The organism is uncultured Arthrobacter sp. (assembly GCF_947495145.1).
Lineage (GTDB): Bacteria > Actinomycetota > Actinomycetes > Actinomycetales > Micrococcaceae > Arthrobacter_D.
The window spans coordinates 1-55,619 of sequence record NZ_CANLXP010000017.1 but is presented as its reverse complement, the minus strand read 5'-3'; the positions used below and the strand labels follow the sequence as shown (position 1 = coordinate 55,619).

Below are 55,619 nucleotides of genomic sequence, written 5' to 3'. Positions count from 1 at the left end.
CACGCAACCAGCGCGCCCGCGCTGGCGAACCGGCCGCCAACGAGCACATCCGGCCGGCCGGCGAGGAGGCAGCCGAGGGAACCCAGACCATCGCTCCGGGTTCTGTGCTCAATCCGGCCCAGATCGCGCTCGCGGCGGTCTGTGGCTATGACACCCTTCCGGTTCTCCGTGCGCCCCGCATCTCCCTGCTGCTCACGGGTGACGAGGTGATCGAGGCCGGCTTACCCGAGCCGGGACAGGTCCGTGACACTTTCGGCCCGCAGCTCCCGGGTCTCGTGGCCATGCTCGGCGGGCACGTGGATACAGTGGCCCGTGCGCGTGACGATCTCGACGACGTCGTCGCCGCGATCAGTGCTGAAGCCGTGGACGAAATCTCCCTGGCGCGTGCATCAGGAGACGTCCTGATCAGCACCGGCGGCACAGGGGCGTCCGACGCCGACCACATCCGCCGGGCTCTCGCAGTGCTCGAAGCAGAGCTCATCATCGACGGCATCGCCATGCGGCCCGGACACCCGACCCTGCTGGCGAGGCTGCCGGACGGTCGCTTCTTCGTTGGTTTGCCCGGCAATCCCCTGGCTGCCATGATGGCGCTGTTCACGGTGGGTGCGCCCCTCCTGGCCGGCTTGCGGGGCGCAGCGTTCCCGGAATCCCGCTCAGTGCTGGCCGGTGAGTCATTCAAGGAACTTCCCGGACGTACCCGCCTGGTGCCCTACCGGCAGGAGAACGGCCGCGCGATGCCCACAGTCCACCACCGGTCCGGGATGCTGCGCGGACTGGCCGACGCCGACGGCGTGCTCGTTGTGCCTGAGCAGGGCTGCGAGCCGGACGAGAAAGTAGTTGCGCTGCCCCTGCCGTGGTTCAGCTAGAAAAAGGAATCAACTGAAACTGGCTGAACCACGACTGACTGGATGGCGGCTGGAGAGACGACTCAGACGGTTGCGGGCATGTTCTCCTGTGCGTTTTCCTCGCTGCTGCCGCCGGCAGGACCGTCCCCTGCCGGCTCCAGCCGGACGATGACGCCCTTCGAGACGGGAGTATTGCTGCCCTTGACCGTGTCATCGAGCGGCACCAGGACGTTGCCTTCCGGGTAGTACACCGCCGCACAGCCACGGGCGGTGGGGTAGGAAACCGCACGGAACTTGTTGAGCACCCGGTCCTTGCCATCCGCGTACTCGCCGTGCACGTCCAGCAGATCGCCGTCCTTGAAGCCCAGTTCCGCAAGGTCCTCCGGGTTGACGAAGATCACGTGGCGGCCCTTCTTGATGCCGCGGTACCGGTCGTTGTAACCGTAGATCGTGGTGTTGAACTGGTCGTGCGAGCGCATGGTCTGCAGGATCAGGCGCCCGGGAGGGCATTCCATCGGGTCCAGCTCATTCACGGTCATCCGCGCTTTGCCGCCGGGGGTGTTGAACTTTCGGGAATCTCGTGGTCCGTTGGCCAGCAGGAAACCGTCCTTCTCCCGGATGCGCCGGTTGTAGTTCTCGCACCCGGGGACCACATGGGCTATGTGGTCGCGGATGCGGTCGTAGTCGTCCTCGAATCCCTGCCAGTCGGCGTCGATGCGGTCACCGATGGTGGCCTTCGCCAACCTGCTGACAATGGCGACCTCCGACAGCAGTCCCGGTGCGACCGGTTCGACCCTGCCCTCGGATGAATGCACTGCACTCACTGTGTCCTCCACCGAAACGAACTGCGGCCCGGTCGCCTGCATATCGACCTCGGTGCGGCCCAGCGTCGGCAGGATGAGCGCTTCGGCTTCCAGGCTGACAACGGTGTGGGAGCGGTTGAGCTTGGTGGAGATCTGCGCATTCATCTCGAGGTTCTGCATGGCCGCCTCGGTTGCCGCCGTGTCCGACATCGCGGCAACGAAGTTTCCGCCCAGCGCGAGGAAGAACTTGATGTCGCCGTCGCGCATTCCCCTGACCGCAGCCACCGAATCGACGCCATGCTCGCGCGGAGGTTCGAACCGAAATTCCTTGCCGAGCGCATCCAGGAACGAGTCCGGCATCTGCTCCCAAATGCCCATGGTGCGGTCGCCCTGCACGTTCGAGTGCCCCCGGATCGGGGACGCACCGGCGCCCGGCCGGCCAATGTTCCCGCGCAACAGGAGCAGGTTGATCATCTCTTTGATGGTGCCGACGCCGTTCTTCTGCTGCGTGACTCCCATCGCCCAGGTGATGATGGTCTTCTTGGACCTGATGTACCGGTCGGCAAGCTCGTCAATCTCTTCCGAACGCAAGCCTGTGGCCTCCAGCACCGTCTGCTCGTCCAGACCCGCCAGATGCGCTCGCAGCTCGTCCAGTCCCTCGCAGTACTGGGCGATGAACTCATGATCCAGAACTGTGCCGGGGTTCCTGTCTTCGGCTTCGAGCACTCGCTTCGACACAGCCTGAAGGAGCGCCATGTCCCCGCCGGAACGGATCTGCAGGAACTGGTCGGCGAGATCGGTGCCGCGGCCGACGACTCCCTTGGGCTTCTGCGGATTCTTGAAGCGGCGCAGTCCCGCCTCGGGCAGCGGATTGATGGCGACGATCTGGCCGCCGTTCTCCTTCTGCTTTTCCATTGCGCTCAGCATGCGGGGGTGGTTGGTACCCGGGTTCTGGCCGATCACAATCATCAGTTCGGAGTTGAGGTAGTCGTTGTAGGCGACCGTGGCCTTGCCGATCCCGATGGTCTCGCCCATCGCCACGCCGGAGGACTCGTGGCACATGTTCGAGCAGTCCGGCATGTTGTTGGTGCCGAGCCCGCGGATGAACAGCTGGTAGATGAACGCTGCCTCATTGGACGCACGCCCGCTGGTGTAGAACGCCGCCTCGTTGGGCGAGGCCAGACTCTTCAGCTTCCCGGAGACAATGCTGATCGCCTTGTCCCAGCTGACCGGCCGGTAGTGGTCTTCGCCGGCGGCCTTATAGACGGGTTCAATGAGCCGGCCCTGCATCCCCAGCCAGTATTCGGAGCGTCCACGGAGTTCACTGATTGGGTGCTCCGCCCAGAACTCTTTCGACACGATGACCGGCGTGGCTTCCCAGGTGACTGCCTTGGCACCGTTCTCGCAGTACTCGAACGTGCTGCGGTGGTCAGACGGATCAGGCCACGCACAGCTCATGCAGTCGAAACCCTGCTTCTGGTTCATCCTCAGCAGCGTGCGTGCGCTCCGTTCGACACCCATATGCTTCAGCGCCGGCTGCATCGAGTGATATACGCCGGGCAATCCGGCCGCCCATTCCTTGGGCTTTCCGACATCCAGATCGTTCTCGTCAGCTTCCTCGACGGGAGGGTTGGAGCGAGTCATCGCGCATCCTTTCTTGGCCGCTTCTCAGCGCTGAGTGGTGCTACCAGACCCATTGTCGCTCAGGATCGGTGTCTTTAGGCAACATAGGCTGCCGTTAGCTGGAGGTTTGAGCGTCCATTAGGCTCAATCAAGAACTTATCGGGAGGCACGTGGATGTCGCGAGTATTGAATCGGCGCCGTATCACGCGCTACCGGCTTGACGGCCCCGTCACCCGCCGGGAGGACCGCCTTGCCGGTGAGGAGCCGCTGGAAATCCGTCTGGGCGGCCGCGCTTTCAGCGTGACCATGCGCACGCCCGGGGATGACTTCGACCTGGTTGCAGGCTTCCTCGTTTCTGAAGGGGTGGTTGCTGAACCCGGCGAGATCCTGGCGCTGCGCTATTGCGCCGGCGTCGATGACGAGGGGCGCCAGACCTTCAATGTGGTCGAGGCCCAGCTCCGGCCGGATGTCGCGTTGCCTGACACCTCCATGGAGCGTCATGTCTACACGTCCAGTTCGTGCGGTATCTGCGGAACGGCCTCGATCGATGCGGTCCGTAAATCGGCCCGCTTTGACGTGCACGACGACGACGGCACGGTGGGACTCGCAGTCCTTGCCTCCCTGCCGGAGCAGCTGCGCAAGAGCCAGAAGCTGTTCGACCGTACCGGGGGTGTGCACGCTGCGGGACTGTTCTCCCGGGACGGCGAGCTGCTGTGCCTGCGTGAGGACGTGGGCAGGCACAACGCTGTGGACAAGGTGGTCGGCTGGGCACTGCGCTCGGGACTGCTGCCGCTGCGGGGGATGATCCTGCAGGTGTCCGGCCGTGCTTCGTTTGAACTCGTCCAAAAGGCGCACCTCGCGGGGATACCGATGCTTGCAGCGGTGAGTGCGCCGTCGTCGCTCGCTGCCGATCTGGCGGAGGAATCCGGGCTCACGCTTGTCGGGTTCAGCCGCGGGCAGACACTGAACTGCTACACGCATCCGCAGCGGATTGACGCCGGAACGTACGGAACAAACACGGAATAGGGACACCCGGGCCGGAGTTGCACAGCAGTATGGAACTCGGCATCTTCAGCTTCGGCGACATCCACCCGAACCCCGTCACTGGCGAGCGGGTCTCGCCCGAACAGCGAATGGCCGACCTGCTGGAGCGTGCGCGCCTCGCCGACGAGGTGGGCCTGCACTATTTCGGTATCGGAGAGCACCACCGGCCGGACTATGCCGTGTCCTCTGTGGTGCCGGTTCTCGCAGCAGCTGCTGCGCAGACGAGCAAAATCCACGTTGGCTCAGCGGTAACGGTGCTCAGCACCGAAGACCCCGTCCGCGTCTTTCAGCAGTTCGCCACCCTCGACCTGCTTTCCGGCGGCCGCGCGGAACTGACCGCAGGCAGGGGCTCCTTCATCGAGTCCTACCCGCTGTTCGGCGCTGCCCTCGAGGACTATGACGCACTTTACGAGGAAAAGATCGACCTCCTCCTACGCCTTGATGCCGAGGAGCGCCTGACGTGGTCCGGGCGCTTCCGCCCACCGCTTCAGGACGCGCTCATTCTGCCCCGGCCGGCCCGCGGGCAACTCGATATCTGGATCGCGACCGGTGGCACACCCACATCGTCCGTTCGTGCTGCGCGCCTCGGAAGGCCGGTCATCTATGCGCTCCTGGGTGGCGCCGTCGACAATTTCGCCCAGCACGCTGCCCTGTACCGTGAACAGTTCAACACGGACGGGGGAGCAGCACCGCGGGTGGGTGTGAGCGGGGTAGGGCTGATCCTGCGTAACGGGGCAAGGGAAGCGTTCCGTCCACACTGGCTGGACAGCATGACGCGTATCTCGGCGGAGCGCGGGTTCCCCAAGCCCAGCGGAGTCACCTACAACATGCAGGCTGCGCGGACCGGCGCCCTCTATGTCGGAACGGCCGAGGAAGTGGCGGAGAAGATTGTGCTTACGCATGCCGCCATGGGTCATGGCCGGCACATCCTGCAACTCGACTTCTCATCGGTGCCTCAGGCCCGGGTCCTGGAGTCGATTGAACTGTTGGGTACGCAGGTGCTGCCGCTCGTTCAGGACGCCCTCGGTGTACAGCCCAACCGGGACCCGGACCTGCGGACCGAAACTGTCCGCGGCGGGTCCTAAGCTTGAAGTCCACTAGCTGGAGGCATTCATGAGCATGGAAGGCGCGGCCTGGAGTTCCCTGTACCGGATCTCCTCCGCCAAGAACGGCAGCAACAAATTCTCAAAGGAAACGCTGAAGCGGATCCTGTCCTTCGCTGTGCCTTACCGGGTGAAACTGGTGCTCTTCATTGCGCTGTCGGTCGTGTCCGCGTTCCTTGCAGTCGCCACGCCGGTTCTGGCCGGGCAGGTTGTCAACGCCATCATCGCTGAAGCGGCGGTGCAGACCATCGTGTGGCTCGCCGTCGTCATCGCGATCGTGGCTGTAGCTGACACCGGTGTGGGACTGCTGACGCGCTGGTACTCCGCGCGGATCGGCGAGGGCGTGATCCTGGATCTGCGGACGGCAGTCTTCGACCATGTCCAGAAAATGCCCATCGCGTTCTTCACACGAACCCGCACCGGCGCTCTGGTGAGCAGGCTGAACAATGACGTGATCGGCGCCCAGCAGGCCTTCAGCGGCACCCTGTCCGGCGTGGTGAGCAATCTCGTGGCGCTGATTCTTACCCTGATCGTCATGCTGAGCACGTCGGTGCTGGTCACCGTGCTCGCAATCATCATGCTGCCCATCTTCCTGCTGCCGGCGCGCCGGATGGGCAGCAGGCTCGCGTCGCTGCGGCGGGAGGCCGCGGACTACAACTCCACCATGAGCACCCAGATGACCGAGCGGTTCTCCGCTCCGGGCGCCACCCTGGTGAAGCTGTTCGGACGCCCCGATGAAGAATCGGAGGAGTTCCGTGTCCGTGCTGCCCGGGTGCGGGATATCGGTGTCCGTACGGCCATGCTGCAGTTCGTGTTCTTCTCCGCGCTGATGCTCGTCTCCGCACTCGCCCTCGCCCTCGTTTACGGTCTTGGCGGCAGCCTGGCGCTCGGCGGCGCGCTGGACACCGGTGAAGTGGTGACGCTGGCGCTGCTGCTGACCCGCCTTTACGCGCCCCTGACCTCCCTCGCCAACGCGCGGGTGGAGATCATGAGCGCTCTGGTGAGCTTCGAGCGCGTCTTCGAGGTGCTCGACCTCGACCCGCTCATCAAGGAAAAGCCGGACGCCGAGGACATCCCGGGCGGACCGGTTGCCGTGGAGTTCGACGACGTCCGCTTCGCCTATCCCTCTGCGGACAAGGTCTCTTTGGCTTCCCTGGAGGAGGTCTCAACACTGGACACCCGTGGCGGTGAGGAGGTTCTGCACGGCGTCAGCTTCCGGATTGAGCCCGGGCAGACCGTCGCGCTGGTGGGGACCTCGGGTGCAGGCAAATCCACCATTGCCCAGTTGCTCGCCAGGCTGTATGACGTGGATTCCGGTGCTGTCCGCATCGGCGGAAAGGACGTTCGCGATACAACCTTCGAGTCGCTGCGGCACACCCTTGGCATGGTGACCCAGGACGGCCACCTGTTCCACGAGACAATCGCCTCCAACCTCAGGCTGGCGCGCCCAGGGGCAACCGACGGAGAGCTCTGGGACGCGGTTCGGCGAGCGCGGCTGGAGACACTGATCCAGTCGCTTCCTGACCAGCTGGACACCATGGTGGGTGAACGCGGTTACCGGCTTTCCGGAGGGGAAAGGCAGCGCATGACCATCGCGCGGCTCCTCCTCGCACAGCCCCGCGTCGTGATTCTTGATGAGGCTACCGCTGCCCTTGATTCCACGTCCGAAGCTGCCGTTCAGGCGGCGCTCACCGAGGCGCTGCAGGGGCGAACGGCGCTGGTTATCGCCCACCGGTTGTCCACCATCCGGAGCGCGGACCAGATCCTGGTCGTCGAGGACGGTCGCATCGCCGAGCGTGGCACGCATGAGGAACTCCTTGCGGCGGGCGGGCGGTATGACGAACTGCACCGTACGCAGTTCGCGGTTCAGAAGTCCGTTGCACCGGATGAGCCGGCAGAAGCCCTCACGGGGTCAGGGACCGGAGCCTGATTCGCAGTGGCAGCGGGGATCGGTAGGGGTCTGCGAGCAGTTACTGAGCCAGTCCCGATGGTGCGGCCTGGCCGTCCAGCCGGGGTTCGTCCGGCTTCTCCGGGATGTGGAGCCGCGGCAGCGTCAAGTTGACCAGCGGCCCCACGAAGAGGGCAAAAGCTACAGTTCCCACGCCCACTGTTCCGCCCAGAATCCAGCCGATGCCGAGGACCGACAGTTCGATACCCGTGCGCACTGCCCAGATGGGTAAGCCCCAGCGGCGGTGGATCCCGGTCATGAGCCCGTCACGCGGTCCCGGACCCATGCGCGCACCGATATAGAGACCGGTGGCCACAGCGAGAAGAAGCAGCCCGCCGGTGAAGAGGAGAATCTGGACCCAAAGCACGGTCTGCTGCGGAATGACCGCAAGGCCCACCTCGGCGCTCGGCCCAACCAGGAGAACGTTGAGCACCGTTCCAACTCCCGGCTTTTGGCGGATCGGAATCCAGAGGAGCAGTACGGCAAGCCCAATGAGGTTGGTGGTCAGGCCGAAGGGGATCCCGCTCTGCAGCGACACTCCCTGACCCAGAACATCCCACGGAGAAACGCCGATGCCCGCGCGGATCATCATGCCGATCGAAAACCCGTAGAGAAAGAGGCCGACGAGAAGCTGCACAATGCGCCGCAGAAGGAGAAGGGACATGTTCCCAGTATCGGCTACGCATGGTCCGCAGCCGGCAGCGATTACGTCCGTAGGGATCTAGCTGAGCCCGTAGTGCCGCCGGATATCGCCCAGTGTCCGCAGGACTGTTCCGAGGTCACCGGGCGTGAGGAAGGTTGAACGGTCCTGCGAATACACCACGTAGTTCAACGACGTTTCATCACCGGTGACGGTGCTTTCGATGAACGCCCGGAGGGAATCGTCCAGAACACGTTGCAGCTCGGTGCTGTCATTGGTGTCGGCGACAATCTCGATGTCGGCGGAATCACCGACGCCGCCGTGGCTGGCGTAGTCGACGCTGACCTCTGCGACTCCATCGATGGATGAGATTGCCTGCTCGTACTTGCCAACGGGGGAGGAGGACCCGCAAGCGGACAGTGTGGCGGACAGCAGGACCGAAGAAAGTATCAGGGCCGGTTTCATGGGTGCCTCCTCTCCACGGGAACGTCGTCCTGGTGCTGGAAGGCGATGACACCGATCTCCGTCGGGAGCGCCGTTGCATCAATGGGAGAGCCGAAAGTCATCACGTTGGTGACGTTGTACTGCTCCGTGAAAGCGGAGTCGGTTGTCAGGGCAGCGGCGGTCATGCCGCCCTGCGAATGGCCGGAGAGCATCACCGGCGCACCCGGCTCGATCCCAGCCCGTTCCATTGCGAGCGCGACCGACGCCGTCGCGGTCGAGAGCTGACCCGATGCCGTCACCAGGTTTCCGGTCAGATCTGCCGCAGTGCCGGAGGTCAAGGGACTCCACGATTGGGTTCCCGGGATGTCGACAATGTAGGCGGGGCCGTCGTCGTTCATTACGCGCGTGACGCGGACCGCTCCGTCCGGTGTCGATGAGCTGCCGCCGTCGTCGTAGGCCTGTGCCGTATTGAGTGCGATCGCGCCCAGATCGGTGGGCAGCACGGTGGGACGGTGGCCGCTGACTTCCGGTACCATGCCGTCGCGGGAGACGCCGACCGGAATCGGGTCTCCAGCCCACGGAGTCCCATCGTCGAGGAGCCGGGGCGCCAGCTGTCCAAGGGAACTGGCAGTGAGACTGAGATCCACTGTTCCCGCCCAAAGGAGAGAGGAAGATGCTGCCAGTTCCATCAACGAGGGCGGGTTCCCGCCAACCCAGCCATCCAGTAGCGCGGCGAGATGCCCGGAGCCGGCTGAGACCTCGCTGAAAGACCGGGTGATGTTGCCGTACCCCAGTTCTGCCCGCTCGCCGATCCACCCGGCCCAGTTCCCCGTCGAGTCGGTGACCCAATCAGCGCCGCCGGCTACCCAGTCCAGGCCGTCGGCAAGCCAGCCGTCGTCGTGTCCGTCCGCTGGTTTGACCGGGGGAGGAGTTTGGGCTGGGGAAGGAGCGGCGGCGCCAGCGGTGTCGGTTGCGCTGGTTCCCTCCTGGGCATCGGCGTTGTCCGCCGCAACCAGGGCTGCCTGCCGCAACTGCCCGGCGATGCGCAGCAGCGTGACGCGGTGCCTGCCCGTCCAATCCGAGCGAAACGAGTCGGCGTCATTGCCCTGCCAGGGAAGAACTGAAATCTGTCCGGCAACCTGCAGACCGAGTAGCTCCAGCTCCCCGGCCGCAGACTCAAGGGAGCGGGCAAGCTGACGGACCTGATGCGGGTCCATCCCGAGGAGCTGGTTCATGCGCTCGCGGCTGCTCCCGCAAGAAACTCATAGGAACCGGCAAGGGCGAAGACTATTTCCCTAGCCACATGGCCCGCGCGCTGCGGTGTCAGGAGTAGGGCGCCGTCAGTGGTGCGTACTGAATAGAGCGTGCCCTGGCTGACTGACCAGCGACCGGCCCAGACCTGCCGGCTCTCCCCGGAACGGGTGGTCATCGCTGCGCTCAGAATCGCCTCTTCCGGAACGACGGCGGCTGCCTCCGAAGGCGTAAGCGGCATGTGCACAACGTTGTCGCCGGCATCCGTGCGTGCGAGAACAGCGTCAGCCCGCAGCTCAGCGAGCGGTGGAAGCACGCGGCTGACGGCACCCCAGATATGTTCGGTGTCGAAGAGAGCCACCTCAAGGGACGGCTCATGGCCGGTGGTCCGGATGCCGCCGTCGTCGTCCGTTTCTATGGTGCTGCGGCGGTGTACGCACACTCCGCGGTTTCCCGTGATTGTGAAGTCGGTGTTTGCACCTACCCCGTTGTAGGCGGCGGACAGGCGGAGGAGGGTGACCGGCGAGAGGACCTCCCGCAGGGGCTCACACCATCGCGGCGTCAATTCAGTACCGGCTGCAACGCCCAAACGGTTCAGCTCGGCCCAGGCAGCTTCGCGTACCGGTCCGTCCAGCTCATCGGTATGGCCCGGCTGGATACCCGAAACAGAGCTGAGTGCGAGCGCCCAGGCGGCCGGTGAAACCCGGATGACGTGAGACGGCGGTGGCACACTTGAAGATGGCACGGTTGAAAGAATCCCCATTCTGTCAAGCTAATGCAGCTTGGGGAGCAGTGCCATGGGGAGGTATACCCATGTGGACAACGGTTGTGCCCCTGGCCGGAATCGAACCGACGACCTTCCCTTTAGGAGAGGGACGCTCTATCCTACTGAGCTACAGAGGCGGGTGCTGCGGGCACCATCAGCGCCGCAAGCGGTACCAGCTTACATTCTTCTCAAGCTCGGGGGCGCATGCTCCCGGACCGCGCGCTACGGGGCAGCAGCACCGCAATCAGGCCCGCCGCGCAACTCAGTGCGAACAGCACCCAGCGGGCGACGGTGAGTGCGGAGGCAAGGGCGACTGAACCGGCGTCCGGCCCGGAAAGAACTGAGTCGATGGCAACGTTTTCCCACAGATCCACCACCACAAAGAGGAGCACCGGGCTCCACAGCAGCCAGCGCAGCCAGCGCCGGGAAACGTTGAGTTGAACCAGCAGGAGCCAGGCCAGTCCGAAGAGCAGCGGGAAGAGCGTGCCCGCTGTCTTGTGCACGTAGCTCAACTGGCCCAGGGCCGCCGTGTCCATGGCGGCGCGCAGCTGGTCGACGTAGGCGGCGTTGTACCCGCCGAAGAGCATGTCCGGCATGCTCAGCCCGCCGGAGAGCTGGGTCATCTGGGACAGCGTGAGCAGATGGAAGTACCAGAACAGGAAGAGAGCCGCGGCGACTGCCGGAATGAGGATCAGGTTGCCGTTATGGCGGGGCGGTGCAGGGCGGTCAGCCGGCGATAGCGGCACCCCAGCCGCCGCAGGTCCGTGCTTGCGTGCGATCTGTGCCTTCGTTTTGCCCATGGCTTCAATGCTAGACCGTTACCATGCAGCACCAGGTCCTGAAAAACCAGCCTGATTTCGATCTCGTTTTGATAAAGATAAGTTTCGAAACCAGTCTGTGATTGCAATCACAGCGGAAATTAGGGTTTGTTTAACGGATGGCTATAAACCAAGTACTACCCATGTCTACGGTCGCGGATCAGGTGGGATGGCTCGCAGCCATCGAAGACGCCATTGACGCCGTCTTCGAACCTGTCGCCACCTGGTTCGCCGCGATTGTCTTCGTCCCGATCACCATCGGCGATGTGAGCTTTCCGGTGGTGGTCGCGTGGCTCATCGCTGCGGCTGTCATCTTCACTATCTACTTCGGCTTCATCCAGTTCCGCGGACTGAAGGTTGCCTACGAGGTGATTCGCGGGCGTTACTCGTCCAAGGATGACCCGGGAGAAGTTCCACACTTCCAGGCCCTGACCTCGGCATTGTCCGGGACGGTCGGGCTTGGCAATATCGCCGGTGTCGGCGCAGCAATGGCGCTGGGCGGGCCCGGTGCAACGTTCTGGATGATCCTGGCCGGCCTCCTCGGGATGTGCACCAAGTTTGCGGAGTGCACGCTCGGCGTGAAGTACCGGGAGGTGCACGAGGACGGCACTGTCTCCGGTGGGCCCTTCAAATACCTGCCGGTGGCTTTCAAGAAGTTCGGCAAGTGGCCGGCCAAGATCCTGACCGGCATTTTCGCCGTCGCAATCCTGATCTTCGGTGTTGCCGGCGGCAACATGTTCCAGGCCAACCAGACGTTCGCTCAGGTTCAGGAAGTAACCGGCGGCACTGACGGCTTCCTCGGAAACGCCGGCGCGGCGCTGATCTTCGGTTTGATCCTCGCCGGTCTGGTGGGCGCAGTGATTCTTGGTGGGATTAAGTCCATCGGCGCCACGACCAGCAAGCTTGTACCCGCCATGGCGATCATCTACGTCACGGCCTGCCTGTTCGTCATCATCGTGAACATCGGGCAGGTTCCCGCCGCATTTGCCTCCATCATCGAAGGCGCCTTCAACCCGCAGGGCCTCGCCGGCGGCATTGTCGGTGTCATGATCGTGGGCTTCCAGCGTGCAGCGTTCTCCAACGAGGCAGGCCTCGGATCCGCGGCCATTGCCCACTCGGCAGTCAAGACCCGCCGCCCCGTCAGTGAAGGCTTCGTGGCACTGTTCGAGCCGCTTGTCGACACAGTCCTGATCTGCACCATGACCGCACTGACGATCATCATCGCCGGTGCGCCAAGCCTCCAGGCCGGTATCGACCAGGTACAGGAGACCGGCGTCGCACCTGACGGCGTCATCCTCACCTCGGATGCCTTCGCCACGGTGATCGAATGGTTCCCGATCGTCCTTGCCATCGCGGTGGCGCTGTTCGCGTTCTCGACTCTGATCACCTGGTCCTACTACGGACTCAAGGCCTGGGAGTACCTCTTCGGCCGCGGCAAGACCTCCGAGATTGTGTACAAGGTCATCTTCCTGTTCTTCACTGTGACCGGTTGCGTCCTGACCTTCGGCCAGGTCCTCAGCTTCGCGGACTCTGCACTCTTCGTCTGCGCATTCGTCAACCTGCTGGGCGTTTACATGCTCCTGCCGGTGATCAAGCGGGAGATGAAGGCTTACCTCGCTGACCGCAAGAGCGGCAAGCTGCTGGACCTCGGCATTGAGCCTGAGGACCGGGAAGCTGCCGCGAAGTAACCCTCCTGTCCATTCGAGATAGTGCCCGCCGGGTCCTCGACCCGGCGGGCACTGCCATGCTCAGAGCCACCACGATGGACGCGGACCGGTTCTGTCGGTGCCAGCGCCTAGACTTGAAGGCACCATGGACTTGCTTTTTCACCCGCACCTCAGCACACCCACCGCAGGAAGGCGCGGCGCGCCGTCGTCGTCCTCGCCTGATGTAGCGGAGCATCCGCGGCGCGGCGGCCACGCTGATGAAGCACGCGCCCGGGAATTGCTCGCCGGAATGAATCCGCAGCAGGAAGAGGCGGTCAAGCACAGCGGCTCGCCCCTGCTCATCGTCGCCGGAGCCGGCTCGGGAAAGACCAGGGTGCTCAGCCACCGGATTGCTTTCCTGTTGGCAACGGGACGGTCCCATCCCGGCCAGATCCTGGCCATCACCTTCACCAACAAGGCTGCCGCGGAGATGCGTGAGCGCATCGGGGCACTGGTGGGTGACGTCGCGAAGCGCATGTGGATCTCCACCTTCCACTCGTCCTGCGTGCGCATCCTGCGCCGTGAGGCGGCGTCGATCGGCCTGAATTCGAACTTCTCAATCTACGATTCGGCAGACACCCTTCGACTGGTCACGCTCGTCGCAAAGGGGCTGGACCTCGATCCCAAGCGCTTTGCGCCGAAGGCCATCCAGCACAAGATCTCGGCGCTGAAGAACGAGTTGATTGACGAGGAAGAGTACGCCTCCACTGCCAATTACTCCGATCCGTTCGAGCAAGCTGTCGCGGAGGTCTACAAGGGGTACGCGCAGCGCCTTCGCCAGGCCAATGCCATGGATTTCGATGACCTCATAGCGCAGACGGTCTTCATGTTCCGCGCATTTCCCGGTGTGGCTGATTACTACCGTCGGCGGTTCCGGCATGTGCTCGTTGATGAGTACCAGGACACCAACCACGCGCAGTATGCGCTGGTCCGCGAGATCGTCGGTGTTGCGGGGGAGAACGTCGAGGAGCCGGCCGAGCTGACGGTGGTGGGCGATTCCGACCAGTCCATCTATGCGTTCCGCGGTGCGGACGTCCGGAACATCGTGGAATTCGAGAAGGATTACCCGAACGCGCGCACCATTCTGCTTGAGCAGAACTACCGCTCCACGCAGAACATCCTGAACGCCGCCAACGCCGTGATCTCCCGCAACCCCAACCGGCCGGAGAAGCGGCTGTGGACGGCCGAGGGCAACGGTGAGAAGATCATCGGCTACGTCGGTGAGAACGAACATGAGGAAGCACGCTTCATCGCTGACGAGATTGACCGGCTGCAGGACGAGGAGAACCTGCGCCCCGGTGACGTCGCCGTGTTCTACCGGACCAACGCACAATCACGCTCCATCGAGGAAATCCTGATGCGCGTCGGCCTGCCCTACAAGGTGGTCGGCGGCACGCGCTTCTATGAACGCAAGGAAATCAAGGACGCGCTTGCCTACCTCCGCGTGCTGGTCAACCAGGACGACGTCGTCAACCTCCGCCGCATTCTCAACGAACCCAAGCGCGGCATCGGAGATCGGGCCGAGTACGCCATTGCCGCGCTCGCCGAACGGGACCGGGTCAGCTTCATGGAAGCCCTTCGCCGGGCCGACGAGGCGCCGGGCATGGCCACACGTTCGGTCAACGCGGTTGCGTCGTTCGTGAAGCTTATTGATGATCTCGCAGAGGTAGCGGCAGGATCGGGTGCCTCGGCAGCCCTCGAAGCGGTCCTCGAGCAGACGGGGTACCTCGCACAGCTGCGGACCAGCACCGATCCACAGGATGAATCCCGGGTCGAGAACCTTGCGGAGCTGGTCGCGGTGGTTCGTGAATACGAGATCGAGAACCCCGAGGGCACGCTGGGTGACTTCCTCGAGCAGGTGTCGCTGGTGGCTGACGCGGATCAGATCCCCGATGCTCCGGCCGGCGCTGGAGAGGATGTTGAGAAGGCAGTCGAGGAAGCGCGGAGGCAGGGCGTCGTCACGCTCATGACTCTGCATACGGCCAAGGGCCTCGAGTTCCCGGTAGTCTTCCTGACCGGCATGGAACAGGGAATCTTCCCGCACCAGCGTTCAGCGACGGACCCCAAGGAACTCGCAGAGGAACGCCGATTGGCCTATGTGGGCCTGACCCGGGCACGGAAGCGGTTGTACATCACCCGCTCAGAGGTGCGCAGCCTATGGGGGCAGAGTCAGTACAACCCGGCCAGCCAATTCGTCGGTGAGGTTCCGGAAGAGCTGATCCATTGGAAGCGCGAGGGCGCAGCCAAGCCCGCATGGAGCAGCGGGCAGAGCATCAGCGGACCCCGGTTCAGCGGCTCCTACTGGGGTGCCGGTGCGGCCTCTTCGGGCAACGACGCCGGTCGGGGGCTTCCCGGCAAGGCAGCCGGCAGGGTGCAACCGCAGAAGGAAGTCGTCGCCGTCTCCGCGGGAGACAAGGTCAACCACACGACGTTCGGTAACGGCACCGTCCTCGCGGTCGAGGGCGGTGGGGACAAAATGGTAGCCAAGGTGCGATTCGACATCGGGGAGAAGCGACTGCTCCTCCGGTACGCGCCGTTGACCAAGGTCGGGTAGGGCAGGGGTGTTGCCCGCCGGATCGGGTGTGCCGCGGCGCGTCCGGAGACGTGCCGCCGTCGTCGGCTTTGCGGTCCTTTGCAGTGCTGTTGCGACAGGATGCGTGCAGGTGCCGGTGAACAATTCGGCGCCGAGCGTTGCCCCGGATCTGGCGTCCGCACAGGAACTCGCGGCCATGCCGGAACTGCCGGTATCTGAACTGCAAACTGGAAGCGCGGACGTTATTGCCTTCCTCACCGAAAACCGGAACACCTATTGCGCCATCACCACGGAGCAGGGCGGAATCATCAACTCACCGGTGGACCCGCTGCTTTCGGGCGGGCAGCGGGATGACACGGTGCTGGAGGTGCCGGCCGTTTACTGCGAGCTGGCGCGCTATCCGGAACCGGCGGAAGCTACGAACAACTGTCACGGAACCGATCTCGGGTTCAAGGGCGGCACGGTGCTGCTCAGCACGGACGGCGTCTCCTACGGAGGGTGCCGCATCGGAATGACCCTGATGGAAGCCGAACTGGGCCCCGGTGCCGCAAGCAGCGAAGGCGCGCTCACCCGGCTGCCTGTTCTCGAGGACGGGGTGGCCGTTGAACTGAACGGGTTCCGTTGCGGCAGCGCGGATCGCGGTCTCATCTGTGTTGAGTCCGAGACCGGCCAGGGGTTCGTGGCGTCGGCGGATACGTTCGAAACCGTCGCTCCGGGATAGGGCGGTGAACGGTAACTGACCGGGTTACTTTTCTACAACTCATAGAACTGTGTGCTTACTCACGAAACCGCTAGTCTGTAAAAGGCGCTCCGAGCCAAGGGACTAGAGTTCCCTGTGTAAACCTACTTCGACGTAGAAGGACACTAGATAAGTGGACCTGTTTGAATATCAGGCGCGCGATCTATTTGAGGCTCACGGCGTTCCCGTGCTGGCCGGCATCGTGGCGCAGACCCCGGAAGAAGCAAAAGCAGCAGCCGAGAAGATTGGCGGCGTTGTTGTCGTCAAGGCTCAGGTCAAGGTTGGCGGCCGCGGCAAAGCCGGCGGCGTCAAGGTAGCCAAGACCCCGGATGAGGCTTACGAGCACGCATCCGCAATTCTCGGCATGGATATCAAGGGCCACACAGTCCACAAGGTGATGATCGCCCAGGGCGCAGACATCGCTGAGGAGTACTACTTCTCCGTACTGCTGGACCGGGCAAACCGCAATTACCTTGCCATGTGCTCGGTTGAGGGCGGCATGGAAATCGAGCAGCTCGCCGTTGAGCGGCCCGAAGCCCTGGCCCGGATTGCCGTTGACCCGGCAACAGGCATTGACCGCGCCAAGGCTGACGAGATCATCGACGCCGCCGGTTTTGCACCTGAACTCCGCGAAGGCGTGGCGAACACCATCCTCAAGCTGTGGGACGTCTTCACCAAGGAAGACGCCACCCTGGTCGAGGTGAACCCGCTGGTCAAGACCGGTTCGGGGGACATCCTCGCCCTTGACGGCAAGGTCACGCTCGACGAGAACGCTGACTTCCGCCAGAAGGGCCACGCCGAACTCGAGGACAAGGACTCCACGGATCCGCTGGAGGCCAAGGCCAAGGAAAATGACCTCAACTACGTCAAGCTCGACGGCGAAGTGGGCATCATCGGTAACGGTGCAGGCCTGGTCATGTCCACGCTCGACGTCGTTGCTTACGCCGGCGAAGCGCATGGCAATGTGAAGCCCGCCAACTTCCTGGACATCGGCGGTGGAGCCTCTGCTGCGGTCATGGCTGCCGGGCTGGACGTCATCCTGAATGACAGCCAGGTCAAGAGCGTCTTCGTGAACGTCTTCGGCGGAATCACCGCCTGCGACGCCGTAGCGAACGGCATCGTCAAGGCGCTGGAGATCCTCGGTGACAAGGAGAACAAGCCACTCGTGGTGCGCCTTGACGGCAACAACGTCGAAGAGGGCCGCCGCATCCTCGCCGAGGCCAACCATCCAATGGTCACCCTCGCCGACACCATGGACGAAGGCGCCGACAAGGCTGCCGAGCTCGCACACGCCGCTCGCTGACCGGTCGAGACTCCAGGACTAAGGAACACACATGTCTATCTTTCTGAATAAAGACTCCAAGGTGATCGTCCAGGGCATCACCGGCGGCGAGGGCACCAAGCACACCGCACTCATGCTGAAGGCGGGAACGCAGGTTGTTGGCGGCGTCAACGCCCGCAAGGCCGGCACCACCGTCACACACGGCGAAACCACGCTGCCTGTTTTTGGCACGGTGAAGGAAGCCATCGCCGAGACCGGCGCTGACGTCTCCATCATCTTCGTCCCGCCGGCGTTCACCAAGGACGCCGTCGTCGAAGCGATCGACGCCGGAATCGGCCTCGTTGTCATCATCACCGAGGGCGTCCCCGTTCAGGACTCCGCGGAGTTCTGGGCGCTGGCGAAGTCCCGCGTGGATGAGAACGGCAAGCAGATCACCCGCATCATCGGGCCCAACTGCCCGGGCATCATCACGCCCGGCGAAGCGCTGGTCGGCATCACCCCGGCGAACATCACCGGCAAGGGCGGTGTTGGTCTGGTCTCCAAGTCCGGCACGCTGACCTACCAGATGATGTACGAGCTGCGTGACCTCGGTTTCTCCACCGCCATCGGCATCGGCGGCGACCCGGTCATCGGCACCACGCACATCGACGCACTCGAGGCATTCGAAGCGGATCCCGAGACCAAGGCGATTGTCATGATCGGCGAAATCGGCGGTGACGCCGAAGAGCGCGCGGCCGAGTTCATCAAGGCCAACGTGACCAAGCCGGTTGTCGGCTACGTTGCCGGCTTCACCGCGCCCGAGGGCAAAACCATGGGCCACGCCGGTGCAATCGTGTCAGGTTCGGCAGGCACTGCCCAGGCGAAGAAGGAGGCCCTCGAGGCCGCCGGCGTCAAGGTCGGGAAGACCCCGTCCGAGACTGCCCGCCTGCTGCGTGAGGTGTACGAGGCGCTCTAGGGGCCTCACCTCGTAGCCGTACGACGGCGGTCGTCGCCTTCCTTCCGGAAGGCGGCGGCCGTCGTCGTCGTTTAACGCCTCGTTGTGGAGTGAGATCAACCTTCCGGAAGCTCCATGCCCTGGTTATCCGCGCACCAGCGATGGAAGGGGTTGCAGGACTGCAAGCTTGCAGTTGTGCAAAAATCCGCGTCATGCCACAATAGTTCGGTGAGTCAACTACTTTCGCTGCGGGAACGCAAGCGCACCGAAACCTGGGCTGCACTGCATGACGCCGCCACCCGGCTTACGCTCGAGAAAGGGCCGGAAGCTGTCACGGTCGAGCAGATCGCCGCCAGCGCCAACGTCTCACCCCGGACGTTCTTCAATTACTTCAGCACCAAGGAAGACGCCATTCTCGGGCTGCAGGAACCGAGCATCAGCGACCGGCTGCTCGAGAATTTCTCTCCCGAGCGTGACTTGCTGGAGCAGGTATCCCGGCTACTGATCGCCGTCGTGCATTCCACTGAGGGCGGTGAACGGGAGGCGAGCCGCCGCGTTGAGGTGCTGACGGCATATCCCTTCCTGCGCCAGCGCCGCTATGCCTACTTTGTGCGCGTGGAGCAGCTCGTCAGGGACGTCGTCGCTGCCGCGCTCACCGATTCCGGACGCTGGCAGGCCGCGCTCAGCCGAAACTCCGCACAGGACGTGGCACGCATGATCGTCCTTGTTGCGGGCGCCCCTATGCGCTATGCAATGCAGCAGTCAGCTGATTCACCCACGATAGAAAACCAGATCCACGCACTCGACGGCGCCACCGCGCTGCTTCGGGAAGTTCTTGAGGAAATTCGATGACCAGTACCGCCCCCCGCAAGGAGTCAGGCCTGCTCCTGCTCTTTGTCGGCCTGATGCTTTCCATGCTCCTGGCCGCCCTGAACCAGATGATCCTCAGCACTGCGCTGCCCACGATCGTCGGCGAGCTCAACGGCGTCGACCAGATGCTCTGGGTGATCACCGCCTACATCCTCGCGGCCACCATCGTCATGCCGATCTACGGCAAGCTGGGCGACCTGATCGGGCGCAAGAACCTGCTGCTGTTCGCCGTTGCCATCTTCATGGCCGGATCCATCGTCGGAGGCCTCGCGCCGAACATGGAGTGGCTCATCGCCGGCCGCGCTGTCCAGGGTCTCGGCGGTGGTGGGCTGATGATCCTCTCCCAGGCGATCATTGCCGACGTCGTTCCCGCCCGTGAGCGCGGAAAATACATGGGCGCCATGGGCGGTGTGTTCGCCTTTGCCTCAGTCGCCGGCCCGCTGCTGGGCGGCTGGTTCACCGAGGGGCCCGGCTGGCGCTGGATGTTCTGGATCAACATGCCGCTGGGTGTACTGGCCATCGTTGTGGTGCTCTTCTTCCTTCACCTGCCGGCGCGTGAGCGGGTGCATCCCCACGTCGACGTGGCCGGTATGGTGCTGCTCGCTATTGCGACGACGTCGCTCGTTCTGGTCGGCACGTGGGGCGGTACCGAGTATGAGTGGGTGTCGGCGCCGATCCTCGGCCTGTTCACCCTGGCCGTGGTCACGGCGGTGCTGTTCGTCGGCGTCGAGCGCCGGGCGAAGGAGCCGATCCTGCCGATGAGCCTGTTCCGTGAGCGGAACTTCGTCCTCACAACCTCGGGCGGGCTGCTCATCGGCGTCACCATGTTCGGCGCGATCGGCTACCTTCCCACCTACCTGCAGATGGTCACCGGAGCGAGCGCCACGAACGCCGGGCTGCTCATGATCCCGATGATGGGTGCACTTATCCTGACTTCCACCGGGTCAGGCATCCTGGTCAGCAAGACCGGCCGCTACAAGTGGATGCCGATTGTAGGTTCGATCGGAGTCACCATTGCGCTGCTGCTGCTCTCCACCATCACCCCGACGACGCCGGTGTGGATGATCTGCGTCTACATTGCCATCATGGGCGCCGGGCTGGGCCTCAGCATGCAGATCCTGGTGCTGATCGTGCAGAACACGTTCCCCAACCGCGTGGTCGGCACCGCGACCGCCTCGAACAACTACTTCCGCCAGATCGGGGCAACCCTGGGCTCGGCAGTTGTGGGCAGCCTCTTCACTGCGCGGGTATCGGAGTTGCTGCTGGAGCGGCTACCTGCGGGCGGGACGGCCCTGGACGGCGGCGCCAACTCGCTTACGCCGGAACTGGTCAGCGCACTGCCGGAGGCTCTGCAGTCACCCATCATCCAGTCGTATAACGACGCCCTCACCCCGCTGTTCCTCTACATGGCTCCGCTGGGCGTGCTCGCTGCGATCCTCCTCGCGTTCGTCCACGAGAAGGCACTCTCCACCGTCATTGAGCGGGATACCAGGATGGAGCGCGAGGCGGGCATTCCTCCCGAGCCGGCGGAGCCGCTCACCCGGTGATGGAGAATGAACGCATGGCTAACCCTTACCTCATCAGTCGTGAACGGTTCATCCCCGCTCCGGCCTCCGCTATCTTCGACGTCCTCGCCACACCCGCGCTGCACAGCGTGATCGACGGCTCCGGCACAGTCACCGGCGAGCAGCCCAACGGTCCGCAGCGGCTCTCCGCCGGTGCCCGTTTCGGCATGGACATGAAAATCGGCGCACCCTACAAAATCCTCAACATAGTCGTCGAATTTGAGGAGGGCAAGCAGATTGCCTGGCGTCATTTCTCCCGCCATATCTGGCGGTACACCCTCCGCGAGCACGACGGCGGCACTCTGGTGACGGAGGAATGGGATGCCCGGGCGGTGCCCGCCAAGCCTGTACTGAAACTGCTCGGATTCACCAGGAAGCACCCTGCAGCCATTGAGCGGACTCTTGAGAACCTCGAATCATACGTCGTCGGGCAGCGCAACCCCTAGAGCTTGGAGGAGAAGTAGTCAATACCCCAGCCGAGAAACGATGAGAAGATTTTTCAGATAACGATTTGATAAATACGTTGCTTTACTCAGCATGCTTATGTTCTTCTGAGGAAGAACCGCCCCGTGTCTTCGAACCAGAGGTGAAAACATGCGTCCAGCCGTCAAAAACCGTAGTGTCAGCGCCCGTGACGTCCCGCCATGCCAGCGACGAACCGGCAGGCTGCAGGCCGCAATGCAGGAGGAAATCGCACTCGAGCACCTTCATATCGCCGAAGCCATCGCCAGGGGATTTTCCCCGTTCGCCAAGGACGCCGCGGATGTCCGGCAAGTTGCCTACCTGGGCCTGATGAAGGCGGCGCGGCGCTTCGACCCGGAGCTCGGCACGGACTTCGTTGCCTATGCGGTGCCGACCATACGCGGCGAGGTCAAGCGGTACCTACGGGACTGCTGCTGGATGATCAGGCCGCCCCGGGAACTGCAGGACCTGAAATCCGCCGCTCTGAAGGCGGACTCCGAACTCGCCCAGCGCCTGGGCCGGAAGCCCTCCCTTGCGGAGCTGTCCTCACATCTTGAGAAGGACCCGGAGACCGTCGCGGAAGCCCTGACCTGCGGCGGAAGCCAGCGCCCTGAATCGCTGGACGAGTCCGCGGACGGAGTGCGGTGGGCGGAGATCCTGCCGGCTGAAGACGATCAGTTTGCCCGCAGCGACGATGTGCTGGCGCTGCGCACCGCGGTGCATGAGCTTTCCGCGGATGAGAAGGAACTGCTGTACCGGCGGTACTTCCACGAGGAAACCCAGGACCGCATTGCCCGTCGGCTGGGAATGACGCAAATGCAGGTCTCGCGGCTTCTTTCCCGGACGCTCGTGAAGCTGCAGAAAAGGCTCCTCGACGACGCCGGTGTCCACCGCACGGATACGGCGCCGACACTTCGGAGAAGGGAAGCGGGAGCAGCGGCCGGCATCGCGTGAACCGGTTCAGTTCCAGATCCCCAGCTCCGCCGCGGCTCGCAGGACGTCCCCGGGCGTGACTGCGAGGATGGCCGGGTCGGGCTCGGTGGCGAACGTTTCACCGCGGCGCCTTGATTCGTCGGTGAGGACAATGTGCGGGCCGGGAGGCGGCCCCCATTCCGCCACCGGAGCGGGCCCGAACAGGACTACCGACGGTCGGGCATATGCCGATGCGAGGTGCGCGGCCCCCGTATCCGCCGAGATCACGAGCGCAGCCGAGGAAACCAGGGCTGCAAACTCAAGCAACCCGAGCTGCCCCGCCACGACGCACTCCGCTGGAAGCCCGGCCGTCTGCGCCACTGCTTCGGCCCGGGGCCGCTCACCTGCACTGCCCGTCAGCAGCACCTGATGCCCCGCTGCCGAGAGGGAGCGGGCGACGTCGGCAAACCGCTTGACCGGCCACAGCCTGCTTCCGTAGGCCGCGCCGACATGGATCACGACGGCGCCGCGTGCCGGGCTTTCGACCGGCGGAGGAAGCAGGCGGCAATCCGCCGGATCAGCCTCAATGCCGTGTGCACTGACCAGCCGCGCCCACCGGTACCTTTCGTGGACCCCGTCCTCCCACTGGGGCCCCGACCAGCCCGGCGCCCGGTGCCCGATCCGACGGCTGGCCTCCAGCGCCTCGAGCCTGCCACGGCTTTCAACCCCGTTTCCGTGCAGGTTCACCGCAACGTCCACCCTGCCCGCACGCAGCGCCAGCGGCTCATCCAGCCCGTGGGTGGGCAGGAGCGCGTCCACTGCACCGGTCAGCCCGACGATCGGCTCAAGCCAGGACTGCGCAGCGTACAGGATGCGGTGGTCCGGAAAGGCGCGGCGCAACCCGCGCAGCGCCGGCACCGCCACCAGTAGATCTCCCAGTTTCAAGGCACGCAGCGCCAGGACCTCGGGGCGTCCATCCGGCTCGAGTGCTTCCACGACGGTGTCAGGCAACATGAAATTATCCTGCCAGAAGCAGCGCGCACGCGGCGGTGATCACAGTCGGGAAGAAGTTCTCCACCGAGAAGTGTTTAGGTTCCCCGTTCGGAGGGAACTGTGCCTGTATGAGAAGCGAGCCCAAAGCCGTCTTCCTCGACAGGGACGGCACCATCGTGGTCGACGTGCCCTACAACGGCGACCCGGAGCAGGTTGTCGCCATGCCGGGAGCGCGAAAGACGCTCGACGCGCTTCGCGCCGCAGGAATGCCGCTGGGCGTGCTCACCAACCAGTCCGGCATAGCCCGCGGGCTGCTCACCCATGATCAGGTGGAAGCGGTCAATAAGCGGGTCGAGAACGTGCTGGGCCCGTTCGATGTCTGGGAGATCTGCCCCCACGGGCCAAGCGACGGCTGCAACTGCCGCAAGCCAGCGCCAGGCATGATCCTGCGGGCCTGCAAGAAACTGGGGCTGAACCCGCAGGACGTTGCCTTCATCGGTGACATCGGTCCTGACGTCGAGGCTGCCGCCGCCGCCGGAGCCATCGGCGTCCTCGTTCCCACGCCTGTAACCCGGCAGGAGGAGATCGACGCCGCACCGCTGGTGGCAGCCACTCTCGCCGACGCGGTAGCTCTCCTGCAAGGCGCCGCATGACCGGCCGTGTTCTGGTTGCGCGGCTGGACAGCGTGGGTGACGTGCTCCTGTCCGGGCCAGCGGTCCGCGCGGTGGCGGCCAGCTACCCTGACGGCGTCGTGATGCTGTGCGGTCCGCAGGGGGCGCCGGGAGCGGAACTGCTTCCCGGGATCAGCGGCGTGATCGTCTGGGAAAGTCCCTGGATTACAGCGCCGGCACCGCAGGTCACTGCTGCACATCTGGACACTCTCCAGGATGCGGTGAAGCAGGCGGGCATCACCGAAGCCGTCGTCCTGACCTCCTTCCACCAGTCGCCCCTGCCGCTGGCGCTGCTGCTGCGCGTTGCCGGTGTCCGGCGGATCGCCGGCGCCTCCGTTGACTACGCGGGCAGCCTCCTGGACGTTCGGCTCAAACCGGGGGAAGACTTTCCCGAGGACCAGCCGGAGGCTGAACGGGCGCTGCAGATTGCCGCTGCCGCCGGCCATCACCTGCCCGACGGCGACGACGGCAGCCTCCGTTTGCGTGACGTTCCCGACGTGGCGCACCTGGTGGGCGACGAACCGTACGTGGTTCTCCACCCTGGTGCTGCCGTCCCTGCCCGGGCCTGGCCGCCGCTGCACCATGCTGCGCTCGCCGAGCTCCTGATCGGCGCCGGCTACCGCGTGGTGGTTACCGGAGGGAGCAGCGAGCGCGAACTGACGGCCACCGTTGCCGGCCCCGATGGGATCGACCTTGGCGGGCAAACGGACCTGCGCACCATGGCGGGCGTGCTCGCCGCCGCTGACGCCGTCGTCGTCGGAAATACCGGCCCGGCGCACCTGGCCGCCGCGGTGGGCACGCCGGTGGTCAGCCTGTTTTCGCCGGTAGTGCCGGCGGTCCGGTGGGCACCGTACCGGGTGCCGGTAGAGCTTCTGGGGAACCAGAATGCGCCGTGCAAACTCACGAGGGCCCGTGAGTGCCCGGTGCCCGGGCACCCCTGTCTTGCCGATGTCAGCCCGGAGGAAACCTTTGCCGCCGTGGAGCGGCTGATTTCCGGTGTCCCGTCCCTGGCCAGTAGAAGAGAAACGAGGAGCGCATGAGGATACTGCTCTGGCATGTACACGGCGGGTGGACTGATGCATTTGTGCGCGGTCCGCACGAGTACCTGCTCCCCACCTTCCCTGAAGGCGGGCCATGGGGCCTCGGACGCGCCGGTCGGGACTGGCCCGGCTCCGTCCGTGAAGTGGCGCCGCAGGACCTGCGCGAGGCGGAGCCCGACGTCGTCGTCCTGCAGCGGCTCGAAGAGCTCGAAGAGGTTGAGCGGCTGCTCGGCCGCCGGCCCGGACGCGACATTCCCGCGGTCTTCCTCGAGCACAATACCCCCAAGGGCGACATCCCGACGACGCTGCACCCGCTCGCCGGGCAGAGCGAGATTCCGATCGTCCACGTCACTCACTTCAACCGGATCTTCTGGGATAACGGCATGGCGCCCACCATGGTGATCGAGCACGGCATCGTCGATCCCGGAATGCTCTACACCGGGGAACTTGCGCGCGCAGCGGTGGTGGTCAACGAGCCGGTACGGCGCGGACGGGTGACCGGTACCGACCTCCTTCCGCAGTTCGCGCGCGCTGCGCCCCTCGACGTCTTCGGCATGGGCACAGCTGAGCTGCGCAATGCCCTCGGGCTGGGAGCCGACGCGTTCACCAGCTGCGGTGACCTGCCGACGGCGACCCTTCACGCGGAGCTTGCCCGTCGCCGGCTGTACCTCCACCCGCTGCGGTGGACCTCCCTCGGACTGGCGCTGCTGGAGGCCATGCATCTGGGCATGCCCGTGCTTGCGCTGGCCACCACCGAGGCGTCCCGCGCAGTTCCTCCGGAGGCGGGCGCTATCTCCACCGACGTCGACGAGCTGTGCGCGGTGGCGCGGCTGCTGATGGAGGATCCGGCGGAAGCGCGTGCCCGCGGACGGGTGGCGCGGGAGGTTGCGCTGGAGCGCTACGGCCTGCCGGCGTTCCTTCAGGCCTGGGATGAGGTGCTGGGAAGGATCACCGAGCGAACGCGGATTCTGGCAGTTGTTGAAAGGAGACCACAATGAGGATTTCCATGGTGTCGGAGCACGCGAGTCCGCTCGCAGCGCTCGGTGGAGTGGACGCCGGAGGGCAGAATGTGCACGTTGCCGCCCTGTCCCAGGCGCTCGCCCGGCGCGGGCACAGCATCACCGTCTATACCCGGAGGGACAGCACCGACCTGCCCGAGCGGGTGCAGGCGGGGCCCGGCCTCGAAGTAGTGCACATCGACGCCGGTCCGCCCGCTGCCATTTCCAAGGACGAGCTGCTTCCCTATATGGGAGGGCTCGCCGACGGCATCGCCGCAGACTGGGGCGCCTGCCCGCCGGATCTGGTGCACGGTCACTTCTGGATGTCAGGGCTGGCGGCATTGGACGCTGCCCGCCGCGAGGACGTGGGCTATGCCGTCCCCGTAGTTCAGACCTTCCACGCACTCGGGACCGTCAAGCGGCGCCACCAGGGCGCGGAAGACACGAGTCCGCTGGAACGCGCCTGGCTGGAGCCTTCGGTGGGCAGGCAGGTGGACCGCGTCATTGCGACCTGCTCCGACGAGGTGTTCGAGTTGAAGGCGATGGGAGTGGACGGCACCCGCGTTTCAGTGGCGCCGTGCGGTGTGGACCTGACGCTGTTCGGAGCGGAAGGCCCCGCAGCCCCGCGCCGCCGGGCGCACCGAATCATGAGCGTCGGGCGCCTGGTTCCCCGCAAGGGCGTCGACCTGGTGATCCGCGCGCTGCGGATGCTCGCGGACAGCGGAGCGGACGACGTCGAACTGGTCATCGCCGGCGGCGGAGGCGACGCCAAGCGACTCGAGGAAGACCCGGAAGCGCGGCGCCTGCTGGCGTTGGCCGCGGAGCTGGGCGTCGCGGACCGCGTGCTCCTGGCAGGCCAGGTGCCGCGCGAAGCAATGCCGGAACTGCTGCGCAGCGCAGACGCCGTAATCTGTGCCCCCTGGTATGAACCTTTCGGCATTGTTCCCCTTGAGGCGATGGCCTGCGGCGTTCCGGTCATTGCCACCGCTGTAGGAGGGCTGATCGACACCGTCGTCGACGGCCAGACCGGCTTGCACGTGCCGCCACGGGACGTGGATGCGCTCGCCGATGCAGTCCGCCAGGTCATCGAGAATCCGCAGGCCGCGAAAGAGCTCGGAAGGGCCGGCCTTGCCCGCGTCCATGCGCGCTACTCCTGGGACCGCATTGCCGCCGACACCGAGAAGGCCTACCAGCTCACCCTCAATGAGGCGAGCGGACACCGGCAGCCCCGTCGCAGGAGTGCACGGTCCGGGCAGGCCGCAAGAATTCCACAAGCTTCCCATCTCCAAAGCACCGGAAGGAGCGCACAATGAGCGCCGAATACCTTGCCACCGTCCGGCACGGACGCAGGCAGCCGCTGATTGCGGTTCCGCCGCGTCCCGATCCCGCGCCCGCCCCCGCGTCCGGAGCGCTCGACGCCGTCCTGGGGCACCTGCAGCAGGTGCTGCCCGCCGTGGAATCCCTCATGGCTTCCGCGGCACACCTTGCCGAGTGGGGCGTGGATCTCGCCGACCGGCTCATGGCCGGGCAGCGGCTGCTCGCCGCCGGCAACGGTGGTTCGGCCGCCGAAGCGCAGCACCTCACCGCGGAGCTGGTGGGCCGGTTCGACGGCGACCGCGAGGCGTTCTCCGCGATCTCCCTCCACGCGGAGACCTCCTCGGTTACCGCGATCGCCAATGATTACGGCTACGAGAACATGTTTGCCCGCCAAGTGCAGGGGCACGGACGCCAGGGCGATGTCCTCCTGCTCCTGAGTACCAGCGGAAACAGCCCCAACCTCCTTCGCGCGGCTGATGCTGCGCGGAAAATCGGCGTCACGAGCTGGGCTCTCACCGGCCCCGGCCCCAACCCGCTGACAGCCGTGTGCGATGACCATGTGGCTGTGGACGCCCGCTCGGCCAATGCGCAGGAGGGCCACCTCATTGCGCTGCACGCCATCTGCAGGGCATTCGATTCCGAAGTAGCACGGCGCCGGGCGGGGGAGGCTGGATCGTGAAGATCGTCGTAGTGGGCGATGTACTCCTTGATGTGGACCTTGCCGGGGAGGCCAGCCGCTTGAGCCCCGACGCGCCGGTTCCCGTGGTCGACGTCGCTGCCGCCAGGCGGCGGGCCGGCGGCGCAGGACTGGTGGCGCGCATGCTGCACCAGGATGTGCAGAACGGCAGGCAGGGAACCGCTCTTGAGCTCGTCACCGTCCTGTCCGACGACGACGCCGCCTCCACTCTGCGCGCGCAGCTCGCCGGCATTTCGCTGATCACCGGACCTTCGGGAGCGCCGACGCCGGTGAAGACACGAATTCGGGCCGGCAGCCAGGCGGTTGTGCGCTTCGATGAAGGCTGCGGCGAAGCGCCGGTGCCGGCCGTAACGGATGAGATGCTGCGCGCCGTGGAAACTGCCGACGTCGTCCTGGTCTCCGACTATGGGCGCGGTCTCGCCGCCAACGTTCAGCTGCGGGAGTTGCTGGAGCGGGTCGCAGCCCGCACGCCGGTCGTGTGGGATCCCCATCCCTCCGGGCCGGGCCCGGTTCCGGGCGTTGCAGCCGTCACCCCCAACCTCAGCGAGGCGCTCAAGGCGTCCGGGTCAGCACCGGGCGGCGGGGGCGAGGTCGTGCGTGCAGCAGCCGACGCCGCTGCGGTGCTGGAGCAACGGTGGAAGAGTGCTGCGGTCATTGTGACGCTGGGGGAGTGCGGTGCGCTCATTCACCGTCGGGGAGGAAGTGCAGAGCTGCCGCATCTGGTTCCGGCACCCGCGATCGGCGCGACGGACCCCTGCGGTGCCGGCGACCGCTTCTGTTCAGCCCTTGCCCTGGAACTCGGCGCAGGCGCGGCACTGGAAGAGGCAACGCAGACTGCGGTCCAGCGGGCCGCAGACTTCCTCAGCCGCGGGGGTGTGTCAGCTCTTGGGGCGGATCCGGAGCCGACCCAGCTTCACGGTCCGGCGGTGGACGCGCTGCGGGTGGCGCGCGAAACCCGGGAAGCCGGGGGCACCGTGGTGGCGACCGGTGGCTGCTTTGACCTGCTGCATGCCGGACATGCCCGCACACTGTCTGCGGCGCGCCGCCTGGGGGACTGCCTGATCGTCTGCCTGAACTCGGATGAGTCGGTCCGCCGGCTCAAGGGGCCGCAGCGGCCGATCATGACCGAGGACGACCGGGCCGAACTGCTGGGCGCCCTCGAGTGCGTGGACGCAGTCTTCGTCTTCGGCGAAGACACCCCGGAAGAGGCGCTGGCCGCCCTGCGGCCCGACATCTGGGTCAAAGGCGGCGACTACTCCGCCACTGAGCTTCCCGAAGCCGCGCTCCTGCGCAGCTGGGGCGGGCAAACCGTCACCGTGCCTTATATACCGGCCCGATCAACCACGTCCCTGGCCTCGGCGCTCGCCGAGGTCGGGTAACCAACTGAAAGGACAACATGTCTGTATCTGACAAGAGCACCTTCAACCCCGGCCGAGTGCTGGTCACCGGCGGCGCGTCCGGTCTGGGAGCCGCGATCGTTGCCCGCGTGCTCGACGCCGGCGGTACCCCGGTTGTGCTGGACCGGGACATCAGCAGCGTCTCCGGCGTGAAGGCTCTGGAGGTCGACGTCGCGGACCGCGAAGCAGTGACTGAGGCCGTGCAGCAGGCGGCGGACATGCTCGGCGGCCTGGACGCCGTCGTCACCGCTGCTGGGATCGACCGCTGCGGCCGGCTTGAGGATGTGGCGGCAGGGGAGTGGGAGAAGGTGCTCGCCGTAAACCTCACCGGAACCGTGTCCACTGTGCGCGCCGCGCTGCCGTACCTGAAGACGACGCACGGACGGGTGGTCACCATTGCCTCGACCCTGGGCATCCGGGCAGTTGCGGATGCCACCGCGTATTGCGCCTCGAAGTTCGGAGTCGTCGGTTTCAGCCATGCGCTGGCGGCGGAGATGGCGGGTGAGGTGGGAGTGACCACCATGATTCCCGGCGGTATGGAGACCAAGTTCTTCGACGACCGGGATGAGAAGTACAAGCCGCAGGACAACTCGCGGCTCAATGACCCCGCGCGGGTGGCTGACGCGATTCTTTTCGCACTGTCACAGCCGCGCGGCTGCGAGGTCCGGCAGATGCTTATCTGCCACGAAGAAGAGGGGTCGTGGCCGTAAGGTCGCAAACGTCGTCGTAGACCGCATCGGGCTGGATCTGCTGGACGAACGAGTAATCGTGCTCGCACCGTTCAGCGGTCCAGCCCACCTGTGTGACGTCGATACCGCACACCGCGCACTGTGTGGTCCAGGCCAGGTGCACGCGGTGCAGAACGCGACCCATGGCTCCCGCGTTGATGATATTGCCGATCCAGTAGATTCCGACGGTGGGAGTGCCCACCGCCTGCGCCAGGTGCCGTGGCCCGCTGTCATTACCGACGACGACGGTCGCCGCCGACAGTACGCCGGTCAGTTCGCTGAGGGACAGCTTGCCGGCGAGCGAGCGGATGCTCGCACTATGCGTCCCTGTCTCTGGCAGCGCCTGCCGGACGATTTCGGCCGCCAGCGGTGCATCGCCGTCGTCGCCCACCAGGATCACATCGCTGCCGTCACTGGCCGCCCGCGCGGCAACAGTCGCAAACGACTGGGTCGGCCAACGCCTGCGCGGATCGGTAGCGCCCGGATGAATCACGACGATGGGCCGGGTTCCCGTGCCGATGAGCTGCAGGCCTGCAGCCTTTTCCTGGTCCGTGACCGTCAGCTGCGGTTCGAGCGAGACCGGGGCAGCTCCCGCGAGTCCCACCACTTCGAGTGACCGCAGGAACTCGTTCTGGTGGTAGATGTAGGGCGCGGTGCGCTCCAACCCGACCGCGTCGGGGGTTTTGGTGCCGACAGTGTGCCTCGCGCCGAGCTTGAGGAGGAACGGGTTCGAGTTGCGGCCGCCGCCGTGAATCTGGACGGCAAGGTCGAACTGGCGGGAGCGCATTGAGGCGAAGAAGTCAGCCGTGGCTTTTCCGTCTTCCGGACCGGGGCGTACCCCGGAGGCATACGGGAGAATTTCAACCTCGGAAACCGGGCCGGGCCTGTTTCGCAGGAGCTCTGCGTGCAGCGGAATGCCCAGCAGGGTGACCGAGGCTTCGGGGTACGCAGTGGCCAGGGCGCTCAGGGCGGGGTAGGCGAACATCAGGTCGCCGAGGCCTCCGCCCCGCAGGACAGCGATGCGCTCAACGTCCGGGAACTTCTCTAGAAGCGGGCCGACGCCCGTTCCCATTGCTGCGGACTGCGGGTTGGCGGCCAGGCTGTTGGGCATTGTCACCTCGGGATCGGAAGGTAGTTACTCGGTCTGGTCGCCGTCGGTCTGATCACTGATCAACGCGGTTGATGCGCAGTCGCGGATTCCGTTGATGCCCGAGACGGCTGTTGCCTTGTTGTCGTAAGGCTCGCTGGTCATCAGGGTTGCGCCGTCGTCGCCGGTCAGGCGGAAGCGGTAATTCCTGCTGTCGTCGAAATAGAGTACAAACTTGCCCGCCATCTGGGGGACTCCTTCGTCGTGCGGTGTCTGGTTTGTGCTTATCGTAGATTATCAGTGTGCTTACCAAAATGGCGGCCGGCGATCATCGACAAGACGAAGATAGTAAGCATACTGTGTATTGATGAGGGGCGATCTGCTCCGAGGCTCGAGCAGAAGGAGACTGATCATGGCAAAGCACAAGCTATGGGCAATGGCAGCCGCGGCAGGAATCAGCGCCGTACTGCTGTCCGGGTGTGATGATCCGGGTGGAGGAGACTCACCCGAAGAGGTCGAAGAGACCGAGTTCGACGACAACAACGGTATTGACGACGATCTCGAGGACGGCGCGGACGGTGACGAGCAGCCCTCGGATGTAGCTACTGAACCTTCGGAGTGATACCCATGACCACAGACGCTCATCCTGAGCCGACCAGTGCCGATCCTGCCGAGACGCAGGAAGAAACGGTCGAGGAAATCGCGGAGGACGTGCGTTCCGAGATCCGATTGGGTCACGTAGAGGACGACGTCACGCATGTCCTTGAGGAAAGGCTCGACGAAGCCGGAGTGCACCTGCGCCCCGAGAAGGTCGATGACCTGGCCGAGGACATCGAGAATGATGTCTCCACCTAGCGCCCGGCGCCGGACCCGCCTCCGAATGCAGCGGCCTGCGTGAACGGCGCGGACACCTATGACGTCGTGATCATCGGTGGCGGCGCTGCCGGCCTCAGTGCCGCCCTGCTGTTGGGACGGTCCCGGCGGCGGGTCGCCGTCGTCGACGCGGGGAAGCCGCGCAACCTCCGGGCGGAGCACATCCACGGGTATCTCACGCGCGACGGTATTCCGCCCGCGAAGTTCCTCGAGCTGGCCCGCGAGGAGGTTCGAAGCTACGGCGTCGAGCTCATCGATGCCACAGCGGAGGAGGTCTACCCCGATCGCAGGGTGTGCCTGGATGGCGGCCGGATCCTGGCTGCCCGGCAGATCATCCTCGCTTCCGGTTTGCGGGATGTGCTGCCGGACTTGGAGGGCGCCCACGCCCAGTGGGGCAGGGGCCTGTTCCAGTGCCCGTACTGCCACGGATGGGAGTACCAGGGGCGGGCGCTTGCTGTACTCGGTACTGGTGCGTCTTCGGTCCAGCAGGCACAGCTGGTCCGGCAGTTCTCCAGCGACGTAACGCTGTTCATCCACGAGATGGCAGACCCGGACCCTCAAACTGCCGCTGACCTTGCATCCTGCGGCGTCAAGGTTGTGCGCGGACGGGTACGTGCCCTGGTTGCGGGCCCGGAATCGCTCACCGGCGTCCGGCTGGAGAACGGGGAGCTTGCGGCGTGCGAAGCCCTGTTCTACGAGCCGGGCGCAACTGTCGACACTTCCATCGTGAAGACCCCGAACTGCCGGATGTCGGAGAACGGCTGCGTCAGCACAGACGGGATCGGACGCACCAGCGTGGAGGGAGTGTGGGCGACCGGGAACGCGGCGGATCCGGCTGCTCAGGTCATCGTTGCTGCCGGCGACTCTTACCGGGTGGCGGTGGCGGTGAACGCGAAGCTGATCGAGGATGACCTGGCGAAGGCTCGAAACACAACGGCCGTCAGTCCAACAAAATAAGCGTGCTTGCTGCTTCCCCTTCCCCAGGCGCTGGGCTAGCGTCGAAGCATCTGCTGCTCACAGTCCGGAAGGAGTGGTTGTCATGGACATGGCCACCATTAATGATTCGCTGGATAACGTCATCGGGCGCGTGGAACGGGCTGAGTTCCTTGACCGCCCGGCCGATGCGTTGGCAAACCTCGTGGGCACCTGGCTGAAGCCCGGTCCCGTCAAGAATCTCCTCAGCGGCACCGGAACGGGGCATCCGGCGCATCCCATCCTGATCCTGCTTCCCTTGGGTTCGTGGGCATCGGCCTTTTTCCTCGATTTTGTGGGCGGAAAGGACGACGGCACTGCGACGGCGGCGCGCCGGCTGATCGTGATCGGAAACCTCAGCGCCCTGCCAACAGCACTGACCGGCCTCAGCGACTGGGCCGACACACAGGGAGCTGAACGGAGGGTGGGCTTCGTCCACGCAGCGCTCAACGTCACTGCACTCGGGATCTTCACTGCCAGCGCAGCCGCACGTGCAACCGGGGCCCGCAAAGTAGGGGTCCTGACGGCGGCACTTGGCATGGGCCTGGTCTCAGCCTCCGGTTGGCTCGGCGGGCATCTGGCGTACGCGCGCGGCGTCGGAACCGATACCACTGCGTTCGAGGTGGCACCGACTGACTGGACCGATGTGGCAGCGCTCGACGAGGTTACTGACAAGCCGATGTGCGTGGACGCCGGCCGCGTAGCGGTGCTGCTTGTCCGCCATGACGGAGAACTGCGGGCCATGTCAGACCGCTGCACCCACCGCGGCGGACCCCTGCATGAAGGAACTATCGTGGACGGCTGCGTTGAATGCCCCTGGCACGGCAGCCGCTTCCGGCTGTCGGACGGACAGATCGACCGAGGCCCGGCAACCAGGCCGCAGCGGGGGTTCGAGGTACGCGTACTGGAGGGCAGGGTACAGGTCCGGCCGGTTGCAGATCCGGGCAGCCTCCGGTCCGAGCCGGTCACCGGTAGCGCGGGCACAAAGGAAAGGGCTAGCTAGCCCGGAGTTTTCATCAACGTGGGGCTGAGGGGTGTGTTTGGAGACGATTTCACGGCCGGGTGACTCCCATCCGAACCCTACAGCTAACCCCGCAGGCGTTGGGAGAAGGTACTCGATTCATGTCCACTTGGCATGCCCCCGCGCGCCATCGCGCAGTCCCCGCCCAGACCAACACGTTGGCTGTCATCTCCAAGGCTGTCTCCTCCAATATGGGCTCTGCAGGCCGCCAGGCTGCAGTGATCACCGCAGCTTCCGGTCTCATTCTCAGCGCTGGCCTGCCGGCCCAGGCGTTGGATGCACCGCAGCGTCAGGTGAGCACCAGTTCACTGGTCGCCACCGTGGAAACCGAGCCGGTGTCCGCGGACACATCGGCCGCTATCTCCTTCGAACGCGAAGCCGTCACCGCTTCCCCCGCTCCCGTGGTCGCTGAGCCGGCTCCTGTTGTCCAGCACCCGGCCCCCGAAACCGAGGCGTCACTGGCAGCTGTACAGACGGTGAAACCCGCCACGGTACAGCAGTCCCCCGCCGTGCAGGAAGTGGCACTGCAGGCCGCCGCTGCGCCTCCCGCCGCTTCGGCTCCGGCTCCTGCGCCTGCGCCCGAGCCGAAGCCGGCTCCTGCGCCTGCAGCCAGCAGCAGTGTTGGTGCCGCGCTCGTAGCTTCGGCCTACGCACAGATCGGCCGTACCCAGGACTGCACCATCCTCGTCGAGGTCGCACTGCGATCCATCGGCAAGTCTGTCGGCGACCTCGGGCCCGAGCAGTTTTGCCAGTACGGGACCGTTGTCGGCTCACCAGCCCCGGGTGACTTGGTCATCCGGCCCGGCCACATCGCTATCTACGTAGGTAACGGCCAGGTCATCAGCAGCGGCATGAACGGTGTCAACGACACCCTCCTGCACCCACTGAGCGATCTCCCCGGATCATCATCCTTCGTCCGGGTCAACGGCTAACAACCCCACAAGCCGGGCAGGAAAGGGCCAACAGGGCGACCGCGAACCGCCCCAAAGCTTTTTATCTACCCGCACAGCGTTGAGGCAGACCCGAAGGCCAGAGTCGATTTCAGCCGCGCCGCAGTGCCCGGTGCTGCCTCCACTGAGCCGGCGTCCGAGCCGGTGAATTCATCCCACTTTCTAGCCGATGGTCTCATCGAGACGCCCCCCGGCGATGAAGTGGAGGATGAAGCTGCTGCCGAACCTGCTGAACAGTCCGGACTCGGCGCGCCGCTGGCCCAAATGACCACCGTCTCGACCTTCGGATATCGCACCAACCCACTGACCGGGGTCCCAGGGGAGATGCACACCGGCATCGACCTGACCGGCTCATGTTCCACTCCCGTCATGGCCGCTGCCAGCGGAGTCATCACCGAAGCCGGATGGAGCCCCTACGGTGGCGGCAACCGCATCGTCATTGACCACGGGGACGGGCTCCAGACCACCTACAACCACCTCGCCACCATTGCCGTCAGCGTAGGCCAAACAGTTGCCCGGGGAGCCGTTGTGGGCGGAGTTGGAACTACCGGCAACTCCACCGGCTGCCATCTACACTTCGAAGTCATGATCAACGACGCGCTCGTCGACCCCGGCACCTGGTTCTAATTCGCGGCCAAGCACGAGGGGCCGGGGAAGTCCCGGTCCCTCGCGTTATGCCTGTTTCCTGGTGGTATGGTGCTTTAGACCGTACCGGAGGGACGGCCGCCCTGCCGGTCGTACCATTCCTCCAGCCAGGACTGCATCTGCCCAATCTCCTCCAACTGGGTCTGGCGGATGGTTCCGCAGAGGGAGAGCAGCTCGGGGTGGCCGGCGTTCTCCAGGCAGGTCCCGCTCTCACGGACCGCGGCCCAGTGGTGCCGGATCATCGATTGCATGAAACGGATCTCGTACTGTGCGCCGGTGAAGTTCTCCATCCGCTGCATCGACTGCATGTCACCGGTGCTCAGCTGAGGGGTGTAGGAGATGCCGTACCAGTCCTGCAACCATCCCTGCATCATCTCGACCTGAGCTGACTGGGAGGCGATGATCGAACTGCACAGCTGCACCAACTCATCGTGGGTTGCTTTCTCCAGGCAGGTCTGGCCCATCATGATCGCCATGGTGTGGTGATCGATCATGTTCTTCAGGAAATCCACTTCGTAACTGGCGACCTGCTCACTCTGGGCCGGCGCATCAGCCAGAGCTGGCGAGGCCACTGCCAGGCCAGTACCAGTGAACGCCCCGGCGGTCAGGGCAGTTGCCGCTGCTACGGCTGAAACGTTCCGCTTGTTGATGTTCTTCATAGGCTTTTACACTCCTTGAGGATGGGGGCGGATCAGTCAGCTGCGTACCGGTCGAGGATTGATTGCATCTGACTAATCTCCTCCTGCTGGGTCTGGACGATGGCATCGCAAAGTTCCACGATCTCCGGGTCAGTGATGTTTGATTCCTGGCATACGAGGATGGCCCTCGAGTGGTGCGGGATCATTGACTTCAGGAACTGCTCGTTTCCGACGAACGTCTCGGTCCGCCCAAGGGCCAACGTGCTCCCGAACAACAGGACGAAACCGGCGAGCAGTGCGATGTTCACCTTGGTGCTCTTGAACATCGACCACATGCCCACCACCATGACCACCGCCATCGCGGACACCATGACAAGGGCCATCCAGAAGTTGCTCAGGTTGAAATAGAAGTGGTCGATCGATCGGACCATCGACATTGACAACACCCACATCAAGCCCAGGCTGACGAGCAGGATCACGCCGAATTTGACGTACATCCTGCCCATTCCGTGCCCTTCGTGGCCGGTGTCGTGCCGGTTCCCCTGCGGGTCTGACTCTTTCTCGGGTCCATCCTGCCCGCGTGGCGATTTCTGCGGCGAACTGCTCACCGGTTCCTCCTTCCGCTACGGTTTCACAGAACTAGCTGAGGGTCGCGAGCAGTTCCTCACAGGCCTTCTCACATCGGCGGCACGCTTCAGCACAGATCCGGCAGTGATCATGCATGTCGGCGTGCTGCCCGCATTCATCCGCGCAGGCCTTGCACGCGGTGCGGCATGCTTCCACGATCGCCCTAGTCAGGTTTGCGTCGTAGCCGGTGTGCCGGGACAGCACGTTCCCGGTCGTGGCGCAGATATCCGCGCAGTCCAGGTTGGTGCGAATGCACTTGGTCAGCTCGGCGACCATGTCCTCGCTCAAGCAGGCATCTGCGCAGGCGGTGCAGGTCTGGGCGCATTCGAAGCAGGCTTCGATGCACGCAGCGAGTTTTTCCTTGTCCACTTCTCCCAGATCCTTCGGGTAGGTATCGAGCATGGACGTCACATGATGTGTCATTGGGTTTCTCCCATTATCGGTGAAGGCTGACAGATACAGCCCTGTTGGTGAAGTGTTGTCGCGGGGAAGGTGTGAGCCCGCGTCCAGCCGACATGTCGGCGAAAAGAAAGTATTGAACTACCGCCTGCCCGATGCTTGAACCGGGGGCGTGGAGGGACCCTTCGGCCTATGTGCGACTGATGGATAGCGCGGTCAAGGACGGGGTCAAGTGCTCCAGCTTTTCCAGCGTTGGACCAGGCTGGGCAGGAGGCATCAGAGCAGCAAAAGGGAGCTGACTAGCGGGAGCGCTGAAGTTCGCAGGATCGTCGCCGAGGACAGCGCGGTGCGAAGGAGCGGCCGCTTCGGAAGTATCTGCACGTTGTTGGCAACAGGGCACCGTGGCCGGAGACCCTACGGAACCATCAGATGCCTCCACAGGGAATGCTTCGCCAGCTACCGCGACAGGCGCCGTGTCCACCACCATGCCCATTGTTCCTCCGGGCCCGTCGCTCATCTGCAGGCACAAAGCCGCAGCAGCCGAGGTGGAAAACGCCACCAACAGCGAGAAGACCAGCATCACCTGCAGCACCGTTCGAACGGTGCCATGTAGGCGAACGCGTGCTCGCTGCGAAATGGTGTGCCCTCCCGAACGACTCCTCTAGCTGTCCCACCACCCTAATAAATACTAAGCATGGTGACCAGTGCCGGTCCCTACTCGTCGGATTAGCCGAAAGGCGATGCCCGCGAAACGCGCGCCCCAGGGCCCGTAGTTGCAGACCCACGTCGTCTGGAAATCCGCAAGTCGGCTGAAAAACGCTGGAGGAGGAACCTGCACCACACTGCAGCTAGAGGGTCAGCGCACAGGGGAGCGAACAGCGGATTCGTTACCTGAACGTGACATTTCATACCTAAGGGGGGTATTCTCGTGAGGTATTCCCGGCACCAGTCGAGAATATTCCTGTGCAGAATGCCGAGTCCTGCCGCTGCCCGGGATCCGTCCGTAATTCCGTTCGGCAGGAACGGGGGACCCACAGATCGACGGGCCATCACATGGCCCTTGGGGTTAAGACGTTTCTGCTTCCGTCCCGGAATACGAGAAACGACCGGGTGACTCCCATCCGAACCCGACAGCTCACCCCGCAGGCATGGGAGAGGCAATCACGCATGTCACGCAATATTCCGGCGCGCCACCGCGCCACCGTCAACCACTCGATCGTCCTTGAGGGACTGTCCCACTCGACCAAAGCCGGTGCCGTCGCACTGGGTAGGCCGGCCATTATTGTCGCAGCAACCGGTGGTCTCGTCGCCGGCGTGGGGGCGCCTGCGCAAGCGGGAACCTACGCCCAGGAAGCAACTACCACAGCCACCCAGGCGCCGGTCTCCGCCCCAGCCGCCGAAGTTTCGGCTGCATCCTCGGCTTCGGTTCACACCGTGGTTTCCGGTGACACCATGGGGGGCATCGCAGCCCGCTACGGCGTCGAACTCAACACCCTGCTTGCCCAGAACAACCTGTCCTACGCGTCGATCATCTACCCCGGACAGCAGGTCACAGTGTCGGGCGCAGCAGCCGCGTCGACCGATGCTCCGGTAACGGCAGCCCCGGTAGCCGCAGCCCCTGCCGCCATCCCGGAAGCGGCACCGGCGAACCAGGTTTCCTACACAGTGGGCAGCCAGCAGGAAGCCCGTATCTCCCTGGCCTCAAGCAGCATCACTCCGGCCCAGCAGTCAGCTCCGGCTGCTTCCTCAAGTGGTGTCGGTGCCGCTCTGGTTGCCTCGGCGTACGGCCAGCTTGGTTCCATCCAGGACTGCACCATCCTTGTTGAGGTTGCGCTGCGCTCCATCGGCCTCAACGTAGGCGATCTTGGGCCAACCCAGTTCTACCAGTACGGCACCGTCGTCGGGACCCCAGCCCCCGGTGATCTGGTCATCCGGCCCGGTCACATAGGAATCTACGTCGGCAACGGCGAAGTAATCAGCAGTGGAATGAACGGTGCAAACCTCACCATCAAGCACCCACTGTCCGACCTCGCAGGCTCGTCCTACGTACGAGTCAACGGCTAATCTCTAGGCCGTTTCCCTAATCTGGAAGAGCAGCAGGCACCTTAGAACGGGGGTGCTTGCTGCTCTTTCTTTTGCCCACGACGTGGAAGTACTCCGCCGGCGTTCAAATGTCCAGCACGAACCGGCCTAACCTTCACCGGGATCAAAACGAGCCCACCTGGAATGAAACCCACCCAAGGGATCTCAGGTATAGATTCCTCGTACCGTGACCGCAACAAGGCACGGAACTGCGTCCCGGGAGGAGAGCGATCGGGCGGAGCTCAGGGCCTCGATGCAATACCTGGCAAGGTCCGCCGGGTCCATCGCCAAGTCCGCGGCACTCTCCTGAGCGTCCGCACGGATAAGGTCCGCGATGAAGGCCTCAAGGTGCTGATGCGCATGATCGATATGAGTGGCCCGATGCAGGGCCGGGGCAGACGCGTCGTGGCTCGGCCTGTCATAGACGATCAGCGCGTAGGCCTCCAAAACGGCCTGCAACGGCCGTCCCGTCCCCGCTGCTTCACTTCGGATCTTATCGAGCCCGGCCAGGTGCTCACCGACCTGACGTTCGTGCCAGGCAGCCAGCAGCGTCTCAACGTCAGGGAAGTACTTATACAGTGTTGCCCGGGTGACCCCCGCGTGATCGGCGACCCGGGTCATCGACACACCGGAAAAACCTGCCTCTGCGATAAGGACTGCCACAGCATCCAGGACGGCCGCCCGGACTGCGTGTCGGTGACCCTCCACCGTGTCGGTCCAGAGCTTCGGCATACCACCAATGTACTGCCCGCCGCGACCCGACAGACTTTGCTATACACTCCGTATAGATACGCGTTGTTGCAGGAAGGGGTTCCAACCATGGATACTCATGCGGATCGCGAGCAGGAAAGCCACACCCCGCCCATGCAGAATCGCCCAGGGGTGCCCCGATGGGTGGCAATCTTCACCCTCATCGCCCTCGCGGTGGTAGTGGTTCTCGTGGTCGTGATGCTCCTCGGCGGAGAACACGGCCCCGGCATGCACTCTGCGATCTCCGGGGATCCACAGCACGCCATCGCCCTGTACGCCGAGAACATCCCGTCGTGATCATGCCGCCGCGGCTGCGCAAGGCTGCGCTGGTGGCCCACGTCGCTTCCTCCGTCGGGTGGCTGGGTGCCGTGGTGGTATTCCTTGCCCTGGCCATCACCGGGTACACCACCGCGGACGCATGGGCCATGCGCGCCGCCTACACGACCATGGAAATCATTGGCTGGGGCGCACTGGTCCCCTTGAGCGCTCTGACACTGCTCACCGGGATCATCCAGGCACTGGGAACATCGTGGGGCCTCATCAGGCACTACTGGGTGCTCATCAAACTGCTCATCACCGTCGTGGCCACGGCAATCCTCCTGCTGTACATGGAGACTCTCTCCGTCCTCGCCGGCGCCGCGGCACGATCAACATCAGACGGAACGGTCCCGGATCTCCTTCCAAGCTTCTCTCCGGTCCTACATTCCGCAGCTGCTCTGATTGTTCTCCTCGTCGCTTTAGGGCTTTCAATCTACAAACCGCGCGGGCTCACAGGGATCAGCGTCACCATGTTCAGAGCCGCGAGACAGCGACGGTAGCGGGACAGCGCGCACCCTGAGCAGTAGACGCCACGTCATGTCACGGACATAAACTCCAGTGGGTAATTCAGGTGTTCCTCTTGTCCAGAGGACAGTTCCTCCGGCTGGCGCATCCGCCCGCTTGAACCTCGTGCACGGGAGTACTGGATTACCTGCACACCGGCTGATATCCCATATTCAATCTCACTCACGTCGTCGCCGTCACAGGCGCCATCCCCTTGCGCTGGTTGCGCTGGGATGTGACGGTGGCATTTGGATCAGACCCAGATGGAATACTACTCTTCTTAGTATAAACAGCGGGCGTTGATCCGTAAGTCCTTGGGAAACTGAGGGCGTCACCGTTCAATCCGAAGGGTCCACCGTGCACATTAAAAAGAAGATAACCGTCGGCTGGCTGGCGGTTACGGTTCTGGCTGTTACGGCTTGCGGGCAACAAGCAGGGGAAGAAACCGTCGGCATCGAGACTAGCGCTGGCAACCCTTTCGGGCATGTTCACGGTTTGAGTTTCGTGGAGAGTAGCCAACAGTTGCTCCTGGCTACACACGAGGGCCTTTTTGATGTCACCGATGAGTCGATTGAAAAGGTAAGTCCAACTCTTGATTTGATGGGATTCGCCGAAGCTAGTGCAGACCTCTATTACGCTTCCGGGCACCCGGGACCAGGAAGCGAGCTGCCGAATCCGCTCGGGCTGGTTAAGTCCACCGACGGGGGGGAAACATGGCAGGAGCTGTCTCGTCAGGGTGAGTCAGACTTCCACACCATGACTGTTTCGAGCGAAGGAATCTTCGGCTTCGATGGGACACTACGCTTGACGGGCGACGGGGAAGAATGGACTGAAGTCGAGGCACCCTTCCAACCCGCGAACCTTTCGGCTTACGTTGATTCCCCTGCTGTTCTGGCGACCACAGAGGAGGGCGTCCAACGATCCACCGACGGCGGGCTGACGTGGGAGTTGTCCGCCGACTCTCCGGTGCTGCTGCTGACTACTTTCGCGGATGAGGCCACTGTTGCCGGTGTCAGTCCAGATGGTGTCATTTACACCAGTCAGGATGCTGGACAAACCTGGGAAGAAGCCGGCGGGACAACAGCGGCACCTGCGGCTCTCGCCGCCACCACTGAAGGTGAGAACGGTCTTCGCGTTTGGGTTTCGACGGAGAAGGGCATTGAATACTCCGAGGACGGTGGCGCTTCCTTCACCACGACCGTGCGTGCAGGCCAATAGTCCTTTGTATGACCTTCGGCGCCGACGTCTAGCCTCCCGCAGGCCGCATTTCACAAACTACCCTCACTTCGCATGACCATCGGGGAGTTCTTCGCAGAGTCGGTGCAGTCCGGCGCTCTCTTAGTGGCTATTCCCTTGGCGTTGGTTGCGGGGATAGTCTCCTTCATCTCTCCGTGTATCCTCCCACTGGTGCCTGGGTACCTCGGATATGTCTCCGGCTTGACTGACCCTACTGCGGCCGCCAACCGCCGCAAAGTGCTCACCGGTGTCGGTCTATTCATTCTGGGTTTCGCGCTGGTCTTCACTTTTTACGGTGCAGCGTTCGGTCTCATCGGCGGCTGGATGCTCCGGTGGCAGGATCTGCTGATCCGCCTCCTCGGCGTGTTCGTGATCGCGATGGGTTTGGTCTTGGTGGGTCGGATATCCCTCCTACAACGAACCCTGAAGCTCTCTTGGAAACCCCGGGGTGGTATCGCCGGTGCTCCGCTACTTGGCATCGTCTTCGGCTTGGGTTGGACACCCTGTATGGGTCCGACCCTCAGCGCAGTGCTGGCCCTGAGTACCACTACCGGAACCGCCTGGCGCGGGGCGCTGCTCGGGTTTGTCTACTGTCTCGGACTCGGGATCCCATTTGTTTTGGTTGCCCTCGGGTACGGCTGGGTTTCCAGGACCCTACACTTCGTTCGCCGACACATTCGCGTCTTCAATATTGTGGGCGGCTCACTGTTAGTCGCTGTAGGTGTTCTCATGGTTTCGGGGATCTGGACGGTGTGGATTTATCAGCTACAGAATCTTTCCGGGACCTTCCTTACACCCGTCTGACAATCACATAAGTTCATCGGATGAGGGGTCCCTCGAAAAGGGGTAGCAACAGCCCGGAGAGAGTTCCCATGACGATGACGACTACCGCCGCTGCATATGCTGATTGAGTAGCCCAGCGGCGTGGCTGAGGGCTGATCGCTTGCCCTGCCGCTGGTGCAGATGTGCGCTGGAACGCAGGCACGATCCACCGCAGGTAGTAGAACAGACTCGCAACCGTGTTGATCGCGGCTATGGCAACCAGCCAGGCCAGACCTCCATCCCAGGCGGCCGTGAATGTCGTGAGTTTCCCAAAGAAGACCGCCGTCGGGGGAGTGCCGACCAAGCTCAAGAGGCTCACGACCAGGGCGACTGATAGCCAGGGATTTTCTCGGGCCAGCCCCCTGTACTTCTCAAGAGGGGTCCGCCCTGTTGCCGCAATGACGGCGAATGCACCCAGGTTTGTGACCGCGTAGCCTGCCAGATATAGGAGCAGTGACGGCAGCGCGAGGTCAGCCAGTCCTGCGACGGCGACGGGCAGCAGCAGGTAGCCTGCCTGGCTGACGGTTGACCATCCCAGCAGGCGCCGCGCGTCCGATTGGGTGAACGCAGCGAAGTTTCCGAGCGTCATGCTCGCTGCCGCCAGCAGCCCAATCAGGAGCGGCCAGTTCACCGATGGTGGGATTACCAGCAGGAGCCGGTAGATCGCCACGAGTGCACCGATCTTGGGCACGGTCGTGAGGAACGCAGCGGCGCTCACGGTCGATCCTTGAGCAGCGTCAGGAACCCAGAAATGGGCTGGAACAGCCCCTGCCTTGAATACCAGACCGGTCAGGACGCCCACCAAACCCAGCGCGATCACGCCGGCAGGCATGTCAGCCAGCTCGGCTTGAAGCGTTGCGTATGCTGTTCCACCTGCCAGTGCGTAGAGGAGGGTTACCCCGAGCAGCAACGCAATGCCGGAAAAGGCTCCTAACAGATAGGTTTTCATTGCTGCTTCGGCCCCAGTGGCGGACCTGTTCATGCCGATCAGGGCGTACAGCGGGATACTGGCCAGAAGGAATCCGACAGCCAGGATCAGTAAGTCGCTGGTGCCCGACATCACCATGGCACCCAGGGCTGATAGCAGCATCAGGGCATAGGTTTCACTCTCTTGCGGTCCAGCGGTGAGTTCCTCCACGCCAAGGACGATGACCAGTACCGTGGCAAGGCAGATGATCAGGCGCGCCGCATTGGTTCCAACGTCAACGGCGAAGCTACCCTCGAACACTGTCCGCACAGGCTGGGCGAAGGCTAACCCTGCTAGTGCAGCGCTGGATAGGAGGGCGGCGATCGCGATGACACGACTGATCCACTGTCGGTCGCGGCGCAGGAACGAGCCACTCAAGATGGCCGCGATTGCGCCGACGAGCACGATCATCTCCGGGGCGACGGCCAGGAATTCCATGCCCGCCCCGTTATCCATCTCCATGGATTACCGCCCGAGAAGAACGACGACGGTGCTGGCTGCGGGTTCGATGAGATCCAGCAGCGGACGCGGGAACACCCCTATCAGGAGGGCCAGCAGCAATAACGGGCCGACAGAGAACAGTTCACGGGTCGTGAGGTCGGTGACTGCATGCGTTTTCTTTCCTGCGCTTCCGGTGAGCAGGCGCTGGAGGGCGAGCAAGAACAGGGCAGCGGTGATGAGAATTCCAGGCAGGGCCAGCGCAGTGAGAGGGACGGTTCCAATGCTGCCAGCGAAGATTTGGAATTCGGCGATGAAGCCGCTGAATCCAGGTAGGCCCAGCGAGGCGAACGCGCCCACGGCGAAAAGGGCGGCGAACTTCGGTGCCTGCCCGGCCAAGCCTCCGTAGGAGCCCATGTCGTATGTGCCGGCGCGCTCGTGCAGCACACCGGCGAGCAAGAAGAGCGCTGCAGTAATCAACCCGTGGCTGACCATCTGCGTGAGGGCTCCTGTGACAGCGACTTCGCGGGCGGGGCCGCTGCCGGCGACGCCGACTGCGCCGACTGCTAGGACGACGTATCCCATGTGGTTCACCGAAGTGTAGGCGATCATCCGTTTCAGATCGGTTTGGGCGAGGGCCACTAACGCTCCGTACAGCACCGAAATTATTCCTATTGCGATGATGAGCCAGGACCAGGCCCGCCACGCTTCGGGGAGCATCGGCATGGCAATGCGCACGAAACCGTAGGTTCCCATCTTCAGCAGGATCCCGGCGAGCACAGCAGACCCGATTGCCGGGGCGTCGGTGTGGGCTGGCGGCAACCACGTATGGAAGGGGAACGTTGGGGTTTTGATGGCCAGACCGAGCAGAATCGCTCCAAGCACCCATCCGCCGGCCATCGGGTTGCCATCAAGAGGCGCGCTGGCAGCAAGTTCGACCATGTCGAAGGTATGAGGCTCGGCGTAAAGATAGAGGCCGATAAATCCGAGCAGCAGCGCCAACGACCCGAGGAAGGTGTAGAGGAAGAACTTCAGCGCTGACCGTGCGGCGTTTCCGTGTCCCCATCCGGCGATGACGAAGTACATGCCCACGATGGACAAGTCGAAGAACAGGAAGAACAGGATAAGGTCCTGGGCGGCGAACAAGCCCAGGCAGGAGGTTTGCAGGAACAGGAACAGGGCTGCCTGGATCCGGGGGCGTTGATCTTCTTTCAACGCATACACCGCGCAGGCAAGGAAGACGACGACTGTCAGTGCCAGGAGAGGCAGGGATAGCCCGTCCACGCCCACGTGGTAGCTACTACCCACGTTCGGTATCCACTTGACTTGCTCCTCGTATCCCAGCTGCCCGGCCGCTGGTGTCCGGTACCCAAGCCACATCACCCCGACCAGGGCAGCGTCGATAGCAGTAATCAGCACCCACGCCCACCGTGCGGTCCTGTCGGGAATCTTCGGGAATGCTGCCAGCACGACGGCTGCGAAGAGGGGCAGGAAAACAACGAGACTGAGCACGGTCACCTCACGAGAAGTAATAGGACAACGGCCGCGGTAAGTACCACCACAGCCTGGGCGTAGTAGTGGTGGAGCTGCCCTGTTTGCGGACGACGGGCGAGAGAACCGAAGCGCCGCGCCGCCCTCGCCGTGGCCTCCACTGCGGCATCAACCCCTCCAGCGTCAGCACGGGCGCTAACGTCCGCAGCACGCAAACCCGCGGTGGAAATACGATCCACCGCGGTGTCGAGAACCGCGTCGTCGACGCGGGCAGTACGCTTCGCGGCCGCTTGAGTGAGCTTGGCTGAAGCCCACACTCCCCGGTCGAGGATATGGTCATCGAATCGTGCCAGGAGGCCGGCCAACCCGACGACGGGACGCACCATCAGGAGGTGGGCGGCACGTTCGAGTCCGAGCCAGTCCGACGCCCAGCGGGGCTCGGGAGTCCTGAACCGGGCCACGAGAACAATGACGACCGCGGCCAGGACCGTGGACACCGCCAGTTCTATCCATCCCGATTCCGGCACCGGTTCCCGGTTCAGAGCACTGCGTAATAGATCACCCACCGGTGGCAGGGCCAGTGCTCCGAGGACCGCCGCTGCCATTGCCAGGACGACCAGCGGTGCCTTCTCCCACCTTCCTATGTGCCGGGTTCCGTGCTCCTCGGTGTCGTACTGGTCCTCGGCGCCTGCTGCCATAGGCCGCCACACCATGATCAGTATCTTTCCTGCGTACGCAGCCGAAACTAGCGCGGCGGCAAGCCCGACTCCATACAGGGCGAGCGACTCTTCCAAAGCAACCACGAGGACCGCGTCTTTGGTCGCCCACAGCGACAGCGGGGCCACTCCGGCCAGGCTCAAGGCGGCCACCGCGAAGGTCACGCCGACCAGAGGCCACCGCCGTCCAGCCCCACGAAGCGCACCCAGTTGCTTGGTCCCCAATGCGGTAAGCCACGCCCCGGCAGCAAGGAACAACGCCGCTTTCGTCGCCGCATGCGCCACCAGGTGCGCGGTTCCGCCTGCGATCGCACCGACCCCGGCAGCGAGCACAACGAATCCGAGTTGGGCGGCGGTTGAGGCGGCCAGGAGCTGTTTGAGGTCCCGCTGGGCGAGGGCGACAGCGCCCAGCACCAGGGCAGTCAGTGCGCCGGTCCAGGCCGCCGCGTGGGCAGCCCCGCCGGTTACCTCCAGTAGCTGTTCGGTGCGCAGCAGCAAATACCCGCCCATAGCCACCATCGCCGCCGAATGCAACAGTGCGCTGACCGGGCTGGGGCCCTCCATGGCACGTGAGAGCCAGAAACTGAACGGCAGCTGTGCCGCCTTACCTAAAGCGGCGATCAGGATTCCTGCGGCAATGAGGTCCCGCCACCCGGGCGGTGCATCGGGAAGAGCCGTCAGTTCCATGCCCGTACCGGCTGCCAGGGCGGCGCCCGCCGCCGCATACAGGCCGAGGTCGGCGCTGCGCGTGACCAGGAACGCCGTCAGTCCGCCGCTGACCCGTTGCTGCTCGGACCAGCGGAATCCGATGAGGGCGTAGGACATGGCACCCATAAGTTCCCAGGCGAACAGCAGCGTCACCAGGGTGGTGGCGGTAACAGTTATGAGCACGGCTGCGGTGAACAGCAGCATGAAACCATGAAATCGGGCCGGTGGAGAAATTTCCCTCGCAGCTCCTTCCGCGGATGCGAAGACGAGCACCACCAGCGCCACCGATGCCACGGCCGGTAACACCACAGCGGAGAGCGCATCGACGGTGAGCCCGAAAGCCGCACCCTGAACGAAAGGCATCGTCGCCGTCGGCCTACTGAAAGCCGCACCGATGGCCAGCGCCGCCACAACGGTTGAGACTCCCAGTGAGACAGGTATGGCCGCCCTGTCCAGCCGCCGTCCACCCATACACAACACAGTGCCGCTAAAGGCTGGCAGGCCGATCAGGAACCACAGGACGATTCCGCTCATCCTGATAGGTCCGTGGCCATGTCGGTCATATCGGATTCCCGTGAGCGGTGCAGAAGTGTGGCTACAGCGAATCCCATCGCCATTTCCACCGTCATCGCCGTGATCACCACGAGCAGGAGCACCTGACCATCAGGGGCAGGAGCGAGGAACCACCACAGCCCGGCTGCCGCAAGGATGACGCCGTTGAGCATCAACTCCAGGCCCATCATCACCATGACCACGACCTGCTGTGACAGCGCCCCATAAAGGCCGACGCAGAATAACGCGGCCGAGGCAATCAACACAGCCTCCAACGTCATCGCGGACCGCCTTCCCCTGGCCCGGTCGGCGGTCTGCGACGCAAGTCATCGCCGAAGCGGTCGTACCGGCCCCGGGGATTAGCAAGGACGATCGCCGCTACGAGAGTGGCGAACAGTACGGGGCTCACAGTGAGCATGACCAGCATCTTGGAACCCATGATGGTTTCACCCAGTGACTGGGTGAGATCAACCGCCGGGGTGCCCCTGCGCTCAGGCCACGGCACCAGCAGGACCGCGGTAGCGAATCCCACGAATACCCCGCTGGCCAGAATGGCGGAACCCCGTTTGTTGTGCACCATGCTCATCGGCATCAGCGCCGGGTTCATCCCCATGAACATGATCATGAAAATGCCCATGATCGCCATTTCCATCACCATCATCAAGATAGTGATCACACCGATGTATTCGAGGTTGAACAGCAAAAGCATGACACCGACGGCCACGAAGGAAACCGCCAGCGCATAAGTGGCCCTGGCCATCGAATCAACCCGAAACACAGCAATCCCTGCGGCGGTCGCGACAACGGCCAGGAACCAGAAGAGCACAGCGCTGATCACAGGCCACCTCCGAGTGAGACGAGACTAACGAAGAGCACCTGCAACAACACCACCGGAAGCCCAATGACCCACGCCGCCTCCACTAGACGGTCAGGGCGCACTGCTGGGAGCAGCCGGCGTATATAGATAAATGCTGCCAGGAGGACCGCGGTTTTCAGGAAGGTCCATACCCACTCCGGGCCGAACGGCCCTGACCCCCCACCAAGGAACATCGGAACCGCAAAAGCCGCGCCCGCAGCCAAAAGTGCGTACCTGCCAGCCAGGACCAGGAATCTGTCGACGCTGGAGAGCTCGGTGAGGACACCGCCGGCGATGTCGCCGCCAGCCGCGGGTGAAAAGGGACCCCAGACAGAAAACGCGAGTACGGAGGCACAGAAAACCAGGAACGCCACCGGCATCCATACCGCGAACCACAGCCCCTGTTGGGCCACAACGACATCACTGACCCGTAGGCTTCCTGCAGCGACCGCCGGTGCTGTCAGTGCAAACATCAACGGAAGCTCGTAGGACAGCGCCTGGGCAAGGAACCGGTGCCCACCCACCAGCCCGTGCGCGCTGTTCGCGCCCCACCCGGTTAGCCACACCAGCGCCCACACCATGACGTCCATGGCATTGAACCAGGCCACGCCGACGGAAAGGTCAGCGACCGTCCACCGGCCAAAGGGCACCACCACAACCATCAGCAGCGCCACCACGAGCAGCCCCGCCCCGCCGACCCGCCAGAGTAATGGGTCCGAAGCAACGAGCACCCGCCGCCGTTGGCGCAGAAGACGCGCCGTTTCCCAGATCGGCTTCCCAACTCCGGCGAGCATGGACCGCCTATCGGAATGCGCGGCCAGGGCACCGTCGACACAGGCTCCTACCAGGGCCATCAACCCAAGCAGAACGGCAGCAACCACTACCCATCCCGGCGCTACCTCAACCAGACTTTCAACCATGATCGGTTCTTTCCACAAGGACAGGTGCGGCGTTGAGAACGGACGCGGCAACAACCAGTCGGGCAGCAGCAACATCGAGCCCGACTAGCCGCCCCACCAAATCGTGGGCGTGTACCTGTACCTGCTCACGCAGGGTCCCACCCGCCGCATATCCGCCCTGCTCTTCAGCCTCTGCTGCCCGGCAGACTTCGTCGAGGCTGCGGTACAAAGCCTCAAGCACCCCGTCTGGTTCCTTCAAGGACCACCTCAAGACCCGAGACCGGCGTACGCTCCGGTGAAGCCGAAACAACTGGCCGGCCGTCTCCTGCACCGACGCGCCGTCCAGCAACCTGTCACGGACGCCGAACGCCATGGTCGCTGCTCGAGACCACCCAGCAACCGCGAGTAGCCGGCCAATCCCATCACAGCGTCGAAGAATCCCATTGCGCCGAGCGGCGTCATCACCGTCGCCGGTTACTGCGGACTCGGGAGGAGAACCACCTGCTGGCAGGATCTCGACCGCTGCTTTAGTGATGACGTCTCCCTGGAGGGCACACCGAATCACCAGACCGGCTGGCCAATGCGGTAGTACAGGACCCAGAGGAACATTCAGAACATCCAGGTTCAGCCCATCCCGGTCAGGGCCCCCCTCAGCTGATCCGATCCCTCCGGGCATCATCATCTCCATGTCGCCGTGATCCATGTCGTCGTGGTTCATGGCTGAATGGTCCATATCCGCATGCCCCCCGGCTTCGGCATGAGGCTCGATGGGTTCACACCCGTCGGTGCCGTCATGCTCATGGCCGGCGGAGGAAGGATTCTCATCATGGTGCTGTGAACCTTCGTTCGTGTCCGAGGGAGTATCGGCGGCGCTGGCACTAACCGTGTGGTCCATACGGCCGGAGGAGGGGTCCGCGGTCCTTTCTCCGTCGCCTTCGGACGCCTTCTGTTTCCGTGAGACGGCGTCGCGGCGTTGCACGGCGCCGTCAAGGATCGTGATGACCGCTTCATCAAGCGCTGCAGAAGTAGCCTCTTCGTCCAGGGCCTCTACTCGGGCCCGAGGCCCAGGCAACTGTTCCCATACCCGGTCACATACGGAGGCGAGGTCCGCTCCAGGTACTCCGCAGACGAGCAGGACGTCCGCGTCAGCGGGCGATTCGGAGACCGCCCATCCTCGGGAACGCACTTCGGTTTCCACGCGCATCCTGGTCCGGTCCCACCCGGGGATTTCGACGATGAGGACATGCAGACGGTTCACGGCCGCACGGCTCAGCGCCCCTGCTAAACCCAACGGAGCGCTCCTTCACGCCAAGCCCAGACGACACCGGCCATCAGTACACCAAGAAAGATGAACATCTCCATCACAGCTTCAATTCCGCTGTCGGCCGCGACAACGGCCCATGGATACATGAAAAGCATCTCGACGTCGAAGGCCAGAAAGATCATCGTCAGTGGGTAAAAGCGGGCGTGATAGCGGGAAAGCGCGTGCTCTTCCGGCGTCCATCCGGACAGAAACGGCAGGTTCTCTATGGGTTTCGCCTCGACCGAGGTAGCCCTGTTGAGCAGATAAATACCTCCGACGAAGGCCGCTGCAACCAGAAGCATCATGAACACACTGAGATAGGTGGAGCTCATGTTCCCTCCCTGGGTGGTTCCTCTGCAATCTCATGTTCCTAGGCGGAGCTGCTGGTTCAATCGTTTCTCACTCAGCTCAGTTCAGCCTGTTCCGCCCGTCCGACCCTTTCGTCACCGGTACAGCATCGAACGATCTCAGTTCTACCCCGAGGTGACTCGGCTACGGTAGCCCAAACGTACCGAAATCAGGCGGATAGACGACCCCGGGAATCCCGTCGGCTCTCCTTCGAAAGAGGTGCGCGCGGTCCCTGAGGATTGTACCGGGAAGGCTAGAGTGCCGGGAGCAAGCATCTGCGGTTCCTTCCGTCGAGGATGGGTTACTGCTGGTCCAGCATGACTGAACGGCGCCGGTATTCCTCGTCGTCGATTTCTCCTCTGGCGAATCGGGCCCGCAGGATCTCGTGCGCCTCACCAGAACCGGATCCTCCACCCTTGGTTTGGGTGTTGCGTGCAGATTTCACCGCGAGAACGATCAGTGCTGTCGCCGCGGCTGCCAGGAGTAAAAACACCACAACAGACCAGATCACAGCCCACCCCATCATTCCGCCGCCCATCATTCCGCCCATGTTCCCGTCCTTTCCGTTTCGTACTTCAAATGCTCAAACCCTACTACTAAGGATTTTAGTAGTAGGGTTTCGCCAAGCACTGGTACTTCCAACGGCTTGCTTGACGATAGGTCCGCTGAAGACGTCCCCGCCGGGATCATTAGATGGAAGCGGGAAATCCGGTCGGGCAGGTCTGAGCGTAGGCCGTTGATACTGCTGGCGTAAGAGCAACGGCAGGGGGCAAGATGAGCATTGCGGCTGCTGCGGAAACAGCTACTAGCGCGTGCAGCCTGCCGAGCGGCGCTGAGGGCCAGGCCAGTCGGCGAACTCTGGCGAGTGCGCTGGTGCCTCCTGCACCCAACGCAGCAGAAGGAGCGGGTCCTGCTTCGGCCAAGCGCACCATAGCTGTTGCCACCGTAAGTCTGGCGTTGCTGCGGGCAGCCCGGTCGTCGGCGTCCATCTCGATCAGGCGTACTAGTTCGCTGTGTGCGATGCTGAACGCCGGCACTCGGGGAAAGGCGCGCTCGATTGCTTTCGCCGCCGCCACGACGACGTGGTGCCGCGCCCGTAAGTGCGCCTTTTCGTGGGCGATGACAGCAGCTCGTTGACCTTCATCCAGTGCGGCGAGTGCTGCAGATGTCAGCACGATCTCGTTGTTTCGCCCTGGGAGGCAGTAGGCGGCCGCCGTTTGATGGTCCACAACGAGGAAATGACCACTGGGATCCCTGCGTCCCAGCAGAGCCAGGGAGCGCAGCTGGCTCCGACGGGCCGTTCGTGCAGAGGTGAATTCCGAGAAGAGGCAGTACCCGGTGCGGGCCGTAACGGCTGCTGCTATGAGCGCGCCGGCGGTGGTGACCGCTGCTCCTCCTGGTGTGGAGTACTGCTCCTGAAGGACCGTGACGCAAGCACGCAGGAAGTCCGCCAAAGTCATGGTGAACGGCATGGCAGGAACCGCTAACATCACACCTGCGAGCACGACACTCGCGATGACAGTGACGGATAGCGACTGCCACACGATGATGCCGACCTTGGGTGAGCGTTCGGCCCACGTGCCCTTGCGTAGGAACGGTGCGGCTCCCGCTGCCGCCACGGCATAGGTGATGAGTAGGAGTGCCGCCGTCACTTACCGGCCTGGCTTTTGTCCTGCTCGGCGCGGTCCAAAACCGCCCTTAGCTGTGCGACCTCGTCAGCGGGTATTTGCTCAAGGAAGTGCAGAAGGGTCGCAGTGCGGTCGCTTCCGCTGGCGAGCACCTCTTGCATGTGCGCCGCGGCGTGCTGTTCCCGGGTTTGCGTCGGCCGGTAGCGGAATGCACGCCCGTCGGGTTCACGGTCAAGCAGGCCTTTGCGGTGAAGCGTGTCCATCACGGTCTTGACGGTCATGTACGCGATGTCGCGGTTCCGCTGGATGTCCTCGAGGATGTCGCGTACGGCCACCGGTCCGGAGCGAGACCACATCCGCTCCATGATCGCCGATTCGAGCTGGCCAAGACGGTGCATGCCAGATCCCTTCTGTCGTACTTGCAGCCCGCGTTCAATAGACAATCCTACCGCGCATAGTAGACGCCTGTGGCCGCCGTCGTGAAACCAGAGCCATGCCCAGAATCTCGTTTTTCCGGCTGAACGTGGTGGCGAAGAACGCAGGCAGCATGACCAACACGCACACGGGGCGAACAGCGCGATCATGCCCCCAAGAATGACGCCAATATGGTGGTGAATAGGAGTGTTTCCTCCACGCCTTACCCTTTCGACCCGCTCATGGGTGTACAAAGTGCCTTTGGCAGTCTCACAGGCGGGAGGATTGGTGCTGGCCGGTTTTGAGTGCCTCTACCTGTTCGCGCAGTCTTGTAAGCTCTTCCGCTTGCGCGGACGGCGTCTGCTCTCCGGCCTGCCGCGCTTGTCGGCCCAGGGTGCACTGTCCACGCCGCATGGGCCGGAGGCAAAAAAAGTATGTGAACACCAGCGACGCCAGCAGGACCACTACCGGCAGAATCAATTCGCTCATCAGAGCGTCGCTCTGGATTGAGAAGCGGAAGGCTCACCACCTGAATTCCTCTGGCCAGCGCGGAGCTGATCGACCTCTGCGCGCAACTTCACCAGTTCCGCCTCTTCAGTAGGCTTTGCCTGGGGCGGAGAACTTTTGCTACCCCGCATCATGAACCACATCATCAGACCCATGCCGACGGGGCAGGCCAGCAACGCGAATGCGTACAGTGCTTCGCTCATCGCAGTTCGCCTTCAACACTTCCCGCAACGCCCTGAGTCGGCATTCCTGCGGCAGGACCCATCATGTTTTCGTGCATCCGCATCATGCCCGGGTTGCCGTCCTTCATCAGTTCCTGCATTTGAGCCATCCCCGGATGGTGGTCGCCCATGACGGCATCCCGGTGGTTCTGAGAGTCCGACCCGCCGCCTGGGGTGGGCGCGGTGCCCGCAGATGCTGCTGCCGGCATGGCTGCTGCCATGGACAGCAGGCCTGTGCCCGCTGCCACTGTTATCCATTTTCCTAACCGCATGAAACGCTTCCTTTCATCGTGAAGTTAACTACTAGGTCCGATAGTAGCAGGGTACTAACTAAGTTAGTAGTTCGAACTGGATCGTAGCGACTCTTTACTCTCGAGTGGAGGTCAACCCCGCTTATGGGTCTAACGCCACATCCGCAGCTATTGGATGGAATAGTGCTTAGCCTGAATCCACCGGTGGGGTTGAGCGCCACTCGGCGTTTTAAACGGGAAATGCCCGTCTGATCAGGAAAAATAGTGTTTGTCGAGAACAATTATTTCAGCTATCAGAGGGGCATCCCGTAGATGCAAGTTTTCCATGCCCGTGGGGCGGTTTCCAGCGCCTTCGATGATCCGAATCTCGTGTCCTCGGCGGGACTGGTCCCGGTCATGGCCTTGGCGGCGGATACTGGGCTGGGCGGGCTGGTCGATGAGCATGTGAGGGTGCCGGAGTATTACGGGGCGAATGCCGGGCTGAAGGTTACGGCGCTGGTTGCCGGGATGGTCGCCGGCGCGGACTGCATTGACGATATGGGTGTCCTGCGCCATGGCGGAACCGGGAAATTGTTCACCGGCACCTATGCGACGGTGCAGCGGGCGACCGGGGATGTTCCTCCGATTGAGTTCGGCGTGGATCTTCCTGATCCCGTATACCCGCATCCTGGGGTGGGTGTGAATGCTCATGATGTGCTCCTTGAGGCAGGCGTCACGCCGCGCGCGGGCGCTGATGGGTCGATTCTTGAAGGCGTAGTAGGTCCCCGGGGCGATCTTGAGCCCGTAGTCCTCGGTCAGGACACGGCAGATCGGTTCGATTCCCCAGCGGTGCTTGTGCTCGTCGATGAAGGCGACGATCACTTCTGTGGGCGGTCGAACTCCGCCTTGGCGAAAAAAGCTGTCGCTGAGCGCAGGATCTCGTTCGATCGGCGCAGCTCGCGGTTCTCGGCCTGGAGCTGCCGGATTTGAACGGCGGCGTCCACCGACTCAACGGGGAGGTCGGCGTCTTCTGCCTTGCGTACCCAGTTACGCAGCGTCTCTTCGCCGAGGCCTGTCTGACCGGCGATCCGGGCGATCGCGCCGGAGCGAGTCGCGGGATCACGACGAGCCTCAACGGCCAACCGCGTTGCGCGTTCGCGGAGCTCTTGGGGGAATTTCGAGGTAGCCATGATGAGTGAGGAGATCCTTTCGGTCAAGTCCCGTGGAGTGGTGTAGCCGGTCTGTGGGTTTTCGAGGTTGTTGAGGGTTAGAAGTTGTGGTTCTCGGA

The 55,619-nt window shown here is 63.9% G+C and carries 59 protein-coding genes, 1 tRNA gene, 1 pseudogene, 1 riboswitch and 1 other annotated feature (1 of these 63 running past the window's edge); of the genes and pseudogenes, 32 read left to right on the top strand and 29 right to left on the bottom strand.

The genetic code is table 11. From position 1 onward, the window contains the following. A protein-coding gene (locus tag Q0877_RS12755; RefSeq protein ID WP_299168348.1) for a molybdopterin molybdotransferase MoeA crosses the window boundary here: on the top strand, positions 1–866 show its 3' portion. 388 nt of this gene lie to the left of the window's left edge; only the last 866 of its 1,254 coding nucleotides appear in the window; its start codon lies beyond the left edge, outside the window; the stop codon is at positions 864–866. Between the two features lie 62 nt (positions 867–928). Here the strand turns inward: Q0877_RS12755 and Q0877_RS12750 are convergent, their stop codons facing one another. Continuing rightward, positions 929–3,292 carry an FdhF/YdeP family oxidoreductase gene (locus Q0877_RS12750; protein WP_299168346.1) on the bottom strand — a complete coding sequence of 788 codons (2,364 nt, stop codon included), beginning with the start codon at positions 3,290–3,292 and terminating at the stop codon, positions 929–931. 153 nt (positions 3,293–3,445) lie between these two features. Between Q0877_RS12750 and fdhD the strand changes: the two genes are divergently transcribed. Genes fdhD through Q0877_RS12735 form a run of 3 tightly spaced genes read left to right on the top strand, consistent with a single transcriptional unit; the run spans position 3,446 to position 7,348 of the window. Continuing rightward, positions 3,446–4,297, top strand: coding sequence for a formate dehydrogenase accessory sulfurtransferase FdhD (fdhD, locus tag Q0877_RS12745; protein WP_299168344.1), 852 nt, complete (start codon positions 3,446–3,448; stop codon positions 4,295–4,297). Between the two features lie 29 nt (positions 4,298–4,326). Continuing rightward, positions 4,327–5,400 carry an LLM class flavin-dependent oxidoreductase gene (locus tag Q0877_RS12740; RefSeq protein ID WP_299168342.1) on the top strand — a complete coding sequence of 358 codons (1,074 nt, stop codon included), beginning with the start codon at positions 4,327–4,329 and terminating at the stop codon, positions 5,398–5,400. A 28-nt stretch (positions 5,401–5,428) separates the two neighbouring features. After that, positions 5,429–7,348 carry an ABC transporter ATP-binding protein gene (locus Q0877_RS12735; RefSeq protein WP_299168340.1) on the top strand — a complete coding sequence of 640 codons (1,920 nt, stop codon included), beginning with the start codon at positions 5,429–5,431 and terminating at the stop codon, positions 7,346–7,348. A gap of 40 nt (positions 7,349–7,388) precedes the next feature. Here the strand turns inward: Q0877_RS12735 and Q0877_RS12730 are convergent, their stop codons facing one another. The 6 genes from Q0877_RS12730 to Q0877_RS12705 form a co-directional block, all read right to left on the bottom strand. Then, entirely contained in the window at positions 7,389–8,030 is a 642-nt protein-coding gene (locus Q0877_RS12730) for a YitT family protein (protein ID WP_299168338.1), read from the bottom strand. 57 nt (positions 8,031–8,087) lie between these two features. Continuing rightward, entirely contained in the window at positions 8,088–8,471 is a 384-nt protein-coding gene (locus tag Q0877_RS12725) for a hypothetical protein (RefSeq protein WP_299168336.1), read from the bottom strand. Beyond that, positions 8,468–9,685 (bottom strand): hypothetical protein, encoded by a 1,218-nt coding sequence (locus Q0877_RS12720; RefSeq protein WP_299168334.1) that lies wholly within the window; start codon positions 9,683–9,685, stop codon positions 8,468–8,470. Before Q0877_RS12720 ends, Q0877_RS12725 begins: the two co-directional genes overlap by 4 nt. Then, the gene (locus Q0877_RS12715; protein WP_299168331.1) at positions 9,682–10,446 is read right to left on the bottom strand and encodes a hypothetical protein; all 765 of its coding nucleotides are present in this window, start codon (positions 10,444–10,446) and stop codon (positions 9,682–9,684) included. The genes Q0877_RS12720 and Q0877_RS12715 overlap by 4 nt, the downstream gene beginning before the upstream one ends. 84 nt (positions 10,447–10,530) lie before the next feature. Then, positions 10,531–10,604, bottom strand: a tRNA-Arg gene (locus Q0877_RS12710). Between the two features lie 51 nt (positions 10,605–10,655). Then, positions 10,656–11,267, bottom strand: a complete 612-nt coding sequence (locus tag Q0877_RS12705) for a hypothetical protein (protein ID WP_299168329.1) — start codon at positions 11,265–11,267, stop codon at positions 10,656–10,658. Between the two features lie 161 nt (positions 11,268–11,428). Here Q0877_RS12705 and Q0877_RS12700 point away from each other — a divergent pair, with 161 nt between their 5' ends. From Q0877_RS12700 to Q0877_RS12660, 9 genes are all read left to right on the top strand, one after another. Beyond that, on the top strand, positions 11,429–12,973 hold the full coding sequence (locus tag Q0877_RS12700) for a sodium:alanine symporter family protein (RefSeq protein ID WP_299168327.1): 1,545 nt from the start codon (positions 11,429–11,431) through the stop codon (positions 12,971–12,973). 124 nt (positions 12,974–13,097) lie between these two features. Beyond that, the gene (gene pcrA / locus Q0877_RS12695) at positions 13,098–15,545 is read left to right on the top strand and encodes a DNA helicase PcrA (RefSeq protein ID WP_299168325.1); all 2,448 of its coding nucleotides are present in this window, start codon (positions 13,098–13,100) and stop codon (positions 15,543–15,545) included. Between the two features lie 109 nt (positions 15,546–15,654). Continuing rightward, positions 15,655–16,245: a hypothetical protein gene (locus Q0877_RS12690; protein ID WP_299168323.1), complete on the top strand. Its 591-nt coding sequence runs from the start codon at positions 15,655–15,657 to the stop codon at positions 16,243–16,245. Positions 16,246–16,396: 151 nt separating this feature from the next. Then, on the top strand, positions 16,397–17,566 hold the full coding sequence (gene sucC / locus Q0877_RS12685; RefSeq protein ID WP_299168321.1) for an ADP-forming succinate--CoA ligase subunit beta: 1,170 nt from the start codon (positions 16,397–16,399) through the stop codon (positions 17,564–17,566). Positions 17,567–17,597: 31 nt separating this feature from the next. Beyond that, positions 17,598–18,500 (top strand): succinate--CoA ligase subunit alpha, encoded by a 903-nt coding sequence (sucD, locus tag Q0877_RS12680; RefSeq protein WP_299168319.1) that lies wholly within the window; start codon positions 17,598–17,600, stop codon positions 18,498–18,500. 207 nt (positions 18,501–18,707) lie between these two features. Continuing rightward, on the top strand, positions 18,708–19,331 hold the full coding sequence (locus Q0877_RS12675; RefSeq protein ID WP_299168317.1) for a TetR/AcrR family transcriptional regulator: 624 nt from the start codon (positions 18,708–18,710) through the stop codon (positions 19,329–19,331). After that, positions 19,328–20,896, top strand: coding sequence for an MDR family MFS transporter (locus tag Q0877_RS12670; RefSeq protein WP_299168315.1), 1,569 nt, complete (start codon positions 19,328–19,330; stop codon positions 20,894–20,896). The genes Q0877_RS12675 and Q0877_RS12670 overlap by 4 nt, the downstream gene beginning before the upstream one ends. A 14-nt stretch (positions 20,897–20,910) precedes the next feature. Further along, positions 20,911–21,360 carry an SRPBCC family protein gene (locus Q0877_RS12665; RefSeq protein WP_299168313.1) on the top strand — a complete coding sequence of 150 codons (450 nt, stop codon included), beginning with the start codon at positions 20,911–20,913 and terminating at the stop codon, positions 21,358–21,360. A gap of 232 nt (positions 21,361–21,592) precedes the next feature. Then, a complete protein-coding gene (locus tag Q0877_RS12660; protein WP_299168311.1) occupies positions 21,593–22,330 on the top strand; it encodes a sigma-70 family RNA polymerase sigma factor in 738 nt (245 codons plus the stop codon). Between the two features lie 6 nt (positions 22,331–22,336). Here Q0877_RS12660 and Q0877_RS12655 read toward each other — a convergent pair whose 3' ends face one another. Beyond that, positions 22,337–23,302: a glycosyltransferase family 9 protein gene (locus Q0877_RS12655; RefSeq protein WP_299168308.1), complete on the bottom strand. Its 966-nt coding sequence runs from the start codon at positions 23,300–23,302 to the stop codon at positions 22,337–22,339. Positions 23,303–23,409: 107 nt separating this feature from the next. On the opposite strand from Q0877_RS12655, the gene Q0877_RS12650 reads away from it, so the two are divergent. From Q0877_RS12650 to Q0877_RS12620, 7 genes are read left to right on the top strand one after another with little or no spacing between them, the layout of a single operon-like run. After that, positions 23,410–23,934 (top strand): HAD-IIIA family hydrolase, encoded by a 525-nt coding sequence (locus Q0877_RS12650; RefSeq protein ID WP_299168307.1) that lies wholly within the window; start codon positions 23,410–23,412, stop codon positions 23,932–23,934. After that, a complete protein-coding gene (locus Q0877_RS12645; RefSeq protein ID WP_299168306.1) occupies positions 23,931–24,992 on the top strand; it encodes a glycosyltransferase family 9 protein in 1,062 nt (353 codons plus the stop codon). The genes Q0877_RS12650 and Q0877_RS12645 overlap by 4 nt, the downstream gene beginning before the upstream one ends. Further along, a complete protein-coding gene (locus Q0877_RS12640) occupies positions 24,989–25,990 on the top strand; it encodes a glycosyltransferase (protein WP_299168304.1) in 1,002 nt (333 codons plus the stop codon). The genes Q0877_RS12645 and Q0877_RS12640 overlap by 4 nt, the downstream gene beginning before the upstream one ends. Then, a complete protein-coding gene (locus Q0877_RS12635; protein WP_299168302.1) occupies positions 25,987–27,303 on the top strand; it encodes a glycosyltransferase in 1,317 nt (438 codons plus the stop codon). The genes Q0877_RS12640 and Q0877_RS12635 overlap by 4 nt, the downstream gene beginning before the upstream one ends. Then, positions 27,300–27,986, top strand: a complete 687-nt coding sequence (locus tag Q0877_RS12630; RefSeq protein ID WP_299168300.1) for an SIS domain-containing protein — start codon at positions 27,300–27,302, stop codon at positions 27,984–27,986. The genes Q0877_RS12635 and Q0877_RS12630 overlap by 4 nt, the downstream gene beginning before the upstream one ends. Further along, positions 27,983–29,383, top strand: coding sequence for a PfkB family carbohydrate kinase (locus Q0877_RS12625; protein WP_299168298.1), 1,401 nt, complete (start codon positions 27,983–27,985; stop codon positions 29,381–29,383). The genes Q0877_RS12630 and Q0877_RS12625 overlap by 4 nt, the downstream gene beginning before the upstream one ends. Before the next feature lie 17 nt (positions 29,384–29,400). After that, positions 29,401–30,111: an SDR family oxidoreductase gene (locus Q0877_RS12620; RefSeq protein WP_299168296.1), complete on the top strand. Its 711-nt coding sequence runs from the start codon at positions 29,401–29,403 to the stop codon at positions 30,109–30,111. Here the strand turns inward: Q0877_RS12620 and Q0877_RS12615 are convergent. After that, positions 30,077–31,240: a glycosyltransferase family 9 protein gene (locus Q0877_RS12615; RefSeq protein WP_299168294.1), complete on the bottom strand. Its 1,164-nt coding sequence runs from the start codon at positions 31,238–31,240 to the stop codon at positions 30,077–30,079. The two genes, Q0877_RS12620 and Q0877_RS12615, sit on opposite strands and share 35 nt — an antisense overlap. Positions 31,241–31,264: 24 nt before the next feature. Further along, positions 31,265–31,462, bottom strand: coding sequence for a DUF1508 domain-containing protein (locus Q0877_RS12610; protein WP_299168291.1), 198 nt, complete (start codon positions 31,460–31,462; stop codon positions 31,265–31,267). A gap of 166 nt (positions 31,463–31,628) precedes the next feature. On the opposite strand from Q0877_RS12610, the gene Q0877_RS12605 reads away from it, so the two are divergent. From Q0877_RS12605 to Q0877_RS12580, 6 genes are all read left to right on the top strand, one after another. Then, a complete protein-coding gene (locus tag Q0877_RS12605; protein WP_299168288.1) occupies positions 31,629–31,838 on the top strand; it encodes a hypothetical protein in 210 nt (69 codons plus the stop codon). A 5-nt stretch (positions 31,839–31,843) separates the two neighbouring features. Beyond that, on the top strand, positions 31,844–32,071 hold the full coding sequence (locus tag Q0877_RS12600) for a hypothetical protein (RefSeq protein ID WP_299168284.1): 228 nt from the start codon (positions 31,844–31,846) through the stop codon (positions 32,069–32,071). A 39-nt stretch (positions 32,072–32,110) separates the two neighbouring features. Next, positions 32,111–33,046: an NAD(P)/FAD-dependent oxidoreductase gene (locus Q0877_RS12595; RefSeq protein ID WP_299168282.1), complete on the top strand. Its 936-nt coding sequence runs from the start codon at positions 32,111–32,113 to the stop codon at positions 33,044–33,046. Positions 33,047–33,134: 88 nt separating this feature from the next. Next, positions 33,135–34,064, top strand: a complete 930-nt coding sequence (locus Q0877_RS12590; RefSeq protein ID WP_299168280.1) for a Rieske 2Fe-2S domain-containing protein — start codon at positions 33,135–33,137, stop codon at positions 34,062–34,064. Positions 34,065–34,183: 119 nt separating this feature from the next. Beyond that, positions 34,184–35,014 carry an NlpC/P60 family protein gene (locus Q0877_RS12585; protein ID WP_299168277.1) on the top strand — a complete coding sequence of 277 codons (831 nt, stop codon included), beginning with the start codon at positions 34,184–34,186 and terminating at the stop codon, positions 35,012–35,014. Between the two features lie 162 nt (positions 35,015–35,176). Then, entirely contained in the window at positions 35,177–35,659 is a 483-nt protein-coding gene (locus Q0877_RS12580) for a M23 family metallopeptidase (RefSeq protein WP_299168275.1), read from the top strand. A gap of 74 nt (positions 35,660–35,733) precedes the next feature. On the opposite strand, the gene Q0877_RS12575 is transcribed toward Q0877_RS12580, so the two are convergent. From Q0877_RS12575 to Q0877_RS12565, 3 genes are read right to left on the bottom strand one after another with little or no spacing between them, the layout of a single operon-like run. Beyond that, a complete protein-coding gene (locus tag Q0877_RS12575; RefSeq protein WP_299168273.1) occupies positions 35,734–36,336 on the bottom strand; it encodes a DUF305 domain-containing protein in 603 nt (200 codons plus the stop codon). Between the two features lie 32 nt (positions 36,337–36,368). Then, a complete protein-coding gene (locus Q0877_RS12570) occupies positions 36,369–36,923 on the bottom strand; it encodes a DUF305 domain-containing protein (protein ID WP_299168271.1) in 555 nt (184 codons plus the stop codon). Positions 36,924–36,954: 31 nt separating this feature from the next. Continuing rightward, complete coding sequence (locus Q0877_RS12565) at positions 36,955–37,365, bottom strand: four-helix bundle copper-binding protein (RefSeq protein ID WP_299168269.1); 411 nt, start codon at positions 37,363–37,365, stop codon at positions 36,955–36,957. 937 nt (positions 37,366–38,302) lie between these two features. After that, positions 38,303–38,505, top strand: a riboswitch (cyclic di-AMP (ydaO/yuaA leader). 3 nt (positions 38,506–38,508) lie between these two features. Between Q0877_RS12565 and Q0877_RS12560 the strand changes: the two genes are divergently transcribed. Beyond that, positions 38,509–39,405 (top strand): LysM peptidoglycan-binding domain-containing protein, encoded by an 897-nt coding sequence (locus tag Q0877_RS12560; protein WP_299168266.1) that lies wholly within the window; start codon positions 38,509–38,511, stop codon positions 39,403–39,405. A 183-nt stretch (positions 39,406–39,588) separates the two neighbouring features. Here the strand turns inward: Q0877_RS12560 and Q0877_RS12555 are convergent, their stop codons facing one another. Next, complete coding sequence (locus Q0877_RS12555) at positions 39,589–40,155, bottom strand: TetR/AcrR family transcriptional regulator (protein WP_299168264.1); 567 nt, start codon at positions 40,153–40,155, stop codon at positions 39,589–39,591. An 87-nt stretch (positions 40,156–40,242) separates the two neighbouring features. Here Q0877_RS12555 and Q0877_RS12550 point away from each other — a divergent pair, with 87 nt between their 5' ends. The 4 genes from Q0877_RS12550 to Q0877_RS12535 all read left to right on the top strand — a co-directional run bounded on the left by Q0877_RS12550 (position 40,243) and on the right by Q0877_RS12535 (position 43,035). Then, positions 40,243–40,470, top strand: a complete 228-nt coding sequence (locus Q0877_RS12550; RefSeq protein WP_299168262.1) for a hypothetical protein — start codon at positions 40,243–40,245, stop codon at positions 40,468–40,470. A 2-nt stretch (positions 40,471–40,472) separates the two neighbouring features. Continuing rightward, positions 40,473–40,991: a DUF2269 domain-containing protein gene (locus tag Q0877_RS12545; RefSeq protein ID WP_299168390.1), complete on the top strand. Its 519-nt coding sequence runs from the start codon at positions 40,473–40,475 to the stop codon at positions 40,989–40,991. Between the two features lie 361 nt (positions 40,992–41,352). Next, positions 41,353–42,213, top strand: coding sequence for a F510_1955 family glycosylhydrolase (locus Q0877_RS12540; RefSeq protein ID WP_367182174.1), 861 nt, complete (start codon positions 41,353–41,355; stop codon positions 42,211–42,213). Between the two features lie 72 nt (positions 42,214–42,285). Then, positions 42,286–43,035, top strand: a complete 750-nt coding sequence (locus Q0877_RS12535; protein ID WP_299168259.1) for a cytochrome c biogenesis CcdA family protein — start codon at positions 42,286–42,288, stop codon at positions 43,033–43,035. 13 nt (positions 43,036–43,048) lie between these two features. Here Q0877_RS12535 and Q0877_RS12530 read toward each other — a convergent pair whose 3' ends face one another. The 14 genes from Q0877_RS12530 to Q0877_RS12465 all read right to left on the bottom strand — a co-directional run bounded on the left by Q0877_RS12530 (position 43,049) and on the right by Q0877_RS12465 (position 54,349). Beyond that, positions 43,049–44,482 (bottom strand): NADH-quinone oxidoreductase subunit N, encoded by a 1,434-nt coding sequence (locus tag Q0877_RS12530; protein WP_299168257.1) that lies wholly within the window; start codon positions 44,480–44,482, stop codon positions 43,049–43,051. Positions 44,483–44,485: 3 nt separating this feature from the next. Beyond that, entirely contained in the window at positions 44,486–45,970 is a 1,485-nt protein-coding gene (locus Q0877_RS12525; protein ID WP_299168255.1) for a NuoM family protein, read from the bottom strand. Positions 45,971–45,972: 2 nt separating this feature from the next. Next, on the bottom strand, positions 45,973–47,907 hold the full coding sequence (locus Q0877_RS12520; protein ID WP_299168254.1) for a proton-conducting transporter membrane subunit: 1,935 nt from the start codon (positions 47,905–47,907) through the stop codon (positions 45,973–45,975). After that, entirely contained in the window at positions 47,904–48,206 is a 303-nt protein-coding gene (locus Q0877_RS12515; protein WP_299168253.1) for an NADH-quinone oxidoreductase subunit K, read from the bottom strand. The genes Q0877_RS12520 and Q0877_RS12515 overlap by 4 nt, the downstream gene beginning before the upstream one ends. Beyond that, positions 48,203–48,763, bottom strand: coding sequence for an NADH-quinone oxidoreductase subunit J (locus tag Q0877_RS12510; protein WP_299168252.1), 561 nt, complete (start codon positions 48,761–48,763; stop codon positions 48,203–48,205). The genes Q0877_RS12515 and Q0877_RS12510 overlap by 4 nt, the downstream gene beginning before the upstream one ends. Continuing rightward, complete coding sequence (locus Q0877_RS12505; protein WP_299168251.1) at positions 48,760–49,701, bottom strand: complex I subunit 1 family protein; 942 nt, start codon at positions 49,699–49,701, stop codon at positions 48,760–48,762. The genes Q0877_RS12510 and Q0877_RS12505 overlap by 4 nt, the downstream gene beginning before the upstream one ends. After that, complete coding sequence (locus Q0877_RS12500; protein WP_299168250.1) at positions 49,694–50,971, bottom strand: hypothetical protein; 1,278 nt, start codon at positions 50,969–50,971, stop codon at positions 49,694–49,696. The genes Q0877_RS12505 and Q0877_RS12500 overlap by 8 nt, the downstream gene beginning before the upstream one ends. Next, complete coding sequence (locus Q0877_RS12495; protein WP_299168249.1) at positions 50,962–51,315, bottom strand: NADH-quinone oxidoreductase subunit A; 354 nt, start codon at positions 51,313–51,315, stop codon at positions 50,962–50,964. The genes Q0877_RS12500 and Q0877_RS12495 overlap by 10 nt, the downstream gene beginning before the upstream one ends. Before the next feature lie 317 nt (positions 51,316–51,632). Beyond that, a complete protein-coding gene (locus tag Q0877_RS12490; protein ID WP_299168248.1) occupies positions 51,633–51,881 on the bottom strand; it encodes an SHOCT domain-containing protein in 249 nt (82 codons plus the stop codon). Between the two features lie 139 nt (positions 51,882–52,020). Then, entirely contained in the window at positions 52,021–52,983 is a 963-nt protein-coding gene (locus tag Q0877_RS12485) for a M56 family metallopeptidase (protein ID WP_299168247.1), read from the bottom strand. After that, on the bottom strand, positions 52,980–53,357 hold the full coding sequence (locus Q0877_RS12480) for a BlaI/MecI/CopY family transcriptional regulator (RefSeq protein ID WP_299168246.1): 378 nt from the start codon (positions 53,355–53,357) through the stop codon (positions 52,980–52,982). Before Q0877_RS12480 ends, Q0877_RS12485 begins: the two co-directional genes overlap by 4 nt. A gap of 286 nt (positions 53,358–53,643) precedes the next feature. Next, a complete protein-coding gene (locus Q0877_RS12475) occupies positions 53,644–53,862 on the bottom strand; it encodes a hypothetical protein (protein ID WP_299168245.1) in 219 nt (72 codons plus the stop codon). Continuing rightward, positions 53,862–54,083, bottom strand: coding sequence for a hypothetical protein (locus Q0877_RS12470; protein ID WP_299168244.1), 222 nt, complete (start codon positions 54,081–54,083; stop codon positions 53,862–53,864). Before Q0877_RS12470 ends, Q0877_RS12475 begins: the two co-directional genes overlap by 1 nt. Beyond that, positions 54,080–54,349, bottom strand: coding sequence for a hypothetical protein (locus Q0877_RS12465; RefSeq protein ID WP_299168243.1), 270 nt, complete (start codon positions 54,347–54,349; stop codon positions 54,080–54,082). The genes Q0877_RS12470 and Q0877_RS12465 overlap by 4 nt, the downstream gene beginning before the upstream one ends. A gap of 315 nt (positions 54,350–54,664) precedes the next feature. Here Q0877_RS12465 and Q0877_RS12460 point away from each other — a divergent pair. Then, positions 54,665–54,928 (top strand): annotated as a pseudogene (locus tag Q0877_RS12460) (IS1380 family transposase); the annotation flags it as partial. A 191-nt stretch (positions 54,929–55,119) separates the two neighbouring features. Continuing rightward, positions 55,120–55,252 (bottom strand) — a sequence feature (AL1L pseudoknot). Here the strand turns inward: Q0877_RS12460 and Q0877_RS12455 are convergent. Next, a partial coding sequence (locus tag Q0877_RS12455; protein WP_299168242.1) for a transposase occupies positions 55,210–55,619 on the bottom strand: 410 nt, incomplete at its 5' end. Its footprint overlaps the feature before it by 43 nt.

Bases quoted from the DNA above. Each gene is read 5' to 3' on its own strand.
- Q0877_RS12635 (WP_299168302.1), top strand. From the start codon at position 25,987: ATGAGGATTTCCATGGTGTCGGAGCACGCGAGTCCGCTCGCAGCGCTC.
- Q0877_RS12555 (WP_299168264.1), bottom strand. From the start codon at position 40,155: ATGCCGAAGCTCTGGACCGACACGGTGGAGGGTCACCGACACGCAGTC.
- Q0877_RS12750 (WP_299168346.1), bottom strand. From the start codon at position 3,292: ATGACTCGCTCCAACCCTCCCGTCGAGGAAGCTGACGAGAACGATCTG.
- Q0877_RS12505 (WP_299168251.1), bottom strand. From the start codon at position 49,701: ATGGTTGAAAGTCTGGTTGAGGTAGCGCCGGGATGGGTAGTGGTTGCT.
- Q0877_RS12515 (WP_299168253.1), bottom strand. From the start codon at position 48,206: ATGACGTTGGAGGCTGTGTTGATTGCCTCGGCCGCGTTATTCTGCGTC.
- Q0877_RS12705 (WP_299168329.1), bottom strand. From the start codon at position 11,267: ATGGGCAAAACGAAGGCACAGATCGCACGCAAGCACGGACCTGCGGCG.
- Q0877_RS12520 (WP_299168254.1), bottom strand. From the start codon at position 47,907: ATGAGCGGAATCGTCCTGTGGTTCCTGATCGGCCTGCCAGCCTTTAGC.
- Q0877_RS12665 (WP_299168313.1), top strand. From the start codon at position 20,911: ATGGCTAACCCTTACCTCATCAGTCGTGAACGGTTCATCCCCGCTCCG.
- pcrA (WP_299168325.1), top strand. From the start codon at position 13,098: ATGGACTTGCTTTTTCACCCGCACCTCAGCACACCCACCGCAGGAAGG.
- Q0877_RS12660 (WP_299168311.1), top strand. From the start codon at position 21,593: ATGCAGGAGGAAATCGCACTCGAGCACCTTCATATCGCCGAAGCCATC.
- Q0877_RS12630 (WP_299168300.1), top strand. From the start codon at position 27,300: ATGAGCGCCGAATACCTTGCCACCGTCCGGCACGGACGCAGGCAGCCG.
- Q0877_RS12490 (WP_299168248.1), bottom strand. From the start codon at position 51,881: ATGGGCGGAATGATGGGCGGCGGAATGATGGGGTGGGCTGTGATCTGG.
- Q0877_RS12565 (WP_299168269.1), bottom strand. From the start codon at position 37,365: ATGACACATCATGTGACGTCCATGCTCGATACCTACCCGAAGGATCTG.
- Q0877_RS12670 (WP_299168315.1), top strand. From the start codon at position 19,328: ATGACCAGTACCGCCCCCCGCAAGGAGTCAGGCCTGCTCCTGCTCTTT.
- Q0877_RS12730 (WP_299168338.1), bottom strand. From the start codon at position 8,030: ATGTCCCTTCTCCTTCTGCGGCGCATTGTGCAGCTTCTCGTCGGCCTC.
- Q0877_RS12610 (WP_299168291.1), bottom strand. From the start codon at position 31,462: ATGGCGGGCAAGTTTGTACTCTATTTCGACGACAGCAGGAATTACCGC.
- Q0877_RS12475 (WP_299168245.1), bottom strand. From the start codon at position 53,862: ATGAGCGAATTGATTCTGCCGGTAGTGGTCCTGCTGGCGTCGCTGGTG.
- Q0877_RS12645 (WP_299168306.1), top strand. From the start codon at position 23,931: ATGACCGGCCGTGTTCTGGTTGCGCGGCTGGACAGCGTGGGTGACGTG.
- Q0877_RS12740 (WP_299168342.1), top strand. From the start codon at position 4,327: ATGGAACTCGGCATCTTCAGCTTCGGCGACATCCACCCGAACCCCGTC.
- Q0877_RS12480 (WP_299168246.1), bottom strand. From the start codon at position 53,357: ATGCACCGTCTTGGCCAGCTCGAATCGGCGATCATGGAGCGGATGTGG.
- Q0877_RS12650 (WP_299168307.1), top strand. From the start codon at position 23,410: ATGAGAAGCGAGCCCAAAGCCGTCTTCCTCGACAGGGACGGCACCATC.
- Q0877_RS12470 (WP_299168244.1), bottom strand. From the start codon at position 54,083: ATGAGCGAAGCACTGTACGCATTCGCGTTGCTGGCCTGCCCCGTCGGC.
- fdhD (WP_299168344.1), top strand. From the start codon at position 3,446: ATGTCGCGAGTATTGAATCGGCGCCGTATCACGCGCTACCGGCTTGAC.
- Q0877_RS12720 (WP_299168334.1), bottom strand. From the start codon at position 9,685: ATGAACCAGCTCCTCGGGATGGACCCGCATCAGGTCCGTCAGCTTGCC.
- Q0877_RS12735 (WP_299168340.1), top strand. From the start codon at position 5,429: ATGAGCATGGAAGGCGCGGCCTGGAGTTCCCTGTACCGGATCTCCTCC.
- Q0877_RS12615 (WP_299168294.1), bottom strand. From the start codon at position 31,240: ATGCCCAACAGCCTGGCCGCCAACCCGCAGTCCGCAGCAATGGGAACG.
- Q0877_RS12590 (WP_299168280.1), top strand. From the start codon at position 33,135: ATGGCCACCATTAATGATTCGCTGGATAACGTCATCGGGCGCGTGGAA.
- sucD (WP_299168319.1), top strand. From the start codon at position 17,598: ATGTCTATCTTTCTGAATAAAGACTCCAAGGTGATCGTCCAGGGCATC.
- Q0877_RS12495 (WP_299168249.1), bottom strand. From the start codon at position 51,315: ATGAGCTCCACCTATCTCAGTGTGTTCATGATGCTTCTGGTTGCAGCG.
- Q0877_RS12560 (WP_299168266.1), top strand. From the start codon at position 38,509: ATGTCACGCAATATTCCGGCGCGCCACCGCGCCACCGTCAACCACTCG.
- Q0877_RS12620 (WP_299168296.1), top strand. From the start codon at position 29,401: ATGTCTGTATCTGACAAGAGCACCTTCAACCCCGGCCGAGTGCTGGTC.
- Q0877_RS12640 (WP_299168304.1), top strand. From the start codon at position 24,989: ATGAGGATACTGCTCTGGCATGTACACGGCGGGTGGACTGATGCATTT.
- Q0877_RS12535 (WP_299168259.1), top strand. From the start codon at position 42,286: ATGACCATCGGGGAGTTCTTCGCAGAGTCGGTGCAGTCCGGCGCTCTC.
- Q0877_RS12725 (WP_299168336.1), bottom strand. From the start codon at position 8,471: ATGAAACCGGCCCTGATACTTTCTTCGGTCCTGCTGTCCGCCACACTG.
- Q0877_RS12530 (WP_299168257.1), bottom strand. From the start codon at position 44,482: ATGGAGATGGATAACGGGGCGGGCATGGAATTCCTGGCCGTCGCCCCG.
- Q0877_RS12575 (WP_299168273.1), bottom strand. From the start codon at position 36,336: ATGAAGAACATCAACAAGCGGAACGTTTCAGCCGTAGCAGCGGCAACT.
- Q0877_RS12655 (WP_299168308.1), bottom strand. From the start codon at position 23,302: ATGTTGCCTGACACCGTCGTGGAAGCACTCGAGCCGGATGGACGCCCC.
- Q0877_RS12545 (WP_299168390.1), top strand. From the start codon at position 40,473: ATGCCGCCGCGGCTGCGCAAGGCTGCGCTGGTGGCCCACGTCGCTTCC.
- Q0877_RS12600 (WP_299168284.1), top strand. From the start codon at position 31,844: ATGACCACAGACGCTCATCCTGAGCCGACCAGTGCCGATCCTGCCGAG.
- Q0877_RS12605 (WP_299168288.1), top strand. From the start codon at position 31,629: ATGGCAAAGCACAAGCTATGGGCAATGGCAGCCGCGGCAGGAATCAGC.
- Q0877_RS12700 (WP_299168327.1), top strand. From the start codon at position 11,429: ATGTCTACGGTCGCGGATCAGGTGGGATGGCTCGCAGCCATCGAAGAC.
- Q0877_RS12550 (WP_299168262.1), top strand. From the start codon at position 40,243: ATGGATACTCATGCGGATCGCGAGCAGGAAAGCCACACCCCGCCCATG.
- Q0877_RS12585 (WP_299168277.1), top strand. From the start codon at position 34,184: ATGTCCACTTGGCATGCCCCCGCGCGCCATCGCGCAGTCCCCGCCCAG.